This is a genomic window from Macrococcus sp. CoH-51_TC_04 (assembly GCF_058188655.1).
Genome location: NZ_JBVGOY010000011.1, coordinates 1 through 57671, shown reverse-complemented (window position 1 = coordinate 57671; position 57671 = coordinate 1). Strand labels below are relative to the sequence as shown.

The window sequence follows — 57671 nt, the reverse complement described above, 5'->3', positions numbered from 1 at the left end:
AGGTCATAAAAAGATTAAAGTACATTAAAGAAATGAATATCGCAGCCAATACGGCATTAATACACCCCAATAGACTTTTACAATTGGCACGAATTGGGGCAAGATATGAACCCCATTCTTTTAGAAGATTTAACGAAGATAAAAGATATGCATTATTAGTCGCTCACTTAATCACTCTCTCCCAAGACTTAACTGACCATGCCATTGAAATTCATGATAGACAAATGATGGTGTTACAAGCAAAAGGCAGAAAAACACAAGAAGAGATACAAAAACAAAATGGAAAGTCAGTAAATGAAAAAGTTGTGCATTACGCAGATATAGGAACGGCTTTAATTAAGGCCAAAGAGGAAGGTATTGATCCCTATGTGGCACTAGAGCAAGTAATGCCGTGGGATAAAATTGTAGAATCGATTGAGGAAGCTAAATTATTATCAAGACCAATGGATTATGATTACCTTGATTTAATAAAAACTCGATATAACTATTTAAGGAAATATACTCCGAGCCTGTTGGATTCTTTAGTGTTCAAATCTACTAAATCAGCAGAGCCTTTATTAAAAGCATTAGATACCATACGCGAATTAAATGATTCTGGAAAAAGGAAAATCCCTGATGGCTCACCTTTGAGTTTTGTTCCTAAACGTTGGCAAAAACATGTTTTTGATGATGAAGGTAACATTAACCGTCAATATTATGAAATGGCTGCCTTAACAGAACTCAAAAACTATATCCGTTCTGGTGATGTTTGGGTTGAAGGTAGTCGATTACATAAGGATTTTGAAGAATATTTAGTGTCAAAAGATGATTGGGGAAAAGCAAAGAATAAAGGGACTAATATAGCTGTTAATGTAAGTTTTGAACAGTATATACAGGAAAGATGCGAAACTTTAAATACTAAACTTCAATGGATTTCCAAAAATATTGATAAAGTTGAAAGTATCAACATTGAAAAACAAAAGATACATATTGAGAGACTTCAAGCTGATACTCCTGAAGAAGCTAGAAATTTCAGCTTATCGCTTTATAATATGCTTCCTAGAGTTAAACTTACTGATTTATTAATGGAGGTAGCTGAATGGACTGGATTTGATGAATCATTTGTTCACGCTTCTTCAAATCAACCGCCTAAAGGTGAGGAAAAGTCTATTGTGATGGCTTCATTAATGGCAATGGGGACAAATATTGGATTAACTAAAATGGCAGAAGCAACTCCTGATATTTCATATCGCCAGATGGCCAATGTTATGCAATGGAGATTACATGAAGATGCGATGACTCGCGCTCAAGCTACACTGGTAAATTATCAGCACCGTATATCATTAACTTCATATTGGGGAGATGGGACAACATCGTCTTCTGATGGTATGCGCGTTCCTGTCGGTGTATCATCGTTACATGCAGATTCAAATCCGCATTACGGAACGGGGAAAGGTACGACCATTTATCGTTTTACAAGTGATCAGTTTTCTTCCTTTTATGCCAAAGTTATTAATACAAATGCCAGGGATGCCGTACATGTGATAGATGGATTATTACATCATGAATCAGACCTTTCAATTGAAGAGCATTACACTGATACAGCCGGTTATACGGATCAAGTTTTCGGATTAAGTCATTTGTTAGGGTTTCGTTTTGCACCAAGACTAAGAGATATAAGTGACGCTAAATTATATACCATTTCTTCTCCTAATGATTTTCCAAACATAAAAGGCATACTTCGAGGTAAGATTAACACAAACGTTATTAAAGAGAATTTTGATGATGTATTAAGGCTGGCACATTCAATTCGAGAAGGAAGAGTTTCTGGATCATTAATCATGGGGAAATTAGGTTCATATGCAAGACAAAATAAAATAGCTACAGCTCTTCGTGAGATTGGGAGAATTGAAAAAACAATCTTTATTCTTGACTATATAACAAATGAAGCATTAAGAAGAAGGATACATCGTGGGTTAAATAAAGGAGAAGCCATGAATGGATTGGCTAGAGCTTTATTTTTTGGTAAACGTGGAGAATTTAGAGAACGTGGCATACAAGATCAACTCCAAAGAGCCAGTGCGTTAAATATATTAATAAATGCAATTAGTGTATGGAATACTGTGTATTTAAGTGAAGTTACAAAGGAATTTAAGAAAAATAATGTTTTAAGAGAAGAATTACTTCCACACATTTCACCTTTAGGATGGGAGCATATTAATTTTCTTGGAGAATATAAATTTGATTCGCATCGATTACCCACAAATTCCTTAAGACCCTTAAATAAAAATTAATCTATAACATAAGCCAAATCCCTTAGCGTACAGGTATTTGGCTTTTTTTGTGTCGAATTTTGCTTAACGTACAAAATTTCCGAAATGTTGGCTGTACCCCTAATAGGTGTGATGTTTATATTATTGCCAGGTGTCGTCATAGCTGCATTAAGATTGATATGGTTATTGTTTTCAGGATGCTTAGTGTGGATCGTAGTATTTATTATATTCATTATACTTTTACGCATATTCATGATGTTTTAAATTATGTTTTATGTTTAATATATTATGTTTTATATTTTATGCTTTATGCTATAATAAAATCAAGTAACTATAAGGAGTGATAGTATTGGGTAAAGTAATTAGCATCAATAACTTTAAAGGTGGTGTCAGTAAGACTTCAACAGCATGTTTACTCGCTTATGTCTTATCTGAAAAAAGAAATAAAAAAGTATTAGTCGTTGATTTTGATCCCCAGGCAGATGCAACAGAACTTCTACTTAGAACATTCAGAAAAGATATGTTAGAGGATGTTGCTGGTTTAGAGAAATTATCTATTTATAAAGGTATCACTGAAACAAATAGAAAAGCAATCACTATTAAATTGAGTGATAATATGGATCTGATTCCAGCAGATTTTAACCTAGTAGGCTTACCATATCATTTAATTCAGCTAGATAGCTATCAGAAGGTAAAAATTCTAGATGAATTTTTAAAAGGTGTTAGAAAAGAGTATGATTTAATCATTATCGATACACCACCAACAATTTCAGATTTTAGCAATAATGCTATTTACGCATGTGACTATTCATTAATTGTGATGCAGACACACAGAAGATCGTTCAGAGCAGTTGATAAGTTTGCAGAACACTTAGTAAAGTTCAGAGATGCTTATAAAAATAAATTTGAAATTCTAGGAATTGTACCTGTTATGTTCTCCAAGCAGACGAAAACAGATATGACAACATTAGAAGATGCGACTGCTACATATAAGGAACACGTTTTTGAACATATCATCAAACATATGGAACGCGTGAAGTACTGGGATGAATATGGCATTACTGAAGAAGATCATTGGGATAGAAAGACGATTCAAGAATATGAGAATCTTACAGACGAATTCTTAGAACGTTTAGAAAAAATGGAGGCGAAGTAATATGAGTTTATTAGATGATTTAAAGAATAATAAGGAACATTTAAGAGAAAATCCACTTGCGAATAGAGAGATGCAGATAAAAAAGATTGCAGCTACTTCTATAAAAGTAACTGGAGATACACATGCAAAACTTACGGCATTAGATCAAATCTATGTAGATATGAATAAAGCAGAGCTTGTAGATTTCGCATTATCGAAGCTTGCAGACAAGCTAAAAGGTGAAGATAAGGAAACATACGAAAAAGTTTATGAAAACAGCATAGACCAGAAGATAGATTCAGCTCGTAGAAAAGGCTTATTCTAGAGGGTTTCAAAGAATATAAACATAAAATATTATTTATGTTTTATGTTTTATGCTATAAAAAATTAACGTTTTACAACGCTTGTATATTTGTGTATTCTAAATATAAGCAATATAACAACTTCATATCGATTGAAACAATTTTCTTCTTATAGCTTCTTGGGCCTGGGAATCCAGGAAGAAATCTAAAGTTTGCTTGGTAACCAAACTTTAGACCATAAGAAAAAGAGAGGATTTTGGGAATCCTCTCTTTATCGAAAATAGTGTTCAATAGTCAGCCTGCCCAAAAACAAAAAACAAGCAAACTATTTATAATTAATTTTGTTAACTTTATTATATAATTGTTTGGGCAGACTGACAAGATGTTTGCACAAATTTTATAGGGATTAGTGTATTTTCTTTGACCTACCCTGATTTATGCTACCGTCTTTTCCTCTGGAATATTGATCATACGTTTCTTTCATGACAATATTCGAGGAAAGGATAGGTAGCTTTTTATGTATGGAGAAAAACTGAATATGCTAGAGATCTTTGAGAAGATGACGAATGGGGGACTATCTGTAAAGCGTCCTAAAGGGTCAAAGTTCGCATTCAGTGAGTCTGTTTCTGTCTTCAGACCTGGAAAAGTAATTGGTATCAATACAAAGTCAGGTCTGAAAGGGGCAAAAGGCTTAATCATCGGCTCAGTAGAGGCATTAGTAGATAATCATAAGACGTTTACTCATATTACGCCAAATGTATTTCGTTCAGCGAAATATATTGGTGATGATAAGGTAATAGGTCATAGAGAAGATAACTTAAAACAGATAAATGCATTTGTAATTGATATTGATGGGATTGATAAAAACAAGGTAAAACGTACGGATATCGTATTCAGAGGGATGGAAGCAGGTTTACAGCCAACAATCATTCTAGATACGCCTCACGGTTACCAGGTACAGTATTATCTTAAAAACCCAATCTTTATTAAAAAGAATGATAATAAAGCAGTAAAGATGGCAAAGAGAATCAGCATGAACCTCAGAGAACACTACAGACAGGTGTTTGAAGAAGTTGACATGGCATGTAATCACTTTGGATTCTTCAGATGCCCAAAAGAGGAAAATATATTGTCATACAGCCCGAACTCAATTCATTCATTAGACCAATTTATTGAGTTCTCTATGGAGTTTGAAAAATTAAATATCGAGAGTAGAAAATTGACTAAAGATACAGCAAAAGTCTATGATTTCGCATCTCTACGAAGCATTCATGAACCTTGGTTCCACATGCTTATTAATTGTACCCACATCAAGGGGAGTAACGGACAAATCGGACGTGACAATGCAATATTTACTATGAGCCTTCAACTCTATGCTGGAAAAGTTGAAAAAGAGGAGGCTCTGTTAATGATGCAGAAATTTAACAGTAATCTTGAAGAACCATTAGACGAAAATATTGTTGTACAGAAAGTAAACAGCGCTTATTCAGGGCAATATAAAGGTGCTAAAAAGCAATTTATTGACCTATTATTGTATACTTGGTGCGAAATTACAGACAATGACAAGAACAATTACTTCTTCAGACACCATGCAAAGCCAAGAGAAGAGCGTGAAAGATCCCATTGGTATGAGTGGGAAGGGGATATGATTCGTTTTATCAATGAGAATGCGGAAAAAGGGAAGGTTGTAATGCGTCCTAAAGAGGTTATAAGTGCGTTAAACATACCAAGATCAACGTATTATGATGTCCTGAAGCTAACTAAAACAGTATTAATAAGCAAAGAAGGAAGTAAGGTTGTACTTGCAACAAAAGCATCCCTATACAACTATATTCAGACATTAATCGAACAGAATAAGAACCTGAAGGCTCAATATCGTATGTATTTAACAAAGGTGATGCCTTATTTAAACCTGCAAGAAAAAGAACAGATCATCAGACATTTTACAATCGCCAGTGATGGGTTGAAACACGATGAAATCAACGATTTAGGTGTAAAATTAGAATAAAATACATTTTGTCCGTTGTCCCTTACATAAATATATATTTATATAGACTTGTGTAGTTATATATTATGAAATATATATAAATATTTTCGACTTTATACGAACATTTGTTTGTACGAACATACGTTTGTGTTTTGGGAGCATTTATGTTAATCTTGTTAATGTAAAGAAAATAGTTGTATTCCCAGTATATTCTAGTATCATAGTTACCATAAAAAACTTTTTAGAATAAAATTATACATTATGCTATTCATATATATAGCTTATTTGGTATAATAGTATTATAACTGATGGAGGAAATGCCTATGAAAAAGATTGTTATTGGTGGTCTATTAGGATTGTCATTAATATTAACTGCATGTGGATCTAATCAGGAAGGTGATGCTGCATTGAAGGGTAAAACCTTTGAAGCAACACAAGGAGGAGATAATGAATATCTCTTAACTTTCAGAGATGATGGTACATTGCAGGTAAAAGAGAACGGTAACTTAGGTAGAACAGATGAAGGTGAATACAAGGTTTCTGAGGAGAAATCAAAAGATGGTTATTACCATGTTACTTTTGATAAATTAAAAGCAGGATATGTAGATCAGACACCTGATGCAGGATATTGGGCTTTAGATAAAGATAATAACAATAATCTTGTTTTAAGATACGTTGATGAAGATTGTCGGAATGTAACTACAGATAATCCAGATGCTGAGTGTAAAGTTTTTATGCCTTTTAAAGAAAAAGGTACAAATGATGAATTAGATGATTCAGAAGATGTGTATTTAAAAGAAAAATAAGTTGCGTTATATAAATTAAATTTTATATAAATTTTTTAATTGTGGAAAAACTTTGGTGTATTATGTTGACTTAAGGATAAATGTAACTTATTATCGAATATAACAAAACCTGTTTTTTGACAATTAAAAAAGGGGACGGACGGATAAGTGTACCACCACTTATCTATCCTGATCACCAACAGCTACTGGAAATAGCTATTGGCTTATCCCCTCTAAATCCTGTGCTACAAATACTATAGATTACGGCTATAATATTTGTTATGCACAGTATCTCAATAATAAACTATAACTGTGTTTTATTCAATACAGTAAATCTGTATTGTATGACGTTCTGTCTACAATTATAGAGTTATAAACCTTACTTCTTTCTTTACGTTGTTAATAAGAAATAGAGGGGAGGGGTTATTAGTTTATGATAAAGATGAATTTAGAGGATAGAGGACTTGCTGATAGCTGAAAATAGCTGTTGGTGGGTCCTCTTTTTTAGTTGTCAAACCAGGCAGCGTTATTCCCATACAGTCAATTAATCATTCCCAAAGTGATTAATAAAAAGGAGTTGTTGATTATGAAAACAGCAAATATTAATACAAGAAAATTTAGATTGATGTATAACTTTAATCATATTGTCGATATTACAGAATTAGAAGAAAACGGTTATATGTTCAGAACTTTTAGTAATGAGGATTATGTAAACGTTGGAAATGGTATTGTGATTAGAAGACATAGAGATAACAACAACTTTTTAAATAATACTGTAAGAATGTTACCACTCGCTGAGTTACTCAGTCAGATCAAGACAGTAAGAAATTTACAAGGTCAGATTATTTATAAGAGACCGAATCGTGACAGACATATTAGAAAAGTGAACTATGTAAGAAAAGATAGATTGAAAAACTCTTAAAATCAATTCTAGCAGATTGATTTGTGAATACATTCAAAGTGATGTAGACACAATATAGTACTTTGACAACTAAATAACATGACTCTGTGTTCATTCTTTAACTTCTAAGGATGATGAGCTGGAAACAGCCACATAAAAGCGAAAATGCTAGTGTAGAAGAAGGTCTATAAATTGAGTTACTCATTAGGGTAACAGTTATCGTTTATCTAAAAAGCGTTCATCCTCATATTAGTTTGCCAGGATCTGAAAAGGGAGCAAATCTCGTCATTGCGATAATCGAAAGTAGCGATGTTGATATGTAAGGTTTAGAATTCAAAGCCATAAATTCTATAGAACAGACCTAATCAAAGTAAAAAAATTTTTTAATTATAATGGAATTATGTTAGTGTTCACAAATCAATCTGCTAGAAATAACAATAAAAAATCTAAGGGAAAGGAAATGATAATCATGAAAGACATTTATTTAGAAGATATATCTGAAATTAAAAATGCTGTATCAACTTTACTAGATAGATTTGATAATTTATATATTCTAGAAGATGAAACAAATGTAGCGATAGAACTATTAGAAAGATTGAAGTTTAATACGTTATCATTAGACGATATATCAATTACTACAGTGATGCCATTATTTGAAGCTGCAATTAAATATGGATGTGCAGAAAATAAGGAGAACAAATTTAAGTATTTGAATAAAGTGTATTATGGTGAGTTGCCATTAACTTTTTCAGTGACAACAAGTTATATTGTTGTATTAAATGATATAGCTGTTTTAGAGAATGAAATACCCGGTATCAGTGAAGAAATAAAGGAGCATATCAAGGATTATATGGTTGATCATGTAAATAATGCTGGTTTCTTGATACAAAAAGATAGAGATATCATATGTTGTACCGATTATGATATTGATTTGAGTTGTGGGACAAAGTGTAAGGCGACAGATAATACTTATCGTTTTATTAGAGGATTAACGAAGATGCCTGATTCAGAATTATTGTTTAATCTTTTTACGAGTAAGATTATTGTTTATGACATGTTAAATGATAAAATGCTAAATGCTAAAAGTAATAATGATTACAGGTTGAGTTATGCATGATAATCATTATAGTGTTTATATTAATTATATTTTATTTGCTATATAAAAATTATTGTCTTCAGGAAAAACTTTTAACATGTCGTTATGAATTAGAAAGAACAATGGATATTATAGATAAGGCAGTTAAAGAGGGTTTTAAAATCAATTGATTTTAAAACCCTCTTTTTTGTTAGGAGGTGAAATTATTGGTATGAAACAAGAAGTCGTAACAAATATTGATTTGGAGGAACGTTTTAAAAATATAAGAATTAATAAAATGTTTACGGATAAGATGGCAGTAAGTATGACGACCTGGAATCGGTTTGACATTGTGATGGTGTGTCATAGGAATCGTAAGGACATACATATCGTTGTAGATCAGATGTATAAACGACATACGTATAAACGTAGTGATTATGCTAACTACTTATGGAATAAAAGTGGATTTAATAATAAGAAGAAAATATAAATAATAGAAATGGGAGGTGCAGTAAATGAATATCAATAAAGCGAAGTTCATTGATAAAAATACTACATTTTATTTTGATCCACCTTTAGAACGTAGAATGAAACAACTAAATATATCAGACAACTATTTTAGAAGTAGCAACAGCAAGTGATTCATATCAATCAAATGTTAAAAATACAATTTTGGGTCATGTTTATCAAGATAAACTAACAACAAGTGTAAACATATATGATAATGAAGATATGATTCAAGAGATGATTCTAATACCAATAAATCATAATGATTTAGAATTTTTTGATTATGAAGAACAGATATACAAGGTTAATCATCGTGAACTTAGTCATAAGCTTATAAGTATGGTACCAATATTTGAATAAAAGCCCTTAGATTAACTACATAGTCTAAGGGCTTTTATTATTGAAAGGAGTATAACATTGGGGATACCGGTATTTGTACATGAAAGTGATAGCTACACATCATGTGGTAGGGAACATGTTGAAATAATTAAAGAATATTTACTATTATTTGATAATAAGATTATATGTTTGCATACTAATTCTTTAGCTGAAGTAAACGAATATATAGAGAAATATTATAGAGATAAAATTGAAAATGGCATATGTATTATTGATATAACAAAAGCACATATGCTGGCACTATCCGATAAACAATCAATAAAAAATCTTATTGACGCTTTAAGTAATTTTTCAAAGATATCAATTGATATTGATAAAGTGTAGATTATGCATATTATTTTTAAATCTAAAGTTTAAATATTTATTTTGATAAGTTTTAACATTTGCTAAGATATATAGTTTAAGTTGTTTATGTTTAGTGACTATTTCTAAGTGAGGATATGATTCCATATTATCTTTATAGATTAAAAATGAAACTTTATCAGTAATACCATTTAAAGTACAGTTTGATTTTGAACGTATTTGATAATATTCTTCATATTCATTAATCCAGACATGACCATGATAAATATACAAATCTTTAGTAAGAATAGTTGTCTCATTAAAATTGAAAAATAAATCAGCTAGCTTCAGAGAAGTGCTGCCAATCCTTAGTAGTGTCACCTTATTATTATATTCATCTGAATTATATAAACTTACGAGTTTACGCAGAGAATTGATGTTTGAATGAATTACTTTAGTGTTTTGATTATTTTTTATATCTTCATTAAAATTGTCATCATACGAATTAGAGATGGCTTTTGATGATGTTTTAACATGATTATTAGTAATAGGATTAAAACCGTTAACGCTGAGATTTAATCTAAAATCACCTGAATTTTTTAATTCAGATTTATTTAATTTTGATTGATTATTTTTGCTAATTTCCATACCTACAAGACAACTTTCATCATGAACAGCATCTTGATTGCCACAAACAAAGTAAGGTGCTTTTTTTCTTTCATTAGCAATTGTTTTGAAATTTGCACAAGTGTATGGCACTTTGCATTGATCTGAACACTGAAAAGCATGACGATCTTTTAAAATGCCTTTTAATGCTAAGTCATTTGCTTCAAGTGCAGTAATGGGTCTACCAAGTTGTAAAGAAAAGGCAGTTTCTTTTGTCATAATATACACCACCAGTTAAATAGTTTATTCCATTATACCCCAATTACAAATGTAACTGTAATTGGGGTTCTATTTATAAATAAGAAAGGAGTCGCTAATATGAATTCCCCGCGAGCACCAACTGAATAACTGTTTTAAGGGACATAGCCATCAGGTAACGAAAATTACTTGATGGCTTTTTATTATTTAAATTAAAGGAGAATATAGAAATGAACAAAAAATTAATAAGCAAGAAAAACAAGACATTAAAGATACTTCTAGCATCAGGCGTTATCGCCTCATCATTATTAGTATCATATCAAGTAGATGCAGCTGAAGTAACTGTGAAAGATGGAGAATTACGCGCTGTAGAAAATAACTTTTTAATTATTCCTGATGCTGGTAAAGAGATTAAACCGATAGTCACAGTTACAGGCGTAACGCCAAAATCAGTGACTAAACCGACAAATAATGAATATCAGACGGCGGACTACTATATGGAAAAGAATGAGAACTTTGACTCTCATACTTTCCGTCGATTCCAAGATGGGTTTGGCGGAACAAGCATTAGACTAGACCAAGAAACCTCAGAAAAAGCCGTCATTACAGTGCTCTATAAACAACAGGCAACATATAAAGGTGAGCCTGTTGATGTGAAGATGACATTCTCCAATATTAAGGGTGAAACTAATCCTTCTGCAGGAGAAATGAAAGACGTGGGATTTATGATTTCAGATAATATGTTCTCCGGATATTATTATTTGAATGCTAGAGATTTCGACGTTAATGTCGAATTCATTAAAAAAGATGGATCAAAAGTTGTATTCAACAATGATGCATATTTCACATTTAACTCATTGAACTATTATGAGGGCAATCCTAATGTTACAAGCCTGTATAAAAACGAATCAAGTGAATACGTTGGATATAAGAATCAAGATCCTTCATCAGATACTTACTTAACGGCAGATACCAATGTTAAATCTATGACTGTTGATGGAAAGAAAGTATATGGTGGTACTGTTGGTGAATTTACGGATAAGTTAGGTGGAGAAACATTTAAACGAAATACTGTATCATTCCAGGTTAAAGGAGATTCACTAGATTTCGCAGTTGGTACGACAAATCGCTATGGTGCATGGAATTCTATTAGTTCATCCACACTATTTGACGTAGCCCCTAAGAAGCCGTATAAAACTGTAACTGATTCAGATGAGGTAAATAAAACAATGAATACGTTTGAAACAGGTGAGGTATTAACGTTCAAAGTAAACCAGCCAACACAAACATTGGGTGTGGACGCATTACAACGTTATAGTCAGTTTGCGATTGTAGATAATCTGCCTAAAAACACTACTTATGTTGAAGGTTCAGCACGATTACTAGATAGCACTGGTAAAGCTGTAAGTGTATCACCGACATCATTCACATATTCAAAAGATACGCATACATTCATGTTCAATGGTGATGCAGAATTTCTAAACACGATGAATATGGATGGTAAGAACTATACGATAGAATTTAAAGCGAAACCTATTGATGGATTAAAAGAAGGAGATGTAGTTGATAATGTCGCAAAATCAATTATCAACAAAGCCGAGTATCCAACGAATCATACTGTATCTAAAACACATATCCCTACAGCAAGCACTGTTAAAAAGATGGTAGATGCGAAAGTACCAGTGAATGGTGGAGTGCCTACAGTCGAGGAAGGAACTGCATTTAACTATTTTGTCGATTACACAATCACAGATAGTAAATTAAATAATAGGTTAGTCCTAACTGACGACCTAGAAGATGTACTTGATGCAAAAGCCGTTAAGATTTTAGACGAAAAAGGAACAGATATTACATCTAAAGGAACTGTTAATGTTGATGATGCAAAAGAATTAATTACATGGACTGCAAAAACACCTTCTGAATTTGCTGGCCAAAAGTTAAAAATGCAAGTGACAGCAGTATTAAAAACAAAAGCAGATTTAACGCCTTACACAAAAGACGGAAAAATTGAAATTCCAAACGTTGCAAAATTAACAACTAAAGAAGGTGTTAAGTCATCTAATCCTGTTGTCGTCAAACCTATACTTAAATACACATTGGGTGATCAAGTGTGGAATGATGTTAATAAGGATGGAAAACAAGATACTACTGAAAAGGGTATCCCGGGCGCAAAGGTAGAAGTTAAAGATAAAGATGGTAAAGTTGTTGCGACAACAACTACTGACAATAATGGTAAATATGTTGTTAAAGGTTTACCAGCAGGTGATTATACAGTAGATTTCACACCACCGAAAGAATATACACCAGTAGATAAAACAAAGTTAACGCAAACAATCAAATTGGATAAGGATAATATGGATGCCGATTTAGGATTATTCATTCCTACACCACCACCTGCTCCAAAAGACCCTACAAAAACAGTAGTAGATAAATCAGTATTAGATGCGAATGAAAAAGAAGTAGATGCTACAGAAGTTAAAAAAGCAACAGACTACAAGTATCGTGTCAATACTACAATTACTGATAAGAAAGACATCAAGTCATTAGAAATCACAGATGATTTAGAAGATGTACTAGAGGCAAAATCAGCTAAAGTACTTGATAAAGATGGTAAAGACATTACAGCTGAAGGTACATTAACGATTGATAAAGAAAAAGAAATCATTTCTTGGAAAGCAAAAGACCCTACAAAATATTCAGGTCAAAAGTTAGTCCTTGAAGTAGTGGCACAAGTTAAGAAAGATGCTGATTTATCTAAATACACAGATAAAGATGGAAATTTCTTGATTCCTAATACAGCTGATGTAATTGTTGATGGAACAACGACATCATCAGATAAAGTAGATGTTACTGTACCAAAAGATCCATCTAAGACGGTTGTTAAAAAATCAGCAAGCGATGATACGTTAGAAGTAGGTCAATCATATAGTTATTCAGTAGAAACAACAGTTACTGATGACAAAAATGTTAAAGAAGTTATTCTTATTGATGATCTGGAAGATGTATTAGAGGCAAAGTCAGCTAAAGTATTTGATAAAGATGGTAAGAACATTACAGATGAAGGTACATTAACAATTGATGAGGAGAAAGAGATCATCACATGGAAAGCAAAAGATGGCAGTAAGTATATCGGTCAAAAATTAACATTAGCAATTGATACATTCATCAAGAAAGATGCAGATTTAAGTAAGTATACAAGTGAAGATGGAAAGGTTGTAATCCCGAATACTGCTAAAACAATCGTTGGAATTGATAAAGACGGGAAAGTTGTAGAAGAAGAAATTGAATCAAATAAAATAGATGTCACAACAACACCTAAAGTAGAGGAACCGACAACAGAAGCACCGACGACAGAAGAACCAACGACAGAAAGACCTGAATCAGTAGTTGTCCCAACGACAACTGAAACGCCTTCGGTAGAAAAGATTGAAAAACCAAAAACTCAAAGTATCTTACCTCATACAGGTAGTAAGTCATTAGACTTTTTACTATATGCAGGTGCAGCAATCTCCTTATTTGGAGCAGTAGGATACTTCGTGTATCGTAAAAAAATTAGTGAAGAATAATAAGCAATAACTAAGATCAGTACTTTTGTACTGGTCTTTTTTATATAAATTTATAGAAAGGAGATAAGACATTGAACTTAAGTACACAAGAGGTTAAAGCAATTGTAGAAAATGCAGGTTTAGACTTCAATCAGTTTAAACAAGACTGTACAAATGAGTTACAGCTCGATTTCTTAAACAAAGGTAAAGTTTTTAAAGAAATTGAAAAAGATTATCAATTACAGAAAGCTTTGGAACTTGTCTTAAAAAATGCAACTGGTAAGAAAGGTAATAAACATAATTTTGATAAAACAGATGTATTAGAACAAAAAAACGATTAATTAAAAAAATTTAAAGGAGCAATAAGATGAATACAATATTAGATTTGAATTTACTAACATTATTAACAGTACTAGGAGACTTCGATTTTAGTCATTTATTTATGTATAACGATGCGGTACAAAATATTATCAGAGGATTAAAAAAACTATCAAATGCATTGAAATTAATCGGTATCGCATTAGGGGCAATCGGTGTCGCAATGGCAGGTTACCAGTTTATCTGGGGTGGTGCTAACGGTAGTCAACAAGGAAAGCAATATCTGTTAAACACTGCGATTGGTGTCGTTTTAATCGTAGCTGCTACATCAATTATAGACTGGATCACAACTAACGTAACATTCTAATGAAAAGAGAGGATTACCTCTCTTTTATTACTTTTCAAAAGGAGAATACAATATGTCAAATTTAAAAATATTTAAAGTAAAAGTTTCAAATTTACCAAAGGATAAAGATATAAATAAGGTTATCAATTTGACTTCAAAGAAGACTTATTATTTCAGTGAATTTAATGAAAAACTGAAATTATTAAAAGAAGCTGCTGAGAAGAATAATAAAGTATATACATTTGATATAGAGATAGTAGATTATGATGCACCTAACATTGTACATTTCATGTTAAATAATTATGCAATTACTAGAAATACTCCAGATTCAATCAAATCAATCATAGAGTATGAAGCTTTAAAAGATAAAAATGCAGAAGAAAAAGGTGTATCTGAAGATTACAAAAAGCAATTTTTTGGGGCACTACAGGAATCAGAAGATTATGATGTAGCTACTAATGAAAGTGTAAAAAATGGAAAGCTTAAAAAAGTTAGTATCTTCAGCAAGGTAAGCCCATTTAAAAAGAAACAAACTGAAAAGAATATAGAATTTAATGAAGAAGAACAGGATCAGCTAGAAGAATTAAAAGCTGACATGATTGCTTCTGCTAAATCTGATGAGTTACATAAAGAAGATGAAATTGTAAATTTATCTGATTCTCAGCTAAAGCAAAAAGATGCAGAAATTATTGGAAATGCAGTGAATGATGATAAATTATACGAAACAAAAGATTTAGAAAAAGAAAGCTATGATAATAAACTTACTCATTTGAATGCTTCTGTAAATGAAACTGAGAATGAGATAAATTCAGACAATACGATTGAAATATATACTTCAAAGCCAGTAGATGAAGAAAAAATCATTGAATCAAATATTAATGAGATACCAGATAAGTTTCAAGATGTATTAAAAAATGAGGTATCTGATGAAAAATTTAATATAGACGTGCCACAGCTTCATATTGAGAAGCCTGATCTACAAAATATGAGTGAAATTGAAAGAGAAGAAATTATATTCTTAAATAAAAGAGAAGAAGAAAAACAGAAGTATTTGAAAAATCAATCCAATGCTTTAATAAATTCATTAAAAGAGAGTTACTATAATGGCTTAAAAGATATCCAAGACAAAATAGAGGAATACTATAAAGAAAATAAACCAGATTACAAAGAATACATTGATAATCTGATTAATGAACAAGCCCCCCTAAATAAAGACGTTATGGACAGCCTAAATAAAAAGCTCGAAGAAGAAGATAATCTAATATTACAAAAAGATATGGATGACTTTAAAAAACAACATCAGACTAAGAAAGAAATGCTGAAAGAAAAAAGAGAGCTACGCTTAGCTGAAAAACGTAAAGAACTAAACGATGATAACGAAAAGTTAAAAGAGCGTGGCAAGAAAGACCTGGATAACGAACTTAACGAAAAAGTAGATGTATTTAAAGAACAACAGATAAAGTTATTAGAGAATGAAATTTTAAAGCTTAAAGCGTCATTAGAAAAAGAATTAAACTATAACTTAATTAAATATGATTCTGAAACATTTAAAAATCTTTCATTACTACGTGTAGAAATCATTCAAAATAAGAATAAGAGTGATGAATTGAAACTTCAAAAAGAAAAGAATGACAATGAAAGAAAGGCATTAAAACTTGAAGAAGAACGTATTAATTTAGAAATGAAACAAGCTGAAGCAGAAATTTCAAAAGCAAATGCCATAAAAGATGAATCAATTAAATCTGCAAATGATCTTGAAATAGCTAAGCAGGAAGCACTCGCTCGAAAACATGAACTACAGCTAAAACAAGAAGAAAATCATTTAAGGAAGATTGCGGCTGAAGAAGATGCGAACAGATTAAAGCAACAAGAACTTGAACTACGTCAGACTGAGATGGAACTTTACAAAAAAGAAGACGAACAGATGAATAAATTAATTAAATCTAATTATCTTACTCAGATTATACCAAACAAAGAGAAGGAAGAGGCATTTAATGTAGTAGAACCTGCATCAAAGCAGACAGATAATAAATTAGGTAAATTATTGACAAGTGCACTTATTGTTTCATTAATTGGGGGCACAGGTTATGTTGTAGCTGAAAATAATGGGTATTTTGACAGAGATAAAAACAATAAAAATAACCAAGAAAAAGTTATTAAAGATTCTGATGACAAAGAATATAAAATGCTTGTAAATAACCATGATTTTATAGAAGCATATAAAGTTAAACCTAATAAAAAAGATGAGCTGAAAGATAAAGCCTTAGCTGAAAAAGATTTTATTGATGCAGTTGAATTAGCAAAACAGACAAATGATAAAGAATATTTAATAAGAGTTTATCTAGCTAACGGAAATACTGAAGATCTTATCAAGACATATCAGACCATGAGTTACGAAGAAAAATCAGAAATCAGCCAGGATGACTTAGAGAGAATAGCAAAACTATTTATTGATAAGGAAGATAAAGAAAGTACGAAAGCAATTCTTAAAGATATTAAAGATGAAAAAATAAAAAAAGAGATTGAATCACAATTATAGTAAAAGGAGAACCTATCATGACGATTATTCAAATACCAGTAAATGTTAAAGAGATACAAAGTGTTACAAGTTTAGAGAATGAAGAATCAATATTGTTACTAGTTGGATCAGTTGGTGAGACTAACAGAGATTATACATTTGAGTGGAAAAAATCGGTTGACGATAAAGACAGATTAGATAAATTAAAATCACTCATTAAATTATGTGATTATACATTAAATGTTGTGATTGATGTTTCAATTGTACGAAATGATGAAGGAAATTGTGAAATTGAATTCAATTTATACAATAGAATACCAATTATTGAAATTAAGACAGATATCAATAGTATTTTTAAAAGTGAAGGTGTAATGCTAGTCCAAAATATTCAAAAATCACCTGAAAATAAGGTAGTTACAAATCAATCTATTAATGATGAATCTAATGTAAATGTAGAAGATGAAATAGAACAAGAGGTAGATGCACCTAAAACCGAAACTAACTTAGTAAATGATATAGATGAAGTAAGTGAGCCTGATAAGGATAATGAAGATACATTAGAACAGCAGGATTTAAAAACTTCTTTAGATCAATCACTTCACGAGCTATATGATTCAGTATCTAAAGAGGAAATTAATACAGATGAATATAAAGAACAAGTAAAATCTTTTTCAAAAGCATTTATCAGAAAAGCTACGGGAGATTATGATGCTGAACTCCTATCACTTATAACAATCATCACATATGATTCACTTATCCAAAAGAAAAGCTATGAAGCATTCATCAGTAGTATTAAATCATTAACAACCAAAAATGAAGAAACTTTCAACCTATTTAAATATTTTAACCAAAAGCCATCGCATAACCCATTAAAATCTTTGTTTATTGAAGTTATGGATAATATCGAAGATATGCAGGTAGTTGAAAAATATTTAGAAGAAATAAATAGAGCTTTAGATAAAGGAGGGTTTTAAATGGTTAATATGTTAAGAGGCAAGCATATATTAGGATTTATCTTGAATTCCATAAAATTAAAAGAAAATGATAAAGGTGTGTCTACAGCAAAAATTTACTTAAATGTTATGGATAAACGAAGGTTTGTAAATAAGGAAACAAAAGAAGTAGAATACAGGTCATACTACACAACTTTACCATTCCACCTATATGGTCATGTTGCAGAATATGCTTCTAAATATTTAGTTGAAGGACAGAAGATATTGATTGAGTATTCGATTGACAGTTTTAAATCAAGAGATAATAGCAATCCATCGTATCCACACCCATATTTTATTGCAACGAGCATTGTGCCACAGGAGAAATCAGAAGATGCAGAAGAACGTATGCTGTATCTGAAGATGGAAAGACAGAAAAAAAGAGAAGCAAAAGAAGAAAGTAAAAAATCAGAAGAAAATAATGTAAATGTTAATGAAGAAGATGAACTTGACTATGAAGTATATCAACACAACTTTACTTATAGTGATATCAGTGATAAAGAACTAGATGAAGATTTAGCTTTCTAAGCATTCTAAGAAATTAGGTGACAAGATGTTAGATAATATATTAATCGCAACAAATAAACAGAAACCAATAGAAAAGCAGATTATAAAATCTGAAAGAAAACCCTTTAAGATTAAGGAGTTAGTTGCTGACAGAAGGATTATGTATACATTTTCGATCACAGTCTTTTTTGTTACAGCAGTAATATCTAATCTAATCGTTAATTATTTTTCAGGTATTAAAGAAAACTTTGTCAGATTAATACCTAAAAATAAGGATGTAGATATCTGGCAGAAAATCGACATGATTATCAGTTACAACACTCAATTTTTTACAGATCACGTCAATTCTTTAGAAAAGTTTAAGTTATTGATAACAAGCCCAACACAACATCTGTTGTATTGGGCTATTTTATTTATTATCTTTTCCTATCTCTTTCAGAATAAAATATTTGGTTTTTATAAGAAATATCGAAAAATGAATTATGGTCAGAAAGGCACTTCAAGATTTGCGACAGTCAGGGAATTAAAAAGGCAATATAAATCAGTACCTCAGCAAACATTGGAATATGATGGTGATCCTGGTGTACCCATGACGCATATTAATGATCTGCCAGCATTATTAAAGATGCGTGGCTTTAATAAATTCTTTTATAACGGCAAGTTCTTAATTGATACAGATACAATTAATGTTGCTGTTATCGGTACATCACGATCTGGTAAAGGTGAATCATTGGTTTTTCCAGCGACAGATATTGATACGAGAGCAAAGAACAAGCCATCTTTAGTATTTGCAGATCCTAAAGGTGAACTATATGCAGGGAGCTATGAAACATTAAGAAAGCGAGGGTATGACGTAGAAGTATTGAACCTGGTAAATCCCGATGACGGTATGAGTTACAACATGCTAGAGATTATCAAACAGGAATATATCAAAGGAGACTTTGCACAGGCAGAACAGTATTGCGTATCTTTGACAAAGACACTCTTTCCAGGGAAAGGTTCAGATCCATTCTGGGACAATGCAGCTGCATCATTAGTTAATGCGTTAATCTTTACTGTTATTCACAGAGCATTAGAAGAAGGAAAACCTGAACGTATTACGATGCGTAATGTTGTTGATTTATTAAATACTTTAGGGCCAGAAACAGAGAACTATCTGAATGAAGATGGTGAATCTATAAACAGATTAGATGAATATATTATGTCACTACCTGATGGCTCCATTGCGAAGAAACAATATGCGACAAGTGCCTTTGCAGGAGGAAATACAAGATCAAGTATTCTGACAGTAGCATCTACGACACTACAGATATTTACATCAGAAAAACTTTCTAAAATGGGTTCGGCAAACTCTGTTGACTTTACAAGAGTTGGGTTTAATAAACGACTGAGAGTTAAATTTGATTTGAAATACATGTATGAACGTGGCGTAGTGATCTACGGTTACAGAGAAAAAGATGAATTAAGAGCAAACTTTAAAGTAGACTCACTTGGATATATGGAAAATAACTTTAAACGTACGATGAAACCAGGAGAAACTATTAGAATAGAAATCTTAGGAGATGTATTTGAATATATCTTTTATCGTGAAGCACCTGGATTTGTAAAGGTTGAAATTGATGAATACACAGGAGATAGAATTTATCCTAAAACTGCGTATTTGAAGCCAGTTGAAGATAATACAGGCATACTTGAAACGACATGTTTCTATAGTGAAAAACCAATAGCAGTATTTATGGTTGTACCTGATTATGACAGCTCAATTCATGTTGTAGCGAGTATCTTTATATCACAGCTTTATACGATGCTTGCGAGAAGAGCTTCAGAAAGTGGTGGTAAATGTCATCAGAGAGTTAAGTTCAGGTTAGATGAATTTGGTAACTTCCCACCAATACATGATATGGCAAATATTATGACCGTTTGTTTAGGGCGAAATATACTGTTTGAACTTTATGTTCAAGGCTATACTCAGCTACCTGCGAAATATGGTAAAGAGGATGCTGACACAATAAAAGATAACTGCCAGGTTCATATCTACATTAAATCAACAAATAAGGAAACGAACGATGAAATAGCTGCTAAGTGTGGCATGAAGACAGTGACATCCACGACTAGAAATAGAAATGGATCAATGTTTAATACTGAAATCAGTGAAACAGATAGTATAGAGCAAGTTCCAATTATTGAAGCTGATTTACTACCTAAATTTGTTCAAGGAGAACAGGTGATATTAAGGTTCTTGAAATCACTGGATAATAAGAAGAAAGCGATGCGACCAGAACCTATTTATAATCATAATGAAACACAGACACCATTCAGATTCCGTTATCTAGCAAATGATTTTGAGCCAGCTAATCAGTTTGCAGACTTTGATATACCTTCGCTTCATAGAAAGTTAAAGCTATCCGACTATAGAATTAACTGGAAGGAACGACCTGAAAAAGTCACAGTGATATCAAAAGGATATATCGCAAGTCTTGAATACTTCGATAAAGAAAATAAAGAAGAACTGATGCGCATTTGTAAGGAAATCACTAATGATTATGAACTCTACCACGCATTACTTGAAGTACAATCGGAAGATGTTATTTCAAGTACGATTCAGCGTATCTTACAGAATAAAGGATGGAGTGCAGAAGAAATTGAAAGTCCAGCATCAAGAATTACACAGAAATTAAGAGAGATTAAAGAAGGAAAGAAGACAGTAAGAAATCCATTAAGCCAAAAATCAACGATTGAAGTAGTTGAACCATCGAAATTTATTTCAGATAAATATTTTGATGAAAACATAGTGAATATCATAACAGGAGAACTAGAAAAGTTACTACCAAAGAGAATGTTTGAAGAATTAATTGAAATGGATAAGAAATCTTTTGAGAATACATTCAATGAATTAAAACAAAATGAAGCTTACGCTGAATTAGAAAAACTGGAGAAAGCGATAGCAAAAGAAAGACTTATGAATAAATAGAAAGTAGGGTGAAATAGTGAGCTATGAAGATATATTAGAAACATATAAAGAATATTTTGTTCAGCAGGACTGGGTATGGATGATTCTATTCAAAGTATTATGGGGGATGGTGCTATTTTGTCATGCGACTATAGCAATACTAGAAAAAGGATTAGATAAAATGTTGACCTTCAATGGTTTCTTTGAAAGTGAGGCCATGGATGGAGTGAATGATGTTGTGATGCCAATTGCGATGGCATTATTTACAATGTCTCTAATATGGATAGGTTATCTTATTATGTCTGGTCGTGGCATCAAGAAGGGCGATGTATTTATGAATGTGCTTCTTGCTTTTGGCCTGATATTAGGGATACCTTATCTGACAACAGAGTTAAACAATATCTCAACAGAACTTGTACAGGCTGGAAAGGATGCAGGGAGTGGTGAAACCTTAAAATCAGAGAACTTTGCGACACAGATTGTTGCGATGAATACAGTAGACCTACTGTATCTAAGTCGTGAAATGGATTGGGAGCTGAATAAAGAGACATATATCAATAATGATATTTCAAACTCCAATATCAAGAATAAAGATTTTTCAGGACTAATCAATGCCTCGAAAGATTCAGATGGGATTGAAGAAGCAGGAGATAGAGATTATAAGTTAAGTTCACTTGAAAGAAATGTGTTCAGTCATAAAATTGTAGATGGTGAAGATGGTGGAGTTAACTTTGAAGAAATTAAACCTGCCGAATTTAAATTTATCGGACAGGTGGGATTCCTGAATAAATGGTATTACAGATATAATGCAAACTTCTTTACAATGTTCATTCAGTTTGGAGTGCTAGGATTCGTCTTAATATTCGCGATGTTCAAGACGATGTTACTTATGATGGAGATTGCATTCCAAAAATTAATTGCACCATGGATAGCAGCTACAGATATTACAACAGGTCAAAAGATGAAAACATTTATGAACGACTTTGTTATGAATTATGCAGCTATCGGAATTCTAGCGTTTGTTATGAAATTATATCTACTTGCGATGCAGTATATAACGACTTTAGGATGGAATCCTTGGATTATATCAGTTGCCATGATCGCACTAGGAAAATTTGTTATAGATGGTCCAGAAACAGCCAAAAGGCTACTAGGAATAGACGTTGGTGTTCAAGATGGATATAAAGCGCTGATGGGAAGTTTAGCAGCTGGTGGAGCCATGATTGGTGCTGGTAAGATGTTAGGTAAAGGTGTATCTTCAGCAAAAGATGGAGTGAATAATCTACGTGAAAAACAAGCAGATCCAAATCATAAAGGATTAGCTGAACGTTTTGGTGGCAAAACAGCAGATGCAATCAAAGGTATGACACGTGAAGCTGGCGAATTATCTTCTGCAGGTGTAGGTGGATATGTATCTAATAAATCGAATGAAGCTATGACAAAAATGAAAACTGGCATTACTGATACAGCAGAAGCTGTTAAATCGAGTATTATAGATAATGGACTTACTGAATCGTTTGCAGAAGGAAAGGCAAATGCTCAAGCTTATGCAGATTCTACCTCTACATCAAAAGCCATGCCTTCAGCTATGCAAAAAGCTGTAAGTCAGGTTGTCGATAACAATTCTGGTTTATTAACGACAGGAGAAAGAAATGTATTAGAAAAAGTGATACGCGGAGATTCAGGATTATCAGATGATGAACGAAATGTGATTGAAAGATTATCTAATTCTGGTTCATTAAGTGAAAATGACAGAGACATCCTAAGAAATGTTCTAACACAGACATCTAATGCAGGGCAACTAGAAGACCAAACAGCAGTACAGCGATATCTCACTGAATCTGGAAATAATTTAAATTCAGAAGATAAAACAGCACTTGAAAGATTAATACGTGATCCTTCTAATGTATCAGCAGAAGACAGGTTAGCGATAGAACGTGTTCTATCTAATGATAATAGTAATCTAAAAGCAGAAGATAGATTAGCGATAGAAAGGTTGTTGCAGACAGGAAATAGTGGTGTAACTGCATCAGATAGAACAGCAATAGAAAATGTTCTATCAAATGATAATCAATTAAGCACAAACGACAGACAAGTGATGGAAAGGGTGTTATCTAATCCATCAGAAGCAACAAGTCAAGATAGACAAGCGTTTGAGAGAGTTATCAGTCAAAATATGAGCAACTTAAACCAGGAACAGAAGACAGCCTTCCAGAACATACAGCAACAGATGAATAGTACGATTGCACCAGATTTAAGACCTGCAATACAATCATATGTACAGAATCAAGGGTCGAGTATGAGTAATGGTGACAGACAGGTAATGGAAAGAGTGATTTCTAGCCCAACACAAGCAACAAGTCAGGATAGGCAGGCATTTGAAAGAATTATCAGTCAAAATACTGGTAGTATGAATCAAGAACAAAGAACAGCCTTCCAAAACGTACACCAACAGATGAATGGTACGATTGCACCAGATGTTAAACCTGCAATACAATCATTTATACAGAATCAAGGATTGAGTATGAGTAATGGTGATAGACAGGTAATGGAAAGAGTAATCTCTAATCCATCACAAGCGACAAGTCAAGACAAACAAGTATTTGAAAGAGTTGTCAGTCAAAATACAGGTAATATGAATCAAGAACAACGTACAGCGTTTCAGCAAGTAAATCAGCAGTTGGGAAGCACAGTATCTTCTGATGTAAAACCAATTATGCAGTCATTCGTTCGATCGCAGGGATCAAATATGAATACTGAAGAAAGACAAATCATGGAGAAAGTAATATCATCACCATTAAAAGTGACTAACCAGGAAAGAGCAGTATTTGAAAAAGTGATACAGCAAAATACAGGCACCTTTACACAAGAGCAGAGAACAGCATTTCAACATGTAAATCAACAACTTGAAAAAGTCACTGTTCAAAAACAGAATACAAACACTTTATTTAAAGGAATAGATAAAGGATAAAACATAAAGCATATATTATACTTTATGCTATTGTAAAATTTGATAGGTATAATATTATTAACAAGGATATAGTCCATGGATTAGTATGGGTTTGTAAAATAAGACTGGATAAGCATCGGTACAACGATATTTACAAAGATGTAATCCATGTTTGTAAAAATCGATTAATTAAGATATAATGATGATAACAAAGATTATTTTCACAGAAACACCGAACCCCCTAACTGGGCAAACAGTTAGGGGGTTTTTTAGGTGCTGGTATGCCGTCTTACGACTTACGTTGATCTAACCAGTGAGAAAACAACGCAAGGACGACACCGACAATAATCGGTGCAATAATGTCAACAAAGATTATTTCCACAGAGATCACCTCCTTCCATAAGAACTCGCCTATGGAAGTAAAGACGGCTTTAATATTATATCATTAAAAATGTTTAAAAGGCATTTGCTATCTGATACGTTAGCAAATGCCTTTTTTTATTATCTGAAATAAATAGGAGGAAAAAATGAGTAAAAATATTGGAAATCAAGGATATACAATACCAAGAGATATGAAAGCAGATATATTAATCATCGGAAAAACAACTTTAAAAGATATCATTGTCATTATTATATTCGTTGTTTTGGGTTTCATGTTAGCAAACTTTATAGATGGTGGCCCGATACTTACAACTATTATTGTAATTATTCAATTTCTTGTAGGTGGGATTGCGATTGCAAAACCTAAAACGAACCCTGATAAACCGATGTATTTAGTAATCGCATCTATGTTCAGGATGGATAAGAATGTTTACAGAAGTTTAGATTATACGAAATATATTAAAAAGGAGATGAAGTAACGAATGTCAGGTTTTGTCGAGCCAAAAAAAGTGGCGATTAAGAGAGATAGAAATGAAAGAAAGAAAAATAAAGATAGAACGATTGATTTAAATATATTACATGTTATCCCTTATAAACAGATAACAAAAGAAGGTTATCTTTTATTAGAAGATAATACTTACGCAGAAATATATCAGTTTGAAACACATGCACTAAATACAATAAACGCAGATGAAAAAGCACAGCTAATGACACAACTTGCATCATTTTATCGTATCAATATAGAAGATATCAAAGTCATTTCATTTAAGTATCCTTCAGATTCTGAGGCTCAACAGCTTTATTGGCTACACAAATATGAAACGACTACAAATCCGTTACAACGTGCATATCAACAGGATAACATCAGACGTTTACAGATTTCAGCAAAAACACATAAAGAGATGGATCATTATGTGTTTGTATATGCAGATAGTAAAAAAGGTATGTCTGTCGTTAAAGATAACATCAGACAGACTTCAGGAGGCTTATTAAGGAAGAATCCTCTATCACAAAAGAAAAAAACGAATGTACTGTTTCAATTGAATAACATGAACACACAATATATATAAAATTGTTTTATGTTTTATGTTTTATGTTTTATATATTATGCAACATACTATATAAAAGCTATGTAACTCATTGAGATGCGTGGCTTTTCAAATTAAAGGAGAATGAAATATGTTTGGATTTAAGAAAAAAGATGAACAGATTGTTAAGCAGAAAATTGATGATTTTGTAGAAGATAATTATGATTTAGAATTTATTGCTAAGACACAGCCCCAGGGGGGCATATCATTTCATGAAAACTACATCAAAAAAGGTGATGGCTATGAAGCATGCTTGACGATATATGATTATCCATCAACAGTATATGACAATTGGATGCGACACATCGTAAATCGTGAGGGTGTCATCACTGTTCAAGATATCTCTACAGCAAACAGAGAACAGGTACAAGAAAACTTAAAGAGATCGCTTTCTGAACAATCAGCTCGTATTCAAGATAATAAAGCAGATGCTATGACAAAAAGTTCATCTACAGATAAGTATCAGACACTTTTAGGTGTATCTCATATGATCAATGATTTAGGTGAACAAATCAAAAAGATTACTGTTAGAATGTTTATTTATAAACCAACTCTTGAACAATTAGATAACGAAATTCACAGAATACGAGTTGATTTAGAAGCTCGAGGTATAAAATCACAAGTAATGAACTTTGAGACAAAAGAAAACTGGCAAAGTTTGGTTATGAAATATGGCAGACAAAAACAAGTGCATGGTGTGAATTTTAAAGAAGGACAACAGATTCCAGCATCAACGCTTGGGGGTGGTTATCCCTTTGACCATACGTCAATCAACGATGAACATGGTGCATTTATCGGTACGACTGAAACAGGTGGTCCTGTATACCTAGACTTATTTAAAGTCGATAACGTAAGAAAGTCATTTAATTCGATTGTCTTTGGGATGATGGGAAGTGGTAAATCTACTTTTCTAAAAGTAATCGAAGAAGAACAGTTTGCAAGAAATCATTTCATTAGAGGTTTTGATAAAGCAGGAGACTTCAGGCAAGTTGTACGTGAACAGGGGGGCAAGATGATATCACTGGATGGATCACAAGGCATGATTAACATGCTTGAAATATTGCCTACAGCAACGTTTGACAAAGAAGATAATCCTGATATTGAAGGTTATGATCTTGTGATTAATGAAGAAGCCTGTTACACTCAACATTTATCAAAACTTCAAATGCAGATGTCATTGATGAATGGTGACTTAACAGATACAGATTTAATGGATTGTGTAAGCTACTTTAATGATTTTTATATCCACGTAGGTTTATGGACGGCTGATAGAAGTAAAAGAAAGCAAATGGTAGTTACAGGCCACAGACCAGAAGAATATCCAATACTGAGTGAATTTAGAGCATTTATTCATAACCTGGATGAATCTAAGATGACAAGTCAAAAACGAGTAACTAAAGAAAAAATATTAACAACTTTAGATAATATGATTAATGTTTATGGTGGTGTTTTTGATGGCCACACGACTGTCCCTAACATGGACGAAGAACAGATTGTATTTTATAACATAGAACAGCTTGAAAAGTTATCACCAAACGTATTTAAATGTCAGTTATACGTAGCGTTATCTTTAATTTGGTCACAAGCTTTAAAGAACGGGAAAAAATATAAGAAGATGATAGAAGACGGTAAAATTGATCCTCGTAACGCTAGAAGATTTATGGTATTCATTGATGAATGTCAAAATATCGTAAATGTAAATAACTTAAATACAGTTGAATTCGTTGTTAACTTTATGAAAGAAATGCGTAAGTATCTTGCAGGAGTTATTTTTGCGACACAATCGCCTAAGCAGTTACTACCTGAAAACAGTAATAATGATGCAACAACTCAACTGAAACAAATATTTGCCTTAACGCAATATAAATTTTTCTTTCAGATTGATAGATCAGATATTGATTCTGTAAGAGATGTATTAGGAGAAACAATAAAAGAAAGTGAGTACGAAATCATTCCAACGCTAGGAAAAGGTGAAGCAATCGTAAGCATACAAGGTGCAAACAATACGCTTTTTCACAATGATGTATCAGAAGAACAATTGCGTCGATTTAGTGGGGGGCAATAAAATTTACAGACACTCTTATTATTAAGGGTGTCTTTTTTTATTGGAGGATATTAAATGATAGAATTTCTAAAAAATAAATTGAAGAAAGCAACAAGAAAAAAAATAATGCTATGGATTGCAGGAATTGCAACGTCATCTACACCTTTCACAATTGCTTTGATAACTGCTGTCCCGATAGTTCTAATTTGTATGCTCTTATTTCTAGGTGGATCAAATGAAGGATATGAACAAGAACAATCATCATCTATGGGTACGATTGACGGAGTAGCTTTACCTGAAGGATGTACCAAACATTCAGACAGAATAAAAAAAGAACTTAAATCTCAAGGTGTAGATGAAAGTCATTTAAATGTCATGCTAGCAATTTGTGCACAGGAAAGTGGAGGAAGTGTGTCGGATATATTCCAAGCATCGGAAAGCAAAGGACTACCACCAAACACAATAGGTCCGACGGAATCAATTAAAGCAGGAGTGTCGGCATATAAAAAAGTGTTAAATAAATCTAAAGCAAAAAAAATTGGAGATGACAATTGGAAAGCAGCACTACAAAGTTACAATTTTGGTGAAGGATTTTTAGATTTCTTTTTTGAGAAAGGCTCAAAGTTCTCTGAAGATATTGCACAACAGTTTTCAAAGAAAATGGCAAAAGAAACAGGATGGACAAGTTATGGTGACCCTAAATATGTTGAACATGTTATGCGATATTTATCACAGGCATCTGGTGGGACATTAGATGGAAACGCAATTGGTTCACCCGTTGATCCAAAACTTTTGAATCGTGTTACTTGTAAAATCGGAGGATATCCTGGTCATCCAGGAATAGACATAGCATTGCCAGAAGGCACACCAATATATGCAATCACTGACGGTAAGGTAGTTGAGGCAGTAAATGGATATACGGTTGGTGGATTGTCAAGCTCATTATTAGGTAAAGATAATCACGTCACTGTAATCTCTAAAGACAATCCAACCTTATATATGAACTATAGACATTTAAAATTAAATGGCGTGTTAGTAAAAAAAGGTGATACTGTAAAAGCAGGACAGCAAGTTGGACTTTCTGGTAATACAGGTTATTCAAGTGGTCCACATTTACATTTAGATGCACTAAAAAATAATCAATATACTATAAGTGCAGCTGTTGATTGGTTCAGTCCATTGGAGAAAAAATTTAATGTCAAAGGTAGTCTCGGCTGTGGATTATAAAAAAGGAGATGTTTAATATGAATAACAAATTATCAGGAATTATAATTATAGGTTTATCAATCGTATTGTGTATCGGGTACTTCATATCACATTCTAAAATAAATAATGTAGAAAAAGAAAATGAAATACTTCAAAATAAAATCAAAAATTTTGAAAAACTTAACGAAAAAAATGAAAAAAATTTTTCAGCTACTAAAGAAAAAAATACTATCGAAGAGCCAACAACTGTAAACAAAAATGATGCACAAGAATATTTGCTATCATTTACTGAAGATTTTATAAAAACTTTAAATGATAGCTCAGATATTGAAAAAACAAATGAAAGATTAAAATCATATACAACGGGTCAAGCACAAGATTATTTAATTGAAAATCACTATATTCATGATATAAGTAAGTTGAGTACTGAAGGCATAGATCAACAAAAGAATAAAGATGTAACAGAAGGATATATTCAAAAAGAAGTGAGTATTGATACAGAAAATATTAGAACATATATTAAAGAGAACGGAGAAAACCAAGCTGAAGGTATAACAACGTATCAAACAATATCACATATTGGTGAAGATAGCACCGTCGGAAATTTTTTAATGAAAGCGACATATATTAAAAAAAATAATGAATGGAAAATTGAAAAAATAGTATCAATATCACCAGTATCAGATATAAAAGCTGAACAAATATTTAATTAAATGTATAGGAGAGATTATAGTATGAATTTATTTAGCGCAAATAAATCTCGTAGAGATAAGGGGCCTTTTTATAAAAAGGTCCTTTTTATTTTGATAGCAGTTTACATTAGCTTTTGGGCCTATAGCTATTTTACTAAAGAAGATGGAAATAAACTTGCTACAAAGATGTATAAAGGACAAAGTTTAAATGATTATACATTTTATCTTGTTGAAAAGAAATATAATCCAGATACTAAAGAATTAATTGCAAAGGTATACTTTAAAAATAATAAAAGTGATGAAAATTATATTCCGATTGCTAAAGAAAATTTTCAAACAGAAGCTAACTATCAGGATGATATTACAACAAAATTAAAAACAGAATTTCATTTACCTACAAAGAATTACCTGGTTGTTTCAGTTAAAGATGTAGAGAGAAATCATCTCGTAAGGACTGTTTTAAAAATGAAGGAAGATGTTATTACACAGGACAAAGAGAATAAAGCTAGTGAATTATCATTATACATTGATACACCAAAGAAAATATTTGATGATAAATTGAAATTAAAATCTGAATCTTTTTATGTAAAAGAAGGTCTGAATGAACATTTATCTTTTAACAAAAATGAACAAAAAAATGTAGAAAAGAAAATAGATACTCAACAAAAAGAGATCAAACTTACTGATAAGCAAATCAATGCAATACAAAAAGAACTCAATATTCTTGATGAAAATGAAAAAATAAATGCTGAAGCAAAGATCAGTGAATTGCAAAATTCTATTCATGAAAAAGAAAAAGAAATCTCAAACTATAACGAAGAATTGTTAAAGCTGAGAAACAAAATGCTAAAAATCGAAGATGATATTTCAAAAATATCATCTTAAAGCGCAACGTAAAAAGCAGTGGAAGTATTGTGTGGAGTGTAAATCTCTACTATATATTAAAGATTTAAAACATGAGCATAAGGGGTAATGCCACCACTTTGATGTTTTGGCTGTGCCAAAACGTGGTGAACTCGGCAGTGCCGAGTTATTTATCCTTAAATTTTTGTGCCACCACTATATGTATATTGTATGCATATAAAACATACCTATACGCATACTGTATGCATACATACAATATGCGTATGCATAACTCGTACGTATGCATACAGTATACATACGTAAAAATAAATCTAAAAATAATTTTAGCGTAGGAGAGATGAGATGATTAAAAGAACAATACGAATAGAAGATCCGTTAGTAATAGCAAAGTTAAAAAGTTTGAGTAGTGAAAAAGAGATTTCAGAAAATAAATTAATAAATATCATACTAGAGAAAGCATTGATACACGACAATTTTAAATTGAGAGAACAAGAAGTTGATGAGATTTTAAAAAATGTCGTAGCTAGTAATAATAAATTAATTGATGTCATTGAAGAACAAACAAATAAAATTAATAGTTATACAGAAGAAGTAAAAAAAATATTTTGAAAAAGTATACGGGGAGGAAATGAAATGGGTGTCAGAAGAACTTGGTATATTAATGATCGTGTTGATGAAGTTTTGCATAAAATAAAAGCTGAAAAAAATTTAAAAACCATGAACGAAGTTCTTGAATATATTTTATTTAAGAGTGATTCCTTTAACAATGAAGACTATGATTTTAAAAAGAAAATGAATATCATGGATAAAAATTTATGTATTGTATTAGAGATGTTAACGATGCAGTTAGATACTCAGGGATTAGTACCTAACTTTTCTTATACTGAAAATTTGTCAACATCATACAACGCAGCTAAACAATTAGTAGAAAATGCAATTGAAGAACAAACAAAAAATAAAAAAGAGGAAATGTTTTTTGATTAAAAAAATGAGGTGATTGAATGGCTGGTATCGTAGTCATTTCGAATTTTGTTGTTGGAAATAATAAAAAGAACTACAGCGGAATTATTGATTATTATGAGAGGTATGAAGAAAAAAATACAAGAATACAAAATGAAAAAGAAGTATTATCTGAATTTTATGATTATGAACAAGATGGTGGAGATGAAACATTATTTGAGTTTATCAATAATAATTATGATAATCCTCCTAATATCAATTTTGGAAATTATATAAATTATATGAATAAAAATATAAAATCTTCAGGATTATTTGGAGATGATACTAATCATTTTACTTCTGACGAAAAAGAAGTAATGAAAGAAGCATTTAATAAAGGCCAAGAAAACGGTAGTGTTCTCTGGGGGAATGTCTATTCGTTTGATAATGAATTTTTAAAAAAACATAAACTCTATGATGAAGAAACAGGTTTTCTAAACGAGATAAAAATAAAAGAAGCTGTAAGATCTTCTATTAGAACTATGTTGAAGGAAGAAAAAATAGATAGCTCGGCTGTATGGTGTGGTGAGATACATTATGATACAGACAATATTCATGTTCATACTTCAATCGTCGAAATGAAAAATACAAGACCAATTGTTATGGTAGAGAAAATGAAAAAACTTGGTAGTAAACATTACGAACCTACAGGAGAGTTTGAATTACAGCCTAAAGCAAAGCTGAAGAAAAAAACGCTTGATAATATGAAAAGTGTATTTGCAAATAAATTAATAGATCGTTCTAAAGATATGAAAGCTATTAGCGACTTAAGAACATCTTTACATCATTCAATAAAGTTAGATGATTCAAAAACATCTCAAATAAAATTGCTAAATACAATCAGAAAAAATTTACCGAAAGAAAAAAGTAAGTGGCAATATAATAATAAAGAGATGAAAAACTTAAGACCTTTAATAGATAACTATACAATGAACTATATTAAAACTAATAATAAAAAAGATTATCAGGTATATACTAAATTACTAAAAGATGAGGAAGATTTCTACAAAGATCTATATGGTGAAGGAAAAGATAATAGATATAAAGACCCATCGAAAAATAAATTAGAAGATTTAAAAGGAAGAATGGGGAATGCATTACTTAAAGAATTAAAAAAAGAGAATAGGAGTATGACTTATAAAAATTATAATGGAAATATAAACAATGAAAAAACTAAAGTGAAAAATTCAAGATTAGTTGATAGGAATAAATATATTGATGGAAATTTAAAAACAAAATCTAATGGAACAATAAAGTTTAAACCTCCTATTACTCCTGTTAAAGTTAATCAAGCTGTCAGAAGTACATTTAGAAGTTATCGCAGGGATAGAGAGTTAGAGTTTGAACATGATAAATTACAAAGTAATATTCAGAGAGATTTAGAAAGACAGAGATATGAAAGTGAATATGGTAGATAAAAATTCTTTTAGTTGGATTAAACTAAAAGAATTTTTTTATTTGAAAGGAGGTGAGGACAATGAAAAAACGTTATGTACTTTATACCAACTATGAAAATAACAGAGATGAAAAAACAATTATAGAATTTCAAGAATCATATGAAAAAGAAAGGTTAGTTGGACTAATAGTAATCCTTCAGCATTTAACAAATAGTACTTGCATTGATTTGATTAAAGGTGATAAAGCTCTAGCTGTGCATTACAGGTTAGACCAAAATAATTCAATAGATGAGTGCTGGATAGAATATTGCAACAGCGAACCTACAGATTGGTTATTTGATAATTTTGATTTACGAGATTTTTATATTGATTAAAATTAAAATTTTTTTGACAGGAGGTATGTGAGATGAATTTAGATCAATGTTTAGTTGTTGCTGTCAGTGACGAAGAACTTAAAGTTCAAGTCTATAGTCCGTTATTAAAAAAAGAAATTATTGTGAGTACTACTAAAGAATATTATGAACTTATCAATGAATCTGAAGAACAAATATTTGTAACAGTTGATTTATCAGAAAATAAAATAGTGGAGGACTAGTTATGGCATATAATAAAAAATCCTGGGCTAAAGCAAAAGAAGAAGAAAAGAAAAAATGGGCTGATGATGCACTTGAACAAATATCATTTCATAAAATGAATGTAGAAGATGTCAAAGAATATTTTGAGTTTATGTCAAATATGTACGATTATTCGCCTAGAAATATAGGAATGATGAAAAATCAATATCCAGGTGCAGAATTTGTAGCATCAAAAGAGAAGTTTAAAGAATTAGGTTTTGATATCCTTGAAAATCAGAAGCCCATAAAAATACTAGCTCCAAATAAAGTTACTTATATGAAACTTGGAAATGATAATTTAAAACAATTGAAGTATGCTACTAAAGAAGAAAGAGAGAAAGTAAAAAATAAAGAAATTAAAACAGTGCAAAAAACTTTCTATAAACTAGCACCGGTTTATGATTTAACACAAACTAATGCGAAACCAGAAGATTATCCGAAGGTATATCCAAATGCTCGAATAGATTTGAAATTAGATAATCCAAAGTTAGCATTAGAAATTAAAAAAGCTAATATAAAATACTTAGAGAAATTAAGAATACCTGTTAGCGTTGAAAATTTCAGTGTAAATGGCTTAGGTACTGCAAAAGGATACTATGAACCATTAAATCATAGGATTGCATTAAATGGATTAAATACTGAAAGTGAAAATGTAATGACACTAGTTCATGAAACAGCACATGCTTTAATGCATAATATGGAAAGTACACATGATAAAGAATATAAAGGATTAAATGTAAAAGAATTAGAAGCAGAATTAACTTCTTTTGTTGTTAATAAACATTTTGGTATTGATACGTCTGAACAAACAATTCCATATATAGCTAGCTGGACTGATAATCTAACGAACATAAAAGATATAGAATCATCTTTAAAGGATATACAGCATACGTCATCTCGTATTATAAATGGAATTGAAGAAAATATTTCTAAGGAGTTTTTAAAAGAAATGCAAAATGAATTAAATACTAATAATATCAGTGAAATTAGATTATCGTTGAGTAATTATAAATATGATGATTACAAAGGACTTATTGAATTACATGAAAATGAAATTAAAGATTTGTTTAAATCTTCTGATATAAAAATTAGAAAAGGAACAGATCTTGAAATACTAGAACAAACAGATACTAACTTTATAGATAGAAGCTATCTAGTAATAAACAATCCTAACAACATAAAATCTAGTGATTTAAGTGATATCAGAGATGCACTTGTTACTAAACTAGAAAATTCAGAGTTTGATCGAACAGGAATTGATTTTAATACTACTGCAATAAATTTAGTAGAAATCCAAGATGACAGATTAAAAGTAAGTAATCAGATAGCAAACATATCTGATATAGATATAAGCAACCAATCAAAAGAGGCTAGCCAGTTTTATAAAGAGTGCATAGAGTTATTTGATAAGACTAATAATGTAACGGTTATTGATAATATTTCATTAGATGGAAACTACCCTATGGATTTTGAAGAATTTAAAGAACTTCAATCATATTTACCTATTAAATCAAATACTAAAACAGGGATTGCACTAAAGACTACAGAAATATCTAAACCATCGTATTTAGTAAAAAGATTGGATGAACTATCTAAGACTAAAACAGTGGGGTTAGATATAGATGGGAATTTTAAACAACCAATCATTCATATAAAAGAAACTAACCAAGTAATGCCTCTCAAAGTGTTATCAAAGAATATAAAGAGTAATAATTTTGATATAGAAGCATTTACTTATGAATTATATACTAATCCTCATCATAAATTATTTGATGGGGATTTTAATGTATTTAATAATAAGACCGTTATGGAACAAGTGAAAATTGATGCAGATTTAAATGGTGTCCCTGATATATATCAAAAATCTATTGATAATATGAAAGAAAGTAGTATATCGAGAGAAAGCACACATGAAAAGAAAATGGAATTAAATTAACTTTTAGCCCCAATCCAGGGGCTAAGTAAATTTTAGAATAGAAAGTAGGATTATTAATGAAAACAGTTATAATTGCAGAAAAGCCGGATCAAGCGAAAAAATATGGAGCAGCACTAGGCAGTTTTAGTAGAAAAACAGGTTATTTAGAAGGTAAAACGGATGTATTTCCAGGTGAAGTTTATATCACTTGGTGTATTGGTCATCTTGTAGAACTTGCACCGATGAAAGAATATGATGAAAAATATGCAAAATGGAACTTAGAGGATTTGCCATTCTTACCTAAACAATTTAAATATCAATCGAAGTATTCAGTTAAGGACCAGTTTAATTCTATGAAGAAACTGTTGAAAGCTCTGACTAATAGTGACCAAATCGTCATTGCTACAGATCCTGATAGAGAGGGAGAAGCTATTGCGTACTATGTATTAAATTTATTAGGCATCAAAGATATTCCTATTAAAAGATTGTGGGCAAATACACAAGAGCCAACTGAGTTAAAGAACTTCTTCAGGAAATTAAAGGATGGAAAAGAAACATATAGATATTATGTAGAAGCTGAAGCACGTGGAAAGAGCGATTACTTAGTAGGCATGAATCTAACAAGGTTGATTACTCTACTACTTCAAAATAAAGGTGTTAGAACAGACGGTGCTTTTTCTGTAGGACGTGTGCAGACACCAACATTATTTATGATCTATAACAGAGAAAAAGAAATTGAGAACTTCAAAGAGAAAATATACTTTGATTTAGTCGCTGGTGGTGAGAAAGACAGTATTAAATATCAATTAAAAAGTAATGTAAGGTTAGATAGTAATAATGAAATAAATGAATATATCAATAATCATGGATTAAGTGATATTCCAGGAGAAGTTAAATCAATTACAGTTACTCCTAAAACAACAAAGGCACCTAAATTGTTTAAATTAGGTGGTATTCAAAAGGTCGGAAATAATAAATGGGGATATAGCTTGGATCAGACACTAAGCTATGTACAGTCATTATATGATAAAGGGTTCTTATCATACCCTAGAACAGACAGCAGTTTAATTACAACAGCAGAGTACGAGTATCTGAAAAATCATTTAGAAGATTATAAAAGTCTTTTGAATCTTACATTTGACGTTAAATATACAGAACCACGTAAGACTTATGTAGATAACGATAAGGTGTTAGAACACTATGCTATCGTTCCTACAAAAACAATACCATCTCAGCAACAATATGATGACCTATCTGTTCAAGAAAAGAATATATATGATGCAGTAGTGAAACAAACTCTGGCCATCTTTGCAGATGATTATCACTATGAACAAACTAAAGTAGAGATAGTTGTGAATGATGTTATATTTAAAACTAGTGGTAATACACCAAAAATTCAAGGGTGGAAAAATTTAAGTAACGATACTGAAGAAGAAAAGACAACAACTTTACCGTCATTTGAAGAAGGTGAACAAGTTGAACTTAGTATATATGGTAAGGAAGGACGAACAAAGCCACCATCATACCTAACAGAAGCAACACTTGGAGGAGAAGGAGGATTGATGGAAACTTGTGGAAAGACAATAGAGGATGAAGAACTAAGAGAAAGTCTATCAGCAGGGATAGGTACACCGGCTACACGTTCTGCTATTGTTAAGAATATAATCGATAAAGGTTATATTACAGTTGATAAGAAAAAGTTGAGAACAACAGAGAAAGGTAGGTTATTATGTAGTGCCCTGGAAGGATCATTGATAAGTAGTGCTGAGATGACTGGGAAATGGGAAGAGAAATTAAAATTCATTAGTGATGGCAAAGAAACTCAACAAAACTTTATAGAAGGCATCGAAATATTTATTCAACAACTGTTTAAGGATATACCAGCTATGGTGAATGAAAATGTAAAGACTTCAACTTTAGAAAGTGTTAAACAAAGTGAAGGTAAAGGATTAGGAATATGTCCGAAATGTAATAAGGGTTATATCAAGCATATCAAGACGAATAAATATGATTTCTATGCGTGTAGTGAAAAATGTGGCTTTACCATAAATAGTGTTATTGCATCTAAAAAACTAAGTGAATCAAATATAAAACAGCTAATAAATAAAGGTAAAACAACAAAAATTAAAGGCTTTAAAGGAAAGAAAGGGACATTTGATACAGAATTAATGCTAGATAAAGATTACAAGACAGTTTTCAATTTCAATAAATAACGCTATATTTATATATAGCGTTATTTATTTTATTATAGGAGGGGATTTATGATTAATAAATATATCAGATGGTGCACAATAGGGGTATTGTTACTAATTTTTACTCAGCTAATATGTGGAATAATATTTAATCTATTACATATAGACATCGTAAACAATGATATAAATAAAACAGGAGAATTGTTAAATAATATATCTGCGATGTTTATTACTTTTTTAGCAGCTCCTGTAATTGAAGAATTTATTTTTAGATACTTGTTATTTCGTAAAAATGCTGAATACCCTATAAATATTGTGACTGCAATTATAAGTTCTTTTGTATTTGGGTTAGTACATGGTAAAGATATGATACTAACAATACCTCTTATAATTAATGGGCTAATTTATTGTTTAGTCTATCATAAATCTAATAGTATTTTTGTATCTATCATCACACATAGTATTTTTAACATCTTTATATTCACTATACTACTTATCAATACAAGGTGATCGTTATGAAAGAATACGGATTATCAGTAAAAAGGGATCGATAACGAAAGTACTTTACTAAATTTATAGACCACCAAAATTATATAAATTAAGAAGCTAGATTCTAAAAATAGGATCTAGCTTCTTTTATTTTGAGGAGAGATATTATGAAAAAATATTCTAATGAAGAAATAGCAAAAATTTATTCAGTGAAAAATAGAAAGTTACCTGACGAACTGGTAAAACAGGCAAATAGTGTTAATATTATGGATTATATCGAGAAAAAAGGGTTAATGGTCCAAAAATCTTCCAAGGGAACATTTCAGTTAGCTGAACATGATTCATTAAAAATAACACCATCTGAAAATGTATTTAACTGGTATAGTCGTGATGAAGGTGGTTATGGTGCTGTAGGATTTGCTAGAGTGTATTTTGATATGGACTTTAGAAGTGCAGTCAGAGACGTTATGGAAAATGCAGATGAACTGATAAAGACAGTTGATTATAGTAAATACAAGAAGGTAGAAGAACCATATACGTATGATAGAAATCATATGGGAGATAATACATCAAAAGCAGAAGAATATTTAGTAGAACAAAGAGGAATAAATCCTACTTTAGTAGAAAAGCTAATAGATAAAGGTATAATCCGCCAAACTGACAAATATGAAAACGTTGCATTTATGTGGCATAAAAATGGTGAAATCATTGGTCATGAAGAAAGAGGTACAGGCGAAAAAAGATTCATGAAAATAGCATCAGGTGTACCTGAAAATAGAGGTTTTTCGGTCACTTTTGGTAAACCAGAAAATCTATTTGTATTCGAATCTTCGATAGATGCATTATCATACGCATCAATCTATCAGCCAATAAATTCTAGATTTATAAGTATGAATGGATTGAAAGAAAATACAATGTACCAGGCAATGAAAGATATTTATGATGATACAGGTAAATTACCAGAAAATGTTGTCTTATGTGTAGATAATGACAAAGCAGGCAGAAGATTTGTACGTGAAAAATCAGCTTCAGTACAAATAGGTAATCAAGAGACGACAACATATAGTTCTCTGCCTCCAAGATTTGAAAAAAATAAAATAACCAATTCAAATATGGATATAGAAAGTTTCTTAGAGATTTTAGAACATGATAATAATACTAATATTACAATTAACAATACAGATATTAAGCTGTACAGAAATGTTAAAGATGAGTATGTATTGAACTATAATGATCTGGACTATACCTTAGATGGCAAAGCGCATAGTAAAAAGAAAATTAAAGATACTATGTCAGAAATCAAATTTGATATCAGTTATATTGAAACAACGAAAGATTGGAATGAAGTATTAAAATATATAAAAGAAAATAATATTAAAGAGCTAAATAGACCTTTAGTACGAAAAAGTGCACAAGATATAGATATTAATCCAGTAAAAAATAAAGATGAAGAGATTGAAAGATGATAGAGATTATCATTTTTTCAGGATTTTTGATAGTCTGTATTTACTTTATTATAAAGAAATCGAGACACAAAAAAGCTAATAAAAGATTAGCTTCTTCTGGTCTATCTGCGATAGATCATATGACTGGCAAAGAATTTGAGAACTATTTAAAATCACTTTTTCATGAAATGGGATATAGATCGATAGTTACAAAGTCATCAAATGATTTTGGTGCTGATTTAGTGTTAAAAAGTGAAAAAGATATTATCGTGATTCAAGCTAAGAGATATAAAGGGAAAGTTGGAATTAAAGCAGTCCAGGAAGTATATTCAGCAAAAGGATACTATAGGGCAGATGAGGCATTTGTATTTACAAACTCTTATTTTACGTCTAGTGCAAAGAAACTAGCTGAATCAATTGGAGTTAATTTATGTGACAGAGATAAATTAAAGGAAATAAAAAAACTTACAAAATAGCTATATATATACATAGCTATTTTGTAAGGCTTATAGTATTATATTAGTAGGAGAGGTACTATGGAAAAGATATATTGTGTATTTTGTAATAAGAAAGATACGTTTGATGTTTTTCAATTAAATATTAAGGCAGAATTGAAAGATATGTATACGATAGAATATCACCCTTGTTTAGCAAAAGGACATATTAACCACTCTGATATAGATAAAATCATTAGACTTTCAAATGGTAGAGGGACCGTTGCTTTTACTAAAAATAAAGAACTTATTTCCTATTTTTTAGATATTCTAGCGAAACAAGAACTTATATTTATTAAATCTGAAGAAAAAAGGTTGTCTGAATATAAAAAGACCATAAAGAGTATGAAAGAATATTATCTATAATTTTATATGTTAAATGTTATATGTTAAACTTTATTAAAATAGTTTAATAAAAGGTGAACATATGAATAAAAGTGATGCAAACATGAAAAAGTGGATAGAAGAAAATATTATTAGGGGTATGGATGCCCACAAGATAACAGGACAATCAAGAACAGCTTTTGTATCTTCATGTAATAGAGGTATCATCAAGCCGTTTGTAACCCTAAATCTTAATTCAGAATCCACAAAGCCCACACATCTGTATTTGAAAAGTGATTTGTTAGCTTATAAGGATCACCTAGAACAAAAAAATAAAAAGTAAGGAGGAAGATATTGTGAGTTATGAAAAAGAATATACTTCAAATAGCGAAACAATTTTAGATAATGAGCCCATTGAATATGATGGTGAGCAATATGAAATACCAGTATCCACAATTCAAGAAAATTTATAAATATTAAAAACTGCCTGAAATGATTAAAATCATTTTAGGCAGTTTTTTTAATGGAGGAACAATTTTGAAAAAAGATAATATAATAAAAAGTCTATTTGCATTATTTATAATAGTAGGATTACTGATAAGTGCTGCACCTTATGTAATTAATAATGTAATAGAACCCTATCATATGAATCGAATTCATGAAGAAACACACAATGTATCTAAAGAAACGATCAAAGAAAATAAAAAGAAAATCAATGCAATGCAGCAAGCGACAGATGATAGTATATCATCGATTAATAATAATGGTACTGTCGATACAAACAATATAGGTTATCAAGAAAATACAGAGAATTATGATTCTATATCATATGACCCAAGTGCTATACAGTCATTAAGTAGAATTCCTAAATTTCAAGAAGTGAATATGAACTTTCTTGTTGGATATATTCAGATACCTGAAGTGAATCTGGACCTGCCTGTATTAGAAGGCTTAACAAATGAAAATCTAAATGTTGCGACTGGTACGATGAAACCAGGTCAAGAGATGGGAAAACGTAACTATGCGATTGCAGGACATCATATGCCGAATGAAAACTTATTGTTTTCACCATTAATGAGAGTAAAAAAAGGAAATTTAGCATATCTAACAGATAAGGATAGAACATATGTATATAAAGTTATTAAAACTGAAGTACTAGACGTTAATAGAGGAGATGTAGTTGCAGATGCAGAGGGAGATAAAATTATTACATTAATTACTTGTACTGATATAAAAGGAACAGCACGTTGGATGGTTAGAGGAAAGTTAATTAAGACTATTAATAATTAAAAACATATTATAAGAGGTGAATTAGATGTTATTAGCTACTTGGAGAAGTACAAATTATTCAAAATATACTAAATTTAATGAACTTAAAAATATTCATTATGTAACGAAAAACGATTATTATATATGGTGTATCAATGCTGATAATTTACAAAATTTAATAACAAATTCTATTTTAACTTGTTTAAGATATCCTGAAAAACTATATATTTTTGAATCCGAAGACTATTTAATAATAGATAAATCAGAGTGGTACAAAGCTATAAGACTACATGATGTAAATCAAGGGTTGTTGAATCCATTAGATTATGTTGTAGATGCAAATTTTATTGGCCCTGTAGAGTATTTAGTTAAAGAAATACCTAAAAACTGTGAAACATATGAGGTATTACCCTTTGAAATAGAATGTGAAAATATTATTATGAATAAATCTTACCAACAATCATTATCAAAGTTTAAAGAGATATACCAAAAACCAAATTATTCTTCATATGAAAAATCAGTAAAAATAGCTAGATTAAATCAAATGAATTTTTTAACATATGTATTACCAGTAATCTGGTCGAAAAAAGAATCTGAAAAGATTGATTTAAAAAATATTATGCCATTAACATGGGAACAAATAGAAGTTTTAGCTACTACATTTATAGGTCTAGCATTGTGTAAGAAACCTGATTATCTTTTAGAGATGACAGCAGGTTTTCACTATTGGGATACTACTGAGGGTAATTGGGATCATAAATTTTATAACTTGTTAGTGGAAAAATCTATAAATACTTTAAATAAGAAAACTGTAAAGTTATATTCAGATATTAATGATGTAAAAGTTAATAGAAATGATTTATGTCCTTGCGGAAGTGGAAAGAAAGTGAAAAAATGCCATATTAAATAATTTTAAAAAGATTCTTAATAACAGTTGTACTATATAAAAGTGGTTATTGAAGAAAAAGAATGTAAGAGAAAGATAGTTACAGATTCAAATATTTAAATTATATTTTGTTATTCAAGCAAGAGTATAATTACTATAAATATAATTTTGAATTAATTTTTTATATTTTTAAATTTAAAAGCTCTTTATAAAGTTTTCGATTTTTAAGTATCAACTTTATAAAGAGCTTATCAAATTTTTTTATTGTAATACTGATAATTTATCAATGTGATTATTTTGAATTTTCTTCATGTAGTTTTCCATGTATTCATAGTCAGGTTCTCCTGATGGTGTTGATGGGAGCATGATTATTTGTTTCTTCATTCTTTCCGTATTGAATTTATATCCATATTGATATTTTTGTTTTTGTTTTAAAATACACGTTTTCAAGAATAAATATATATGTGCATTACCGTTGTGATGTTTCAATTTTATTCTTTTTACATCATCAGAAAATATAGCTTCATATGGGTGATAAAAGTTTTCTACCACACTACCGTTATAGTTAACACCTAAAACATTAGAATCAAGACTGTTATTTTTATTACCGACGAATGCTGTAATACCATTATTTGAATCTGTTGCACCAATAAAAGGTGTATTGCCTTTTATAAAAGAATTTTTAGTGAGTCTTTTACCACCTTTGATGTCGAACACATCCTCAAATTTGAATTCAGACCACATAGTTTTGTTTATTGTAGATGTTGTATTTTTTCTAAATATTTTAGATTCATTGAGTTTTTTGTTATATTTTGCTTTTATATACAGCTCCATCCAGTCAAAATCAGGTTCACCTGAATCAGTTATGGGTAACATAATAATCGATTTTCTCATACGTATAGGACGCCATTTATTTGCATATGTATACTTCATACCTGCGTATTTAATCATAGCAATTAAAAACATAGCAACTTCTTTATTTATTTCTTTGTTTATACCATACAAGATAGTTACATCGTGTGAGCAAGTGAATTCTGAGTTTTGAAAATAAGCATTACCAACAGAGCCATTATTCGTTACAGCTATGCAGCCACCTTTATATATTCTTTTGCTTATATCCTTGTTAGAAATATTACCAACTTTATCGTATTTTATTACATCATCTTTTTTTACAAATCCTGTAATGCCATTATTGTTTTGAGTTGCACCTATAAAAGGTATTGAGTCTTTATCATTGTTATTTACAGCTGGTGGTTTTTTATTGTAATAACCGTCTTTTATATAAAAGACATCTTCAAACAAAAAAGGTTTAAACTTTTTATTCAAATAAATCACCTCTACCATTAAGTGTCATATTTACCTGGAATGTCATATAATCAGCAATAACTTTTTCAAAATCTTCTTCAGGTGGAATCTCCTCGTTATAGTAATAAAAACTGTGTAACCATTCATCTTCCCAAGTTATTTGTGATTTCACAATAAATTTTGTATCAGCATCTTCATTACCTGCTAAAACATCTAATAAGAATTCTTTCTTAGATTTTTCAGTACCGTCACCAACAAGTCCTACATGCTTTCGTACAATATATCCATCATCTTTGAAGTTGACGAAATTAACACGTTTATTCTCAGGATGTGGTATACCAGCAGTAAAAATAGCAATGGCAGGATTTGTTCCTACTCCATAGAAAGTATTTGTATTCATTGTTATAACAGTTTCAAGAGTGTTATTTTCTAATATAGCACGCTTATAATCTTTTTCCTTTTTAGATTTACCAATCATAGTGCTCTGTGGAATGATTGCAGCTAACTTCCCACCTTGTTTAATTAACATAAGAGCTTGTTTAATAAAGCTTATTTCTGATAGATGTAGTAAATCTTTATTTTTTGCTTGTGAATACGGTGGGTTGATAAGCACCTTAGTGATTTTATCGCTATAATCATCTGTATTAACATGGAATATATCATCGCGGCGTAGGTTGCTTTTACCATCACCACGCAAAATCATGTTTGTAGTAGCGATCGTAAACAATTTTTGTTGTAACTCAACGCCATGAAGTTTATTTTTCTTTATATCCTCAATTTCAGCTTCATTATCAGCTTGTGACATCATTCTATTCATCGATGAAATAAGAAAACCACCGGAGCCACAGCACGGGTCTAAAACATAATCATTTTTGTTGATGTCAATAAGTTCACTCATAAGTGATGTTATATGTCTTGGTGTAAGTACAATACCTAATGGGTTACCATCACTGCCACCATACTTAACAAATTCACCGTAGAAGTTACCAAGTACATCAATATCACTTTGCTTGATTTCATTCATAAGTTTTTCTTTGAGTTTGATTGTGAAATATTTTAAAGGCGTCATGCCAAGATCTGTGCGAACACGATTTAAAGTTATATCATTTTTAATGAATAAAAAGTTATCTTTTAATTCGCCGATTTTAGCATGTGGTAAAAGACTTTTATTAGCAAGATACGTTTCAACAGCACTAAATATAATGTCTCCATCTTTTCTCATCTCAACATCAAGACCTTTTAAATCAGATACTGAGAATAGTTGTTCATCATTTTCTAACGCTATTAATATAGCAGATACAACAGAAGCTTTCTTTTCGCCCTCAAGTGATCCATAGTTACGTAAATCTTCATGTAAATCAGAAGCAATCTTATTGATTTCACGTAACTCACGTTCTTCTTTAGGAAGGTCCCCAAGAACAGAAACTTTATAGAATTCTTGAATATTATCAGGATGTAAATCTTCAAGTGTCTTTAAATCAGCTAAGGGTTTATGATTTTTTTCATCTACATAATAAAGCTTGATAATATTAGAATGACCATCACCAGCAGCACCGATGGTAAAACATTCTTTTATAGTAGACGTGTTATTGATGATGTGTTTAGCATAATGAACGGCACCATTCGTCGCATAATCACGTAAAATTGTAGGATCATCCAGAACAAGTTCATCATTATCATTTTTAAACTCAATTTTATGTATATCTTTTTTATCCTCTACAAGTATCAAGTAACCCTTGCTGAATAAAATGAACTCGGGTGCTCCTCTTTTTCCTGTAAGGCCTTTACTCGCTGTTTTTAAAGCTTCACGAATTTCAATGTTAGAGCTTTGTTGTTCATCGTAATGTATATTAAATTTCTCTATTTCTTTACGCATAAATTGATCAATTCCAGTTTTTTCGTTCATATCTGATTTTCCTCTCGTTTGACTAGTAATTATAGTATGTCATATATACAATTATAAAACTAATATAATTAGATTAAAGAAAATAATATGTATAATATAAGTAAATATAAAATGTTTTTAAATAATATACTTTGAATAATAATAGGAGGATTCACTTTGGTTAAAAAAGTATTTATATCATACGCTTGGACTAATGAAAAACATAAAAATCGTATATTAAATATAGCGAGTAGTTTAGTAGAAGATCACGGAATAAATATTATATTGGATTTATGGGATTGTCTTCCAGGACAAGACCTAAATGCATTTATGGAATCAATGGTATTAGATCAAACAGTCGATTACGTGCTCATTATGAGTGATGGTAAGTATAAAAATAAGGCTAATAATAGAGAAGGTGGTGTAGGCACTGAATCTACAATTATATCTTCTGAAATCTATAAAGATGTATCTGCCACTAAGTTTATACCTGTGGCTATGGAAATAGAAAATGGAGATCTTACATTACCTCAATTTTGTAAATCACGTAGAGCAATAAATATGACAAATGAAGATAATGACTATGAAGGAATTGAAGAAATTGCAAGATGGATAAATGATCAACCAGTTTATACTAAGCCTAAACTAGGGACAGTTCCAGACTATAATTCTAAAAGTACTTCAATAAAAAAGTATGAACAAAAAGTCTTTTTATCAAAAACTTATAATCTAGAAGATAATCTTCATGATTACTATAAAATTTTAGAAACAGAATTGGTAGAACTAGAAGATGATCAAGACGAAGTGAATGATCAAGAAATACTAAAAATTAAACCGTACATAGAAAGTTTTAGAAAAGTATTCAATTATATATTAGATACTGAAATAGATAGTACCTTCTATATACTAGATATATATAATCGATTACTGAAGAATGCTGAAAATGAGTATAGTCGTCCCTTACTTCGCTTATTTTTATATTTTTCATATCTGGAGATAGTTTTAGTATTAATTAGTAGAAACAATATAGAAACTTTAAAAAATATTATACTAAGTGATTATATCTTTTATAATAGAAAGTCTTCATTTGGAGTATTAAGTTCTTTTCCAAGAAAATATCAAGATCATCCTTTTTTTAAGGAGAATGGATATTATGTGAATATAAGAAGATACTGTTTAAACTTGTTATACGATGAAATGAAAAGAAATAAACTTGGAGATGTTGATATAATTTTAAATACAGTCTCTGCTATTAATCCAAAATTTAAACAAGATCTTAATATTTGGCATGGAACATTATTATATTTTGACATTAATGAATACTATTCCTGGGAAAATAAAAAACATTATATTGTAGAAAAATTTAAATATAAAGATTTTTATGAAAGGTATAAATTCTTATTTGGATATGATAGAGAAATACTAAAATCTAAATTAAAAGAGCAGGACTTTAATTCACATAATTCATTACCCATGATAGATAAAGTTTTAAAAATAGAAGAAATTGCTAGGTATTAAATTTATAATTTATGATTATAAAATAATTAAAATGTTGTGGAAAGTACTCTAATAAATGAGATTGAATAATATTATAAAAATTAATTATTAACACCAAATTATAATAGGGAGACTTTGTATGAAAGTTTATTATTCTGAAAATATAAGCTTGTTTTTATATTTAATAAAAAAAGTGTTTAATAAATTGCTGGCTATATTGTTCATTGTAAATGGCGGTTATAAAATGTAGGAAAATGGCGGAATGAAAATGCTGTTTTTCCTACATTTTTTCTTTTCAAAATTATATAATCATGTCTTAACTCAATCTTCGATTGGAGGTTATTTGATTGAGACATGACATTTATGAAGGAGTGCTATTTTATATTATGAAAGGTATTAAACCAAATTATGCCGAGCTGGGTCGACAGTATAATTGTGATCCAAGAACAGTTAAAAAATATTATGAAGCCGGTAAAGAAAATGAATTAGAAGGACTGAAGAAAAGAAAACAAACTAAGAAAACATCAAAACTAGATCCGTTTAAAGAAATAATTGATGAAAAAATTGAATTAGGATGTACTGCCATGGCAATATTCAAATACATTGAGAAGAAAGGATATAAAGGTCGCTATACAATTTTGCGAGAATACTGTAAAAACAAAAAACTAAACGAGACTAAAAAAGCAACTATACGCGTAGAAACAAATCCCGGTATAGCTGCTCAAGTAGACTGGAAAGAAGATATGATAATGCATGATAAGTTTGGCAGAACTTATCAATTCAATATCTTTCTTTACGTTCTACACTATTCAAAAATGAAGTATATCACATTAACTTGGGATAAAAAACAAGATACGTTATTTGAATGTCTGAAAGATGCTTTTGAATACACCGAAGGTGTTCCAAGAGAAATATGGTTCGATAATATGAGAACCGTAGTTGATAGACCGAGAACACAATATAAAAAAGTCGTCTTCAATAATTTGTTTTATCAATTTAGTAAGGATGCCAACTTTGAACCTATTGCTTGTAGGCCTTATCGTCCTCAAACCAAAGGATCCGTCGAATCATTGGCTAAATTTGTTGAACAACGTTTAAGACCTTATGATTATGAATTTTATGATGCTGTCGAACTTATTGGGCTGGTTAATAATCTATGCCAGGAATTAAATTATGAAGAAATTTCGCAGGCAACAGATCAACGACCTATAGATGTTTTCAATTACGAAGAAAAAGAGCATTTAAATTCTTTTAATGACAGTTTATTAAATACTTACATCGAAGATGAATGTATTAGAATCGTTTCTAAAGAATCGATGGTTAACTTTAGAAAAGGTAAATACTCTGTTCCTACTAAATACATTGGTGAAGAAGTACAGGTGATATTCAATGACTCAACAGATGAATTGCTTATTTATTTTGATGGTGAGTTAATAAGACGACATAATCTATCTGAAAGAAAATTTAATTATTTCGTTGAAGATATGAGTGAAATATTAAAATCAGATGTATTTAAACATAAGGATGATGAAGAGATACTTACATATATAGAAAATTCATTATTACTGTATGACGAAATATAGCGAGGAGGACTTAAGATGAATACGAATCATCAAAAATTGCTCAATAATTTTGAAATATTAAAACTTAAAAAATTCAAAGCTTACTATCCAAATTACATTGAATTACTTTCTAAAAATGAGAAATCTTTAACTGAAATATTAATTGATTTAACCGAAAAAGAGATAGAATATCAATCAGAATTAAAATTTAAACGTGCTGTGAATTCAGCACGTTTCCCTAAAATAAAATATTTACATGATTTTGATTTTATGTTTCAACCAAGTATAAATCAACAAGAAATACTTACTTTAAAATCTATGCATTTCTTAGAAGATAGTATTAATATTTGTTTCCTGGGTAACAGTGGTGTTGGTAAAACACACTTGGCAATCTCATTAGGAATAGAAGCTTGTAAACAAAATATAAAGACCAAATTCTACACCTTCAAAGATTTAATAGACTTACTAACTGACTCAGATTCCAAAGGAATCATCAATAAAACATTAAGACAATTAAGCAGAATAGAATTACTTATCATTGATGAAATTGGTTATACTCCCATCACTAAAGAACAAGCCGATTTATTCTATCAGTTAATGTCACTAAGATATGAAATGAAATCAACAATAATTACAACTAACATTCCATTTTCTAATTGGGGAGAGTCATTTAGTAATACAATTGCATCAGCAGCTATAATAGATAGGTTAATTCACCATTCTAAAGTATTTAAAATTACTGGAGAATCATATCGATTAAAAGATTATAAAAATGAAAAATCCTTAAGCATGCGACAAACTTAAACCGCTAAAAAACGACATTTTTAAACCGCCATAAAACAACATTTTTAAACCGCTATTGACACATACTATTAATACCATCAATATTAATGATTTTCTTAAAGTTAATTTTAAAAATTGACTTTTCCATATCTTTTGGGTACATTTTTGGAGTGTATAGTGTGATTGTTACAATCATATTATTTGATTATATTGTGATTAACAAAGAAAAAGAAGCAAAATTTTGGAACAAGAAAAATGAGATAGTTAAACTACATAAAACTTTATTGGATGTTAAAGAATTAATGGTAAGTGACAAAGAAGTACCATTAAAGTTTTGGAAAGATAAATTATCAATTTTGAATACCTATTATTCTATACTAAATAGCAATGAGAAATTATATTTATCAGATAAAAAAGATATTTTAGAAAATATAATTAGTGATTTAAAACAAATTGATTATGGTATTAATAAAGAAGATCCTGTAAATTTTGAAGATGTTGATATTCGCTTATCATCAAAATGCAATGAGGAACTAGAAAAATTCATATCATATATTGATATGAAAATAGAGGAGAAATTTTAGATGGAAAGATTTGATTATTTTTTGAAAGTATTAAATGTAATTGACAAAAAAGAAAAATATAACTGGTCATCAATACCTATTACTAAAATTTTACCTAGCAATTATGAAAATTTATTAAATTATTATGACACACAAATAGGTGGGAATGAAACAAATGAATTATATTTAGCATTTATTCAGTACAGTTATTTTAATTACATAGATGAAAATGAAAGTGTATTATTCAGTGATTATGCTTTGATTTTTTATATTAAAGAAGGAAAAGATTTTATAAAGAGTCTTCTGTTAATGAATAGCAAAGAATATAATACATATCTGTTAGAAACTAATAAAGCATTTGAAAGTTATAGTTTGCCTGATGTTATGAGAAAGATATCGGAGAAAGAAATTAATATAGCAGATTTATTTAAGGATATTTAATTAAATTGATGCGAGTAGGCTGTTTTTTTGAAAAATATAGTTGGTTTATAAAGAGCAGAGAAGGAATCCAATCATTTCATAAATATTCAAGATCAAAATATTGATTAAGATTTACTTTTTCCGGAATAATCTTCGTTGTTTCATATAAATTGAGATTATATTAACTTTTATATATTATAAACAGATGTGTTGTATAAACGACCGTTAAATATTTTATATATAATTATTAATTGAATTAGATACAATATAAACATTAAATGAGAACTAGAATTTTCTAGTTCTTATTTTTAATATCTTTATTTTCTATTTTTTCTAAGTATCGATAAATCGTTGTTCTAGAAACATTCCATTTTTCAGCAACTGTTTTAATAGGAGTGCCACTATCAACTAATGTTTTAAGCAATTTTATATCACTTTCATTCAATTTTTCGGGACGTCCTCCTAATCTTCCTCTTGCTCTTGCAGCCACTCTTCCTGCGGCAGATCGTTCTAAAATCAAATTACGTTCAAATTCAGCAAATGCTGCGAAAAGATGAAATAAAAGCTGTCCGGTTGAGCTCGATTTATCCATCGTAATATTTTCTTGAATGCTATGGAAGCTAATCCCTCTATTATTTAAAGCATTAACAATTGAAATTAAATCTTCCATATTCCTTCCTAAGCGATCTAATCTCCAAACCACCACAACATCTCCTGTTCGCGCAAATTCTATAGCACTTTCTAAACCAGGACGATTACTTTTCGCCCCACTTACTTTATCTGTAAATATTTTTTCACATCCATAATTGTTTAGGCTATCTTGTTGCAAATCCAGATTCTGTAAACCTGTAGAAACTCTTGCATATCCAATTTTCATTTTCATTCCTCCATATAAATATTATTGTATCATAACTTGAAATGAGTATGGTTAATGAACGTTGATTTTGTTATGAGTTTATGAACATTCAATATATATAAATCATATAAGAAATAGGTTGTATTTAAGAGTGTTCAGAAATAGAGGAGTTTATGTACAATTTCTGTAGACTAAATAAAATGTAAAAAAAAGTTCTGATTTTTCAGAACTTCTTTCTATAAAACAAATATATTTATAACTAATTATCTATAATGTGATTAAAATGTGTTTGGATATAGTTTTTTAGATCAGAATTGATAACTATAATTGTTTGTTCATGGCCAGTAGTATACATAATTAAATCATCATTTTTATAAAAAGAAAAGTCAGCTTCTATATCATCGAGAAATGAATACCATATGTAACCGTCTTCTAAAGATTTAGTAAAGAAATTTGGATATTTTTTTAAAAAATTTTTCATATCTCTATCGAATGTAAATGTATACATTAAAGATTTTGATGCAGATATAGTACCTGGCCATTTCTTTGTGACAGAAGATGAAATAAAATTATTTTTAAACTGCATATATATAGATTGCTTTTCAAAATCTTCATTTATTGAAACAACAATAGAAATTTTATTTGAAAATATTGCAACGGCATCTAAAAGTTTTTTATATTCATCTGAATTTTGTATTTTTAAGTGCATAGAATCCTCCTTTATTTATGAAATGAATGACCTGTTAAAGATTTTGTGTTTTGTTTATTTCTACCATGATAATGCCAATAATAATTAGATACTTTACCATGTTTTTCATGTTTTACTACACCTGTGGGACTTGCAGATTTCGCAGCATTAAGTGCATATTGTTGCGAAGTGGCAAATACATCATAACCCTTCTTTAAACGTGCAGCTGCAGCTGTTTGACTTTTGATTGGTTGTCTGATATATACTTTACCGTTTTTTATAATGGCAGTATAGTATTTTATTTTTGGTTGTTTTTTAGCTAAAGTACTTATAGCGTTTGCCGAATACCAAGTAGCACCAGCAATTACAATAGTACCGGCAGTAGCTAGTATAGCATTAATCAAAGCGGTAGCAAGAGCACTGCCTGCTGGAGCTAATACTAACGGTGCTTCTGCCTGTAATCAGTAGAATCATTTATAGGCGTTACTTTCTGATTAATTTCGAAACCTTGAACTTTCTTTCCATCTAAAACTTCAGCTTCAATTTTTCCGTCAGTAGAACTTTTAATTTCTACTTCCTGGACATCGTGGATATCTTTTCTTAAAGCTTTATTAATAACACCAGACTTTTGTTCAGTTTTTAATTGGTAATCATCACTATTTTGATTATAGATTAAGCTATATCTCAAGTTATTTTCTGATGTTGAAGCAATATACTCATCATTGACTTTTTCCACAGTTATATCATATCCATTAATACTAAAACTATTTTTTACTTTAGCATGGGTATAACTGCTATCAAAAATTGAAGACAGTAACAATAATACAGTGGAAACAATAAATATTTTAAATAATCTTTTCAAAATAATTCCCTTGAATATATGCTTTACAATATTTTTTCTAATATTTTTATTTTCTAAAATATATATAAGGTATGCGTATTACATTAAAATACTAATTGTAGTATTATTATTTTTAGATATAACAGAATACGGATTTTTATCATTATGTCTTGTATTTCTTTTTAAAATATTTAAGGGAAAAATAAAATTTAATATGATAATGTTGTATCTTTTATTAACGTCTATATGTATCTATTTGTACGGTTATAATTATATTCAATATTTTAGTACTATGAGTTTATTTTTAATTAATTTCGTTTGTCAAAATAAGCTAGACAATTCCTCATCTTCGATGAAACTCATAAATACTTCCAATGGTGTTTTATAGCCCAGCGATTTTCTAGGACGATGATTAATATTTTGAGCAACACTAATGATATGATCATCAGTGACTGAATTAAAGTCTAATTCTTTATCTAATCCACTGCGTCTAAGTATCCCGTTAGAATGTTCATTCAATCCACGTTGCGACGGAGTGCCGGGGTCAGCAAAGAATATCGAGATATCGTGTCGGTTACAGATTGTTTTCCAGTTGGAGAACTCCTTACCACAATCGAAAGTAATCGATTTAAATATATGAGCAGGTAAAGCTGAAAACATAGAGTGAAGAGCATCTTCAATATCATCTGCCTTGCGACCTTGAGGTCGTATAGTGATAATCATCTTAGAGATTCTTTCTACTAAGGTTATGACAGCACTCCCATGATTACGGCCAATGATAGTGTCACCTTCAAGATGACCAAATTCTTGAAAGAAGAAATGAAATTCTTCTATTCTTTCAGAAATGTGTCTTTTGAAAGCTTGTCTACCTCTTTTTTCACAATGACCATTTGGCTTCCTTTTACCTTTCATAGGTAAAGATTGTACCGAAAAGACGTTTTCCTTAAACATTCTATAAAGAGTTTTTACAGAACAATCAATCGGGTGTTCACCTCTGCCAATAATGGTGTCAGGTGTCCAGCCATCGGCTACTTTTTCTCGAATATAAGCTGACTGATTTTCTGGAAGTACTATTCTATGTCTGCCACAATTTGATTTTCTTTGCTTATACTCTTGGTAATATTCCAGTGCAGTTATACCTGTCTTAAGTGCATTTATTACGTTATAAATTGTCTGTCTTGATCGTTTCAATCTCTTTGCGATTTCTTTTACCGAAAGATCTTGATGATAATATGATTCTATGAACGTGAGTTCATCCGTGTTAAGATGTTTATAGGCCATTCTGTACTAACTCCTTATGTTTTCTTTGGTCGGAAATACATATTGAGTTTAGCACAGAAGGCTTTTTTAGTTGTCTAGCTTAATTTTACAATCGACGGTTATAATTCTAAAGTAGATTTTAAGGAATTTAACTTACTACGGTCCACAAAAATCAATTTCGAGGCGTTAAAATCGCTTTCTCAGCATTGAAAATGCTTGAAAATAGCGAACGTATGTTCTATAATTAGGCGAAAGAGGTGGTTTATGATGATTAGCCATAAAGACATTATGGAAAAATATGAATGTGTAATAATTGATGAAATAACATTTGAGATTCTAAAAGATTTATATCATGAACGTAAATTTGGACTAGAGGATCTTCAGACTAAAAAGGAACATATCGTAAATATGCTATGCAATTTTGATATATCAGATGAACAAGTTTTAGCTGAAGCTACGATGGTTCCTGTAGGAACTTTATTTGAATCAGATGGATTTGATAGTTCAGATATATCATACTGTATCGTATATAAAGCAGGTGAATCACTTGAAAGCCCATAATCTAAATCCACTGCATCCAAAAGTCCCGGTTGAGTTAGAGACAGTGACAAATTATAAAGAGATACCAGGAGAATATTTATCCAGGAACATTCCAGAAGGTCGAAAAATGATAAAATGGGCCCCATTTGCAACGATGCCACAACAATTCGAAGACATAAGAAAACAAATTGAACAACAAACTAAAGAATTTATGCCTGATTTATCTCAGGAACAAATAGACGATATCAACAATAAACTAAATCATTACAGTAATAAGCCATCAGCATGTTTTATATATTACTATGAAGATGAAAAAATTCATTTACTTCAGACAGTTATAAATAAATTAGATGAATATAATATGAGAGTAAATGTCTTTCTAGTCGTGCAGCAAGAGTTTAAAGATTTAGAAATTAATAAAATAATAGAGATTATATAAATTCGGTTAGTAAGACGAATATCTAAAAATTCGGTTCATAAACCGAATTTTTAAATTTATAAGTCAATGAAATCCTGGTGAAGAAATCCACTTCACCAGGATTTTTTATTTTAATAAACAATCCCTATGTCGTAAGACTATATAATTTTTAACTGCATATCGTAGCATCAAAAGTTTTACAACCAGCAAAAGATCAAGCTGGTGTTCAACTAATAAAGCAATACAAGGGTAAAGCTACGCCGACAAGTCGCCCTTGTATTGCTTTATTTCTGATGCTGACTTCTATTTGTAAAAATTAAATACGCAATCTTACAACACACAAAAGATTGTTGTTGAAAAATGGAGGGAAGCAAAATGGCAAGTCCAAGTTTGTATGAGAAGCTCAATATAAAAAATGATGATAGTATATACAAAAGTGTATATGTACATGATGAATATACTGAAGAAGGTTACCCTATAGTCGAAGTAGAAGCAAATGATGGATTTTTTTTAGACGCAATAAGAACAAGATGCAAGTATATAAAAGTTAGAAATCAAATTATGAAGAAGGTATACAAATATATGAAAAATAGAAATATTGATGAAACCTGGATAACTTTTTATACACAGTATGGTAGAGAAGATCATCTACTATATGAAGAATTTATGAGAGAAAATGATTTGATAAAATAGGGAGGTTATTTTTCATATTAAAATGAAAAATCATGAAACACAAGGTAATACAGTAGATTTAGAACGATAGCCAATGCGAAAAATAAAGAACTTTATATTAAAATAGCCTTACATTTTATGAAAGGCTATTTTATCTTGCTATAGAATTTATTTTTTTAATGAATAAGAATATTATAAAAGTTTACATTTGAATAAAATAGATGAATTCTATTTAATCAACGAGATCAATATATTTAGATGCTTCTTTTAGGAAATCAAATTCAGGATAACTATATTCTAAGTTTCTAACTAAATCTATATATTCCTTAGCATTTCCAAATTTAACATCTTCCATATCACCAAATGAACCTGATTCAGGCATATTTGGAAAGTTACTTAGTCTTTGCATAACTACCCATTCAAATACATCTTTCTTATAAAATACATCTAATTTAATTTTTTTCAATGATTTCACTCCTATACATTAATATAGTTATATTATACAATAAAACCGTTTTATTACATTTAAAAAGGAATATAAAGGAACAAACACTGACGTGTTTGGAATTGTGCAGATTTATCATTCTACAATCTAGCAGAACAGTATCACTGTCAGCTAAAGCAGACGTTCTACTAACAGAAGATTGCAAGGGATCACTCCGTTCAACAAGTTGCCCTTGCAATCTTCTGCTGTTCTGCAATGATTGTCTAATGAAATCTAAATCTGCACAATCTTAACTGATTGAGTAACGATTGATGAATCAATCGTTGGAAAGGCATTGAAGGAACTTATCTGAAGATAAGTTCCTTTTTAATTAAGGTTTTTTCAAACACTCACGTGCTTTTACCGAATTTATATAATTTTTAACTACTTAGACTAGCACCGAAGTTTCACTACCAGTTAAAGATCCAACTGGTGTTCAACTAGAAAAAGTAATACAAGGGTAAACGCTGCAATTCCACTACGTTCCATTGCCCTTGTATTATTTTTCGGTCAATGCTATTTCTAATCCGTAAAAATTAAATACATAAATTCAAAAGCACAAGTTCGTGTATTTGAAAAAAGGAGTAGATTAGTATGAATTTTGACAAAACAAATTATATTTATGAGATTAAGGATGTGAAACAGTATTACAGAAAAACACGTGATGAACGCATTAAAGTGAAAAGTCCTGACAATGTGGCAGACTTCTGTAAAAAGTTGATTGGCAACTCAGTAAGAGAAAAGTTTTTGTTAGTAGGTTTAAATACAAAAAACGAAATTACTTTTGTCTATACAGTATTTATCGGAACAATAAATATGTCGCCTATACATCCAAGAGAAGTTTTCCAGGTAGCAATTTTAAATTCATGTGCAAGTATTATTTTAGCACATTGTCATCCATCTGATGATCCATTAAACATAGTATCCTAAACTAGAGTACTCTAAGTATTCAAAGTTTAGGATTTTTTAATTTCATTGCTTTA

At 30.5% G+C, this 57671-nt stretch carries 56 protein-coding genes (1 of these 56 running past the window's edge); 46 read left to right on the top strand and 10 right to left on the bottom strand.

The features are described 5' to 3' along the window. The 9 genes from ACZ2V4_RS09910 to ACZ2V4_RS09870 all read left to right on the top strand — a co-directional run. Positions 1–2273: the 3' portion of a Tn3 family transposase gene (locus tag ACZ2V4_RS09910; RefSeq protein ID WP_031642476.1), read on the top strand. 676 nt of this gene lie to the left of the window's left edge; only the last 2273 of its 2949 coding nucleotides appear in the window; its start codon lies off the left edge, out of view; the stop codon is at positions 2271–2273. 328 nt (positions 2274–2601) lie between these two features. Further along, positions 2602–3408: a ParA family protein gene (locus ACZ2V4_RS09905; RefSeq protein WP_103214531.1), complete on the top strand. Its 807-nt coding sequence runs from the start codon at positions 2602–2604 to the stop codon at positions 3406–3408. Between the two features lies 1 nt (position 3409). Beyond that, positions 3410–3712 carry a hypothetical protein gene (locus ACZ2V4_RS09900; RefSeq protein ID WP_133421404.1) on the top strand — a complete coding sequence of 101 codons (303 nt, stop codon included), beginning with the start codon at positions 3410–3412 and terminating at the stop codon, positions 3710–3712. Between the two features lie 515 nt (positions 3713–4227). Further along, positions 4228–5697, top strand: a complete 1470-nt coding sequence (locus ACZ2V4_RS09895; RefSeq protein ID WP_490514816.1) for a primase C-terminal domain-containing protein — start codon at positions 4228–4230, stop codon at positions 5695–5697. Between the two features lie 302 nt (positions 5698–5999). After that, a complete protein-coding gene (locus ACZ2V4_RS09890; protein ID WP_012655898.1) occupies positions 6000–6482 on the top strand; it encodes a hypothetical protein in 483 nt (160 codons plus the stop codon). 565 nt (positions 6483–7047) lie between these two features. Further along, positions 7048–7383 (top strand): hypothetical protein, encoded by a 336-nt coding sequence (locus ACZ2V4_RS09885; protein ID WP_012655899.1) that lies wholly within the window; start codon positions 7048–7050, stop codon positions 7381–7383. A 448-nt stretch (positions 7384–7831) separates the two neighbouring features. Next, positions 7832–8479 carry a hypothetical protein gene (locus tag ACZ2V4_RS09880; protein WP_012655900.1) on the top strand — a complete coding sequence of 216 codons (648 nt, stop codon included), beginning with the start codon at positions 7832–7834 and terminating at the stop codon, positions 8477–8479. Between the two features lie 190 nt (positions 8480–8669). Beyond that, positions 8670–8927, top strand: coding sequence for a hypothetical protein (locus tag ACZ2V4_RS09875; RefSeq protein ID WP_101141018.1), 258 nt, complete (start codon positions 8670–8672; stop codon positions 8925–8927). Positions 8928–9361: 434 nt separating this feature from the next. Continuing rightward, positions 9362–9667: a hypothetical protein gene (locus tag ACZ2V4_RS09870; protein WP_012655902.1), complete on the top strand. Its 306-nt coding sequence runs from the start codon at positions 9362–9364 to the stop codon at positions 9665–9667. Here ACZ2V4_RS09870 and ACZ2V4_RS09865 read toward each other — a convergent pair. Beyond that, positions 9644–10510, bottom strand: coding sequence for a hypothetical protein (locus tag ACZ2V4_RS09865; protein WP_050742491.1), 867 nt, complete (start codon positions 10508–10510; stop codon positions 9644–9646). The two genes, ACZ2V4_RS09870 and ACZ2V4_RS09865, sit on opposite strands and share 24 nt — an antisense overlap. Positions 10511–10719: 209 nt before the next feature. Between ACZ2V4_RS09865 and ACZ2V4_RS09860 the strand changes: the two genes are divergently transcribed. The 8 genes from ACZ2V4_RS09860 to ACZ2V4_RS09825 all read left to right on the top strand — a co-directional run bounded on the left by ACZ2V4_RS09860 (position 10720) and on the right by ACZ2V4_RS09825 (position 24636). Continuing rightward, the gene (locus ACZ2V4_RS09860) at positions 10720–14055 is read left to right on the top strand and encodes an isopeptide-forming domain-containing fimbrial protein (RefSeq protein WP_490514815.1); all 3336 of its coding nucleotides are present in this window, start codon (positions 10720–10722) and stop codon (positions 14053–14055) included. A 71-nt stretch (positions 14056–14126) separates the two neighbouring features. After that, complete coding sequence (locus ACZ2V4_RS09855) at positions 14127–14375, top strand: hypothetical protein (RefSeq protein WP_490514814.1); 249 nt, start codon at positions 14127–14129, stop codon at positions 14373–14375. Positions 14376–14401: 26 nt separating this feature from the next. Then, on the top strand, positions 14402–14719 hold the full coding sequence (locus tag ACZ2V4_RS09850) for a TrbC/VirB2 family protein (RefSeq protein WP_012655905.1): 318 nt from the start codon (positions 14402–14404) through the stop codon (positions 14717–14719). Between the two features lie 52 nt (positions 14720–14771). Continuing rightward, positions 14772–17237 carry a coiled-coil domain-containing protein gene (locus tag ACZ2V4_RS09845; protein WP_012655906.1) on the top strand — a complete coding sequence of 822 codons (2466 nt, stop codon included), beginning with the start codon at positions 14772–14774 and terminating at the stop codon, positions 17235–17237. A gap of 17 nt (positions 17238–17254) precedes the next feature. After that, positions 17255–18190, top strand: a complete 936-nt coding sequence (locus ACZ2V4_RS09840) for a hypothetical protein (RefSeq protein WP_103214518.1) — start codon at positions 17255–17257, stop codon at positions 18188–18190. Then, the gene (locus tag ACZ2V4_RS09835; RefSeq protein WP_012655908.1) at positions 18191–18736 is read left to right on the top strand and encodes a hypothetical protein; all 546 of its coding nucleotides are present in this window, start codon (positions 18191–18193) and stop codon (positions 18734–18736) included. 25 nt (positions 18737–18761) lie between these two features. Beyond that, positions 18762–21686 carry a VirD4-like conjugal transfer protein, CD1115 family gene (locus tag ACZ2V4_RS09830; protein ID WP_050742492.1) on the top strand — a complete coding sequence of 975 codons (2925 nt, stop codon included), beginning with the start codon at positions 18762–18764 and terminating at the stop codon, positions 21684–21686. A 16-nt stretch (positions 21687–21702) separates the two neighbouring features. Next, entirely contained in the window at positions 21703–24636 is a 2934-nt protein-coding gene (locus tag ACZ2V4_RS09825; protein ID WP_490514813.1) for a pLS20_p028 family conjugation system transmembrane protein, read from the top strand. A gap of 268 nt (positions 24637–24904) precedes the next feature. Here the strand turns inward: ACZ2V4_RS09825 and ACZ2V4_RS09820 are convergent, their stop codons facing one another. Continuing rightward, positions 24905–24997, bottom strand: coding sequence for a type I toxin-antitoxin system Fst family toxin (locus tag ACZ2V4_RS09820; protein WP_133420420.1), 93 nt, complete (start codon positions 24995–24997; stop codon positions 24905–24907). 145 nt (positions 24998–25142) lie between these two features. Between ACZ2V4_RS09820 and ACZ2V4_RS09815 the strand changes: the two genes are divergently transcribed. From ACZ2V4_RS09815 to ACZ2V4_RS09720, 20 genes are all read left to right on the top strand, one after another. Then, a complete protein-coding gene (locus tag ACZ2V4_RS09815) occupies positions 25143–25475 on the top strand; it encodes a DUF5592 family protein (RefSeq protein WP_012655847.1) in 333 nt (110 codons plus the stop codon). A gap of 3 nt (positions 25476–25478) precedes the next feature. After that, positions 25479–26066 carry a TraC-like domain-containing protein gene (locus ACZ2V4_RS09810; RefSeq protein ID WP_012655848.1) on the top strand — a complete coding sequence of 196 codons (588 nt, stop codon included), beginning with the start codon at positions 25479–25481 and terminating at the stop codon, positions 26064–26066. A gap of 109 nt (positions 26067–26175) precedes the next feature. Continuing rightward, positions 26176–28149: a VirB4 family type IV secretion system protein gene (locus ACZ2V4_RS09805; protein WP_012655849.1), complete on the top strand. Its 1974-nt coding sequence runs from the start codon at positions 26176–26178 to the stop codon at positions 28147–28149. Between the two features lie 54 nt (positions 28150–28203). Then, positions 28204–29355 carry a lysozyme family protein gene (locus ACZ2V4_RS09800; protein ID WP_490514812.1) on the top strand — a complete coding sequence of 384 codons (1152 nt, stop codon included), beginning with the start codon at positions 28204–28206 and terminating at the stop codon, positions 29353–29355. Between the two features lie 17 nt (positions 29356–29372). After that, on the top strand, positions 29373–30047 hold the full coding sequence (locus tag ACZ2V4_RS09795; RefSeq protein ID WP_012655851.1) for a hypothetical protein: 675 nt from the start codon (positions 29373–29375) through the stop codon (positions 30045–30047). A 21-nt stretch (positions 30048–30068) separates the two neighbouring features. Continuing rightward, positions 30069–30911, top strand: a complete 843-nt coding sequence (locus ACZ2V4_RS09790; protein ID WP_103214380.1) for a hypothetical protein — start codon at positions 30069–30071, stop codon at positions 30909–30911. A 321-nt stretch (positions 30912–31232) separates the two neighbouring features. Beyond that, positions 31233–31499: a hypothetical protein gene (locus ACZ2V4_RS09785; protein WP_490514811.1), complete on the top strand. Its 267-nt coding sequence runs from the start codon at positions 31233–31235 to the stop codon at positions 31497–31499. A gap of 24 nt (positions 31500–31523) precedes the next feature. Further along, the gene (locus ACZ2V4_RS09780; protein ID WP_490514810.1) at positions 31524–31874 is read left to right on the top strand and encodes a hypothetical protein; all 351 of its coding nucleotides are present in this window, start codon (positions 31524–31526) and stop codon (positions 31872–31874) included. A gap of 17 nt (positions 31875–31891) precedes the next feature. After that, positions 31892–33307 (top strand): MobP2 family relaxase, encoded by a 1416-nt coding sequence (gene mobP2, locus ACZ2V4_RS09775; RefSeq protein ID WP_490514809.1) that lies wholly within the window; start codon positions 31892–31894, stop codon positions 33305–33307. A 59-nt stretch (positions 33308–33366) separates the two neighbouring features. Beyond that, positions 33367–33660 (top strand): hypothetical protein, encoded by a 294-nt coding sequence (locus ACZ2V4_RS09770; RefSeq protein WP_012655855.1) that lies wholly within the window; start codon positions 33367–33369, stop codon positions 33658–33660. Positions 33661–33692: 32 nt separating this feature from the next. After that, positions 33693–33881, top strand: a complete 189-nt coding sequence (locus ACZ2V4_RS09765; protein WP_041636563.1) for a hypothetical protein — start codon at positions 33693–33695, stop codon at positions 33879–33881. A gap of 2 nt (positions 33882–33883) precedes the next feature. Continuing rightward, the gene (locus ACZ2V4_RS09760; RefSeq protein ID WP_490514808.1) at positions 33884–35836 is read left to right on the top strand and encodes a zincin-like metallopeptidase domain-containing protein; all 1953 of its coding nucleotides are present in this window, start codon (positions 33884–33886) and stop codon (positions 35834–35836) included. 56 nt (positions 35837–35892) lie between these two features. Further along, positions 35893–38028, top strand: a complete 2136-nt coding sequence (locus tag ACZ2V4_RS09755) for a type IA DNA topoisomerase (RefSeq protein WP_490514807.1) — start codon at positions 35893–35895, stop codon at positions 38026–38028. Positions 38029–38076: 48 nt separating this feature from the next. Continuing rightward, complete coding sequence (locus ACZ2V4_RS09750) at positions 38077–38517, top strand: CPBP family intramembrane glutamic endopeptidase (protein ID WP_490514806.1); 441 nt, start codon at positions 38077–38079, stop codon at positions 38515–38517. A 146-nt stretch (positions 38518–38663) separates the two neighbouring features. Continuing rightward, a complete protein-coding gene (locus ACZ2V4_RS09745; RefSeq protein WP_490514805.1) occupies positions 38664–39962 on the top strand; it encodes a DUF3991 domain-containing protein in 1299 nt (432 codons plus the stop codon). Then, positions 39959–40417, top strand: coding sequence for a restriction endonuclease (locus tag ACZ2V4_RS09740; RefSeq protein WP_283708261.1), 459 nt, complete (start codon positions 39959–39961; stop codon positions 40415–40417). Before ACZ2V4_RS09745 ends, ACZ2V4_RS09740 begins: the two co-directional genes overlap by 4 nt. Positions 40418–40477: 60 nt before the next feature. Beyond that, positions 40478–40801 carry a hypothetical protein gene (locus ACZ2V4_RS09735; protein ID WP_490514804.1) on the top strand — a complete coding sequence of 108 codons (324 nt, stop codon included), beginning with the start codon at positions 40478–40480 and terminating at the stop codon, positions 40799–40801. A gap of 61 nt (positions 40802–40862) precedes the next feature. Further along, on the top strand, positions 40863–41102 hold the full coding sequence (locus ACZ2V4_RS09730) for a hypothetical protein (protein ID WP_490514803.1): 240 nt from the start codon (positions 40863–40865) through the stop codon (positions 41100–41102). Positions 41103–41404: 302 nt separating this feature from the next. Next, positions 41405–42049 (top strand): class A sortase, encoded by a 645-nt coding sequence (locus tag ACZ2V4_RS09725; RefSeq protein WP_490514802.1) that lies wholly within the window; start codon positions 41405–41407, stop codon positions 42047–42049. A 25-nt stretch (positions 42050–42074) separates the two neighbouring features. Continuing rightward, on the top strand, positions 42075–42938 hold the full coding sequence (locus ACZ2V4_RS09720) for a YecA family protein (RefSeq protein ID WP_490514801.1): 864 nt from the start codon (positions 42075–42077) through the stop codon (positions 42936–42938). Positions 42939–43175: 237 nt separating this feature from the next. On the opposite strand, the gene ACZ2V4_RS09715 is transcribed toward ACZ2V4_RS09720, so the two are convergent. Next, positions 43176–44240: a restriction endonuclease subunit S gene (locus ACZ2V4_RS09715; protein ID WP_490514800.1), complete on the bottom strand. Its 1065-nt coding sequence runs from the start codon at positions 44238–44240 to the stop codon at positions 43176–43178. Further along, positions 44233–46125, bottom strand: a complete 1893-nt coding sequence (locus ACZ2V4_RS09710; RefSeq protein WP_490514799.1) for an HsdM family class I SAM-dependent methyltransferase — start codon at positions 46123–46125, stop codon at positions 44233–44235. Before ACZ2V4_RS09710 ends, ACZ2V4_RS09715 begins: the two co-directional genes overlap by 8 nt. 156 nt (positions 46126–46281) lie before the next feature. Between ACZ2V4_RS09710 and ACZ2V4_RS09705 the strand changes: the two genes are divergently transcribed. The 5 genes from ACZ2V4_RS09705 (at position 46282) to ACZ2V4_RS09685 (ending at position 50950) form a co-directional block, all read left to right on the top strand. After that, the gene (locus tag ACZ2V4_RS09705) at positions 46282–47622 is read left to right on the top strand and encodes an SEFIR domain-containing protein (protein WP_490514798.1); all 1341 of its coding nucleotides are present in this window, start codon (positions 46282–46284) and stop codon (positions 47620–47622) included. Between the two features lie 326 nt (positions 47623–47948). Then, positions 47949–49184, top strand: coding sequence for an IS21 family transposase (gene istA / locus ACZ2V4_RS09700; RefSeq protein WP_101045504.1), 1236 nt, complete (start codon positions 47949–47951; stop codon positions 49182–49184). Positions 49185–49199: 15 nt separating this feature from the next. Continuing rightward, positions 49200–49967, top strand: coding sequence for an IS21-like element helper ATPase IstB (istB, locus tag ACZ2V4_RS09695; protein WP_101045508.1), 768 nt, complete (start codon positions 49200–49202; stop codon positions 49965–49967). 158 nt (positions 49968–50125) lie between these two features. After that, positions 50126–50530, top strand: a complete 405-nt coding sequence (locus ACZ2V4_RS09690; RefSeq protein ID WP_490514797.1) for a hypothetical protein — start codon at positions 50126–50128, stop codon at positions 50528–50530. Next, on the top strand, positions 50531–50950 hold the full coding sequence (locus ACZ2V4_RS09685; RefSeq protein ID WP_490514796.1) for a hypothetical protein: 420 nt from the start codon (positions 50531–50533) through the stop codon (positions 50948–50950). 274 nt (positions 50951–51224) lie between these two features. Here ACZ2V4_RS09685 and ACZ2V4_RS09680 read toward each other — a convergent pair whose 3' ends face one another. From ACZ2V4_RS09680 to ACZ2V4_RS09660, 5 genes are all read right to left on the bottom strand, one after another. Continuing rightward, positions 51225–51806, bottom strand: a complete 582-nt coding sequence (locus ACZ2V4_RS09680; RefSeq protein WP_490514795.1) for a recombinase family protein — start codon at positions 51804–51806, stop codon at positions 51225–51227. A 238-nt stretch (positions 51807–52044) separates the two neighbouring features. Further along, positions 52045–52494 carry a hypothetical protein gene (locus ACZ2V4_RS09675; RefSeq protein ID WP_490514794.1) on the bottom strand — a complete coding sequence of 150 codons (450 nt, stop codon included), beginning with the start codon at positions 52492–52494 and terminating at the stop codon, positions 52045–52047. A gap of 11 nt (positions 52495–52505) precedes the next feature. Then, positions 52506–52877 (bottom strand): hypothetical protein, encoded by a 372-nt coding sequence (locus ACZ2V4_RS09670; protein ID WP_041636570.1) that lies wholly within the window; start codon positions 52875–52877, stop codon positions 52506–52508. A gap of 35 nt (positions 52878–52912) precedes the next feature. After that, entirely contained in the window at positions 52913–53335 is a 423-nt protein-coding gene (locus ACZ2V4_RS09665) for a hypothetical protein (protein ID WP_101140989.1), read from the bottom strand. Positions 53336–53635: 300 nt separating this feature from the next. Continuing rightward, positions 53636–54595 carry an IS30 family transposase gene (locus tag ACZ2V4_RS09660; protein ID WP_490514793.1) on the bottom strand — a complete coding sequence of 320 codons (960 nt, stop codon included), beginning with the start codon at positions 54593–54595 and terminating at the stop codon, positions 53636–53638. 246 nt (positions 54596–54841) lie between these two features. Here ACZ2V4_RS09660 and ACZ2V4_RS09655 point away from each other — a divergent pair, with 246 nt between their 5' ends. The 3 genes from ACZ2V4_RS09655 (at position 54842) to ACZ2V4_RS09645 (ending at position 56225) form a co-directional block, all read left to right on the top strand. Continuing rightward, positions 54842–55135 (top strand): hypothetical protein, encoded by a 294-nt coding sequence (locus ACZ2V4_RS09655; RefSeq protein ID WP_012655882.1) that lies wholly within the window; start codon positions 54842–54844, stop codon positions 55133–55135. Continuing rightward, a complete protein-coding gene (locus tag ACZ2V4_RS09650; protein WP_232751014.1) occupies positions 55113–55553 on the top strand; it encodes a YolD-like family protein in 441 nt (146 codons plus the stop codon). Before ACZ2V4_RS09655 ends, ACZ2V4_RS09650 begins: the two co-directional genes overlap by 23 nt. A 354-nt stretch (positions 55554–55907) precedes the next feature. Then, a complete protein-coding gene (locus tag ACZ2V4_RS09645; RefSeq protein WP_012655886.1) occupies positions 55908–56225 on the top strand; it encodes a hypothetical protein in 318 nt (105 codons plus the stop codon). 211 nt (positions 56226–56436) lie between these two features. Here the strand turns inward: ACZ2V4_RS09645 and ACZ2V4_RS09640 are convergent, their stop codons facing one another. Beyond that, positions 56437–56670 carry a hypothetical protein gene (locus tag ACZ2V4_RS09640; RefSeq protein ID WP_050742490.1) on the bottom strand — a complete coding sequence of 78 codons (234 nt, stop codon included), beginning with the start codon at positions 56668–56670 and terminating at the stop codon, positions 56437–56439. Positions 56671–57282: 612 nt separating this feature from the next. Here ACZ2V4_RS09640 and ACZ2V4_RS09635 point away from each other — a divergent pair. Next, entirely contained in the window at positions 57283–57618 is a 336-nt protein-coding gene (locus tag ACZ2V4_RS09635) for a JAB domain-containing protein (RefSeq protein WP_219522405.1), read from the top strand. Positions 57619–57671 lie beyond the last annotated feature (53 nt).

Excerpts from the sequence above, each read along its gene's own strand:
- istB (WP_101045508.1), top strand. The coding sequence starts at position 49,200 with ATGAATACGAATCATCAAAAATTGCTCAATAATTTTGAAATATTAAAA.
- ACZ2V4_RS09835 (WP_012655908.1), top strand. The coding sequence starts at position 18,191 with ATGGTTAATATGTTAAGAGGCAAGCATATATTAGGATTTATCTTGAAT.
- ACZ2V4_RS09635 (WP_219522405.1), top strand. The coding sequence starts at position 57,283 with ATGAATTTTGACAAAACAAATTATATTTATGAGATTAAGGATGTGAAA.
- ACZ2V4_RS09890 (WP_012655898.1), top strand. The coding sequence starts at position 6,000 with ATGAAAAAGATTGTTATTGGTGGTCTATTAGGATTGTCATTAATATTA.
- ACZ2V4_RS09815 (WP_012655847.1), top strand. The coding sequence starts at position 25,143 with ATGAGTAAAAATATTGGAAATCAAGGATATACAATACCAAGAGATATG.
- ACZ2V4_RS09865 (WP_050742491.1), bottom strand. The coding sequence starts at position 10,510 with ATGACAAAAGAAACTGCCTTTTCTTTACAACTTGGTAGACCCATTACT.
- ACZ2V4_RS09785 (WP_490514811.1), top strand. The coding sequence starts at position 31,233 with ATGATTAAAAGAACAATACGAATAGAAGATCCGTTAGTAATAGCAAAG.
- ACZ2V4_RS09780 (WP_490514810.1), top strand. The coding sequence starts at position 31,524 with ATGGGTGTCAGAAGAACTTGGTATATTAATGATCGTGTTGATGAAGTT.
- ACZ2V4_RS09725 (WP_490514802.1), top strand. The coding sequence starts at position 41,405 with ATGAATCGAATTCATGAAGAAACACACAATGTATCTAAAGAAACGATC.
- ACZ2V4_RS09885 (WP_012655899.1), top strand. The coding sequence starts at position 7,048 with ATGAAAACAGCAAATATTAATACAAGAAAATTTAGATTGATGTATAAC.
- ACZ2V4_RS09895 (WP_490514816.1), top strand. The coding sequence starts at position 4,228 with ATGCTAGAGATCTTTGAGAAGATGACGAATGGGGGACTATCTGTAAAG.
- ACZ2V4_RS09730 (WP_490514803.1), top strand. The coding sequence starts at position 40,863 with ATGAATAAAAGTGATGCAAACATGAAAAAGTGGATAGAAGAAAATATT.
- ACZ2V4_RS09685 (WP_490514796.1), top strand. The coding sequence starts at position 50,531 with ATGGAAAGATTTGATTATTTTTTGAAAGTATTAAATGTAATTGACAAA.
- ACZ2V4_RS09760 (WP_490514808.1), top strand. The coding sequence starts at position 33,884 with ATGGCATATAATAAAAAATCCTGGGCTAAAGCAAAAGAAGAAGAAAAG.
- ACZ2V4_RS09680 (WP_490514795.1), bottom strand. The coding sequence starts at position 51,806 with ATGAAAATTGGATATGCAAGAGTTTCTACAGGTTTACAGAATCTGGAT.
- ACZ2V4_RS09745 (WP_490514805.1), top strand. The coding sequence starts at position 38,664 with ATGAAAAAATATTCTAATGAAGAAATAGCAAAAATTTATTCAGTGAAA.
- ACZ2V4_RS09830 (WP_050742492.1), top strand. The coding sequence starts at position 18,762 with ATGTTAGATAATATATTAATCGCAACAAATAAACAGAAACCAATAGAA.
- ACZ2V4_RS09860 (WP_490514815.1), top strand. The coding sequence starts at position 10,720 with ATGAACAAAAAATTAATAAGCAAGAAAAACAAGACATTAAAGATACTT.
- ACZ2V4_RS09675 (WP_490514794.1), bottom strand. The coding sequence starts at position 52,494 with ATGCACTTAAAAATACAAAATTCAGATGAATATAAAAAACTTTTAGAT.
- ACZ2V4_RS09755 (WP_490514807.1), top strand. The coding sequence starts at position 35,893 with ATGAAAACAGTTATAATTGCAGAAAAGCCGGATCAAGCGAAAAAATAT.
- ACZ2V4_RS09810 (WP_012655848.1), top strand. The coding sequence starts at position 25,479 with ATGTCAGGTTTTGTCGAGCCAAAAAAAGTGGCGATTAAGAGAGATAGA.
- ACZ2V4_RS09750 (WP_490514806.1), top strand. The coding sequence starts at position 38,077 with ATGATTAATAAATATATCAGATGGTGCACAATAGGGGTATTGTTACTA.
- ACZ2V4_RS09710 (WP_490514799.1), bottom strand. The coding sequence starts at position 46,125 with ATGAACGAAAAAACTGGAATTGATCAATTTATGCGTAAAGAAATAGAG.
- ACZ2V4_RS09900 (WP_133421404.1), top strand. The coding sequence starts at position 3,410 with ATGAGTTTATTAGATGATTTAAAGAATAATAAGGAACATTTAAGAGAA.
- mobP2 (WP_490514809.1), top strand. The coding sequence starts at position 31,892 with ATGGCTGGTATCGTAGTCATTTCGAATTTTGTTGTTGGAAATAATAAA.
- ACZ2V4_RS09660 (WP_490514793.1), bottom strand. The coding sequence starts at position 54,595 with ATGGCCTATAAACATCTTAACACGGATGAACTCACGTTCATAGAATCA.
- ACZ2V4_RS09800 (WP_490514812.1), top strand. The coding sequence starts at position 28,204 with ATGATAGAATTTCTAAAAAATAAATTGAAGAAAGCAACAAGAAAAAAA.
- ACZ2V4_RS09875 (WP_101141018.1), top strand. The coding sequence starts at position 8,670 with ATGAAACAAGAAGTCGTAACAAATATTGATTTGGAGGAACGTTTTAAA.
- ACZ2V4_RS09770 (WP_012655855.1), top strand. The coding sequence starts at position 33,367 with ATGAAAAAACGTTATGTACTTTATACCAACTATGAAAATAACAGAGAT.
- ACZ2V4_RS09740 (WP_283708261.1), top strand. The coding sequence starts at position 39,959 with ATGATAGAGATTATCATTTTTTCAGGATTTTTGATAGTCTGTATTTAC.
- ACZ2V4_RS09790 (WP_103214380.1), top strand. The coding sequence starts at position 30,069 with ATGAATTTATTTAGCGCAAATAAATCTCGTAGAGATAAGGGGCCTTTT.
- ACZ2V4_RS09880 (WP_012655900.1), top strand. The coding sequence starts at position 7,832 with ATGAAAGACATTTATTTAGAAGATATATCTGAAATTAAAAATGCTGTA.
- ACZ2V4_RS09845 (WP_012655906.1), top strand. The coding sequence starts at position 14,772 with ATGTCAAATTTAAAAATATTTAAAGTAAAAGTTTCAAATTTACCAAAG.
- ACZ2V4_RS09805 (WP_012655849.1), top strand. The coding sequence starts at position 26,176 with ATGTTTGGATTTAAGAAAAAAGATGAACAGATTGTTAAGCAGAAAATT.
- ACZ2V4_RS09850 (WP_012655905.1), top strand. The coding sequence starts at position 14,402 with ATGAATACAATATTAGATTTGAATTTACTAACATTATTAACAGTACTA.
- ACZ2V4_RS09655 (WP_012655882.1), top strand. The coding sequence starts at position 54,842 with ATGATTAGCCATAAAGACATTATGGAAAAATATGAATGTGTAATAATT.
- ACZ2V4_RS09720 (WP_490514801.1), top strand. The coding sequence starts at position 42,075 with ATGTTATTAGCTACTTGGAGAAGTACAAATTATTCAAAATATACTAAA.
- ACZ2V4_RS09765 (WP_041636563.1), top strand. The coding sequence starts at position 33,693 with ATGAATTTAGATCAATGTTTAGTTGTTGCTGTCAGTGACGAAGAACTT.
- ACZ2V4_RS09735 (WP_490514804.1), top strand. The coding sequence starts at position 40,478 with ATGGAAAAGATATATTGTGTATTTTGTAATAAGAAAGATACGTTTGAT.
- ACZ2V4_RS09840 (WP_103214518.1), top strand. The coding sequence starts at position 17,255 with ATGACGATTATTCAAATACCAGTAAATGTTAAAGAGATACAAAGTGTT.
- ACZ2V4_RS09645 (WP_012655886.1), top strand. The coding sequence starts at position 55,908 with ATGGCAAGTCCAAGTTTGTATGAGAAGCTCAATATAAAAAATGATGAT.
- ACZ2V4_RS09795 (WP_012655851.1), top strand. The coding sequence starts at position 29,373 with ATGAATAACAAATTATCAGGAATTATAATTATAGGTTTATCAATCGTA.